Here is a 57,671-nt window from a genome sequence, read left to right as displayed (position 1 = left end):
CCCGCGCGCTGGATGCACTGATCCAGAGAATCGCGCGAAAGCATGAAGTTGAGATTGACCGAGACGCGCTTGTCGAGCGCCAGGGTCAGATTCGTCACTGCCGCGGCGACGGTGGATGGCAGCATGATCCCAACCATCCGTTCGTCATCGGCGAGGAAATGCCTCCGCAAGATACGGCGCAGCGCCAACGCCCGCACCAGCGTTTCGCCGCCGGTGAGTTTCGCGCCGGTGGAATCGGCCAGCTTGAGCGTGCCTCGCTGATGGCGACACCGTTCGATCACGGTGGGAAGCAAGAGAAGCGGACTCTCGTCGCTCGTCGCCATGACTGCTCTCCGTCGAGCGAATCGGTCGAACATGCCAGGCGCCGGCGCCCAGGATGCGAACGTTCGGAAAGGAAGGTCGTTGGCCGATAATCTACACGATACGAAATCAACCGGACGGGCCATCTGGCTCGGAACAGGCGTGGTGCGGGGTGAGACCGCATCTCGGGAGCGAACGAAATGGCAACGGCGGACGCGATCATTGTTGGTGCGGGAATCATGGGCTGCGCGATCGCGCAGCAACTCGCCGAGCGCGGCATGAAGGACATTGTCGTCTTCGAACGCGACCAGATTGGCCGTGGCGCTACTGCTGACGCGGCCGGCGGCATCCGGCAGCAGTTTTCCACCGAAACCAATGTCCGCTTGGCCACCCACAGTGTGCGGGTCTGGGAGTCGTTTCAGGAGCGCTTCGGACAGGAGATCTCGCTTCGCCAGCAGGGCTATCTCTTTCTGCTCAAAGACCCCGCGGACGAAAACGTCTTTCGCGAAAATCTCGCGTTGCAACAACGGCTCGGCGTCCCGGCCCGCTGGGTGGACCGGGACGAGATTCACGCGCTCAATCCGTATGTCGTGCTCGACGGGGTATACGGCGGGACGTTCTGTCCCGAGGACGGCTGGTGCGATACGTTCGCGGCTACGATCGGCTACGCCCGAGCCGCCCAACGTCTGGGTGTGAGCTTCCGGGAGGAATCTCCGGTGTTCGACATCATGGTCGAGAACGGCAAGGTGCAGGGTGTCGAAACGCCCGATGGCCGGGTTTCGAGTCCGCTGGTGATCATCTGCGCCGGGCCGCAGACACGTGAGGTTGGACTGCTGGCCGAGGTCGACATACCGGTCGATCCGTATCGTCGCATGAGCTGGATCACCGAACCGTTCGATGCGCTGCCACCCACCCTGCCGATGACGATCGATTTCAGCAGTGGCCTCTATGTGCACCCGGAAAGCCACGGCTTCCTCTTCGGCATGGCGAACCGGGATGAGCCGAGCTCGTTCGACAAGTCCGTCGATGAAGACTGGATGGCAACGACGGTAGAGGCGCTGGTCGAGATGATTCCTGCGTTCGAGGAGGCGAGCATTCTCAACGGTTGGGCAGGGTTCTACGAGGTGACACCCGATCACAATCCGGTGCTTGGCTACATCGACGAAGTCGACGGGCTCGCGGTGGCAGCTGGGTTCAGCGGGCACGGCTTCATGCAAGGTCCCGCGATCGGCGCGTGCATGTCCGAGCTGATTCTGGACGGGCAGGCCAAGACCGTCGACATTTCCGCATTCCGGCCGTCCCGCTTTGCCGAAGGGCAGTTGCAGGAAGAGCACAATGTGATCTAGGTCCAGGGTCCAGGGTCCAGGGTCCGGAGTCCGGAGTCCGGAGTTCTGGGGCCTGAGTCTTGGGACCTGAAGTGCTGGTGTGGGGGTGGTGAGCGGGGTTGTGCGGGCGGCGACGGCGCCGGAGGTCTGGTCGAATGCGGTGCAGGTTGTCGGGCGGGGGATCCGGTGACTGGCGTGATCTCGAATGAAGAAGAGGTCGGACGGTCGCTTCGTTTGGTGATGGCTCGGAGATTGTGTCGGAAGACGACGTGAGTCGTTTTGGCGCTGTTCGGAATCCGAAGAGAATCATTGTGTGTTGCGGTCTCGGGGTCAGTTGACTGCGCGTGCTACCGTTCGGCGCATTCGTTCGGTTCGATCGCACCGCGCTCTCGGCCGAATCCACGCCGTTCCGCCGCAGCGTTTTCCGGAGGGAGAGGGACGCTCGTGAAGATCGTCGATATTCGCGCAACCACGGTTACGGTGCCGCTGGAGGCGCCGTTGCAGCATGCCACTGGCGCCCACTGGGGGCGATTCGTGCGAACGATCGTCGAGGTCGAAACCGACGACGGCCTGATCGGCCTGGGCGAAATGGGTGGGGGCGGGGAGAGCGCTGAAGCAGCGTTCCGCGGACTGCTGTCGTACCTGAAGGGGCACGACCCGTTCCGGTTGGAAGAACTCCGCTTCAAGATCTGCAATCCCACGGCCAGCCTCTACAACAACCGCACCCAACTGCACGCCGCGATCGAGTTCGCTTGTCTCGATCTCATCGGCCAGAAGCTCGGCGTGCCGGTGTATGACCTGCTTGGCGGAAAGGTGCGCGACGAGGTCGAGTTCGCGAGCTATCTCTTTTTTCGCTATCCCAATCCCGATACCGGCGAGGGAGAGGTGCGCACGCCCGAGCAACTGGTGGAGCATGCCCTGGCGCTCAAAACAGCCAATGGTTTCCGCTCACACAAGCTCAAGGGCGGCGTCTACCCGCCCGACTATGAGCTCACCTGCTATCGAGCGCTGGCCGAGGCGCTTCCCGCCGACTCGTATCGCTACGATCCCAACGCGGCGCTCTCGGTGGAGGAGGCGATTCGATTTGGGCATGCCATCGAGGACTTGCGCAACGACTTCCTGGAGGATCCCACCTGGGGCATCAATGGCATGCGCCGTGTCCGCAGCATGGTGCGCATCCCATTGGCGACCAACACCGTGGTGGTCAATTTCGAGCAGCTCGCCGCGAATATTCTCGATCCGGCGATCGACGTCATCTTGCTCGATACGACCTTTTGGGGCGGGATCCGCCCGTGCATCAAGGCGGCGGGGGTTTGCGAAACGTTCCAGTACGGCATTGCCGTTCACTCGTCCGGCGAACTCGGCATTCAGTTGGCGACGATGCTCCACCTCGGTGCTGTGACGCCGAATCTGGCGTTCTCGGCCGATGCCCACTATCACCATCTGACGGATGACGTGATCGAGGGCGGGCTCATGCGCTATGAAAACGGTTGCATTCGCGTGCCGGACGGTCCGGGTCTTGGCGTGAAACTGAACCGGGACAAGCTGCGCCAGTATCAGGAGCTCTACCGGGAACTCGGCGGTTACGCCTATGACCGCGATCCTGGACGTCCCGACTGGTTCTCTATCGTTCCAAACGACCGCTGGGCCGATCCGGCCGCGGCGTTGACGCCCAAGCTCCGGTAAGCGTCCAGCGGACATCCTCAGAAAGACTAAGTGATCAGATCTCTTCCCGGTACGAGTGCTATCGTACCGGGAATTCGACGTCTGAATGTCCCATATCCCGTATCCCTCTGACGAGACCGATGCCGAGTGGTTGGTCCTGGAACCGCTGATTCCCGCGCCAAAACCGGGGGCGTCCCGCCCGTCATGATCGCCGAGAGATCGTCAACGCCATCCGGTACGTGGTGCGTGGCGGCATTGCCTGGCGTTCCTTGCCGCATGAGTACCTACCATGGCAGACGGTCTATCACTACTTCCGACTCTGGCGTATCGACGGTACCTGGGAGCGGGCACATACCCGCCTGCGGGAGCAGGTGCGGGTGCGTGCCGGGCGAGCACCGCCCCGACGGCAGGGATTCTCGACAGCCAGTCAGTGCGCACTACCGAAAAAGGGGGTCCGCGGCTGGGACAGAGCCAAGAAACTGAGTGGGCGCAAGCGTCCTTTGCTGGTGGACACGGGCGGTTTGCTCCTTGCGGCCGTGGTGCATGCGGCCAATCAATCAGATCGAGACGGTGCACGGCAGGTATTGGTCAGCGTCCCGGAGCATTTCCCGTCGCTGCGGCACATCTCGGGTCGATGCGGGCTATACGGGCACGCTGGTGCCCTGGGCCCAGCAGCGTCTGGGGCTCACGCTGACGGTGGTCAAACGACCGCCCCGCTGGTGCGTTCTGCCCGTTGGTCAGGAGCCGCCACCGCTCCCAGCGGGGATGCCGATCCTGCCACGGCGTTGGGTGGTGGAGTGCAACTTCGCCTGGCTGGGATGCTGCCGGCGGCTGAGCAAGGATTACGAGCAATTGCCGGATACGGAGGTCGCGTGGATTCAGGTCGCGATGATCCAGCTCATGACTCGGCGGTTGGCCAAATGAGGGCTTCTCAGACACCCTCTAGGTGATCAGATCTCTTCCCGGTACGAGTGCTATCGTACCTCTTGGCAGACTGCAGATCTTGCCTTCCGCGGCGATGAAGAGCGGTCAGCATTCCTGGATCGGCCACCGCGGCGATCAACAGTTCCTAGCGAAGCGAGGACGCCGAGGGTTTTGCAATTGTGCTCGGGGCCAGCTCATTCCGATAGGTGCGATCGTGGCCATTGGGGTCGGAAGAACTGGAAAAGAAGCGTTGGTGTCGCCGGCGGAGTGACTGCGCGTGATAGATGACGAGGCGGCTTGCGTCTTCGGGATCTCGGCGCTCGATCGCATCGAGGATGTCCTGGTGCTCCTGATTGGAGATGGCCATCTCGTCTTTGGTCAGCAGGGTCGTATTGTTGAGGCTGAGCAGGTACAGGTCGGTCTTTTCTTCATTCTGCAGCACGAACTGCGCCAGTGGAGGGTTGTTCGCTGCGATGCCGATCCATCGGTGGACCTCTCGACCAGAACGAAGTGACGCCCTGATATCGAGATCGTCGACAGCTCGGCGACCCAGATCGATCGCGTTCTGGATCTCTGCAATGTGGGTCGACGTTGCATAGACCGCGGCCCTGCGAACGAGCTGGGGCTCGACCAACTCGTTCGCCACAAACATGTCGATGAACTCCTCGCGGCTCAATTCCTGGATGATCAGCCCTGGGCCGGAATGTTGGCAAAGCAGGCCCTCATATTCCAGCAGCGCGAGCGCTTCGCGCACCGGCGTCCGGCTCATGCCGAGCGCGGCAGCGATCTTCGTTTCGACCAGCGGCTCTCCCGCGGAGATTCGCCCTTCGAGGATCGCCTCTTTTATTGCCGTGAATGCCGCCTGCCGATAGCGGGGGCTGCGCTGGATACTGACCGTGCTGAAGACATCTTTCAAAGCTCACCTCTTCTCGGGTGCTCGTTGAGTCGAATTGAGCATACGACGGTCCTGCAGTCTGAGGGGTTGGCTATGAACATCATGAAGATTTCGTGAATGCATGCATACAACTATTCGCTTGCCGCGCGCCCCTGGATTCATGTGACATGCCGGAATCGCGCGAGAAACCCCCACAATACGTGTTGACAATGCCTGGATTCGTACAATAGGATAGTTCCCATCTCAGTGAACCCAGTAGAGAACTCGAATCTTACCCGCAGAACATGTATGCATGCATACCGCAGGTCGCGGTGATGCACGTGCAATGGAGCAGGAGGTTTTCGATGCGACGAGCCCAGTTCACTCGACGGCAGGTCATTCAGGCGGGAGCGGCCACAGCCGGAGTCATGTTCTTTCCAGCGAAGGCAACGGTCGGCGCGCAGGATGACATCGAAATCGTTTTCTGGAACAGCACGCTGCCCGTGGAGGATTCCAGCGACAAAACGAAGGCACTGGAAGATTTCTACATTTACCAGGCGATCGATCGGTTCCAGGAAGCGAACCCGAACGTTTCGATCAAGATGGAGAATCTCCCGGGTGGGCCTGAGCTCTTCACCAAGTTCCGCACCGCGAGTGTCGCGAAAAACGGTCCCTGTGTGATGGGACTCTGGTCGGGGACCTATTTGCTCGCCCTCAAAGAGTTCATCGAACCTGTGGGCTCGTACTTCCCCGACGACGAACGGGCGCTCTTGACCGGGTGGGAGGCAGTCAACGAGTCATTCGATCCAAACGCTCCAGCCGATCAGCTCTATGGGGTTCCGTCCGGGTCGGACGGCGTAACCGCGATCTTCTACAACAGCGCGCTGCTCGAAGAGGCAGGAGTCGATCCCGCTACCCAATGGGTGACCAACATCGATGAGTTCTACGCCACCCTCGACAAGATCGCGGCCACCGGGATTACTCCGCTCGCGCTCGAACAGAACGCGATCATTTGGCAGATTCTTCTGTACTGGATCGGCCAGACGGTCGGTGGAGCAGTCGGGATCAATGAACTTGCCTCTGGTGTGCGGAACTTCAGCGATCCGGAGCTGGTCGACATCGTTACCAATTGGCAGCGCCTTGCCGACTACACGATTCCCGGTGCGGAAACAATGGATGGCGACGTGGCAACCCAGCTGTTTGCCGAGGAGCAGGCCGCGATGACCACCGGAGGCGCCTGGACGATCGACGATGGCCGGGCGTTCTTTGGTGAGGACTTCGGCATGATTGGCATGCCCGACTACAGCGCGGATGCGCCGATCACTGGCGGCGGTATCGGGGGCCCAGGAGCCGCGTTCCTGGTTTCGAACTACTGCGAGCACAAGAAGGAAGCGTACGACTTCGTGCGATTCCTGATGAGCCCGGAAGAGCTCGTCACGCGCGCTGGGGCAGGCGAAGGGCAACTCATCAATCTCAAGGACTTCGACGCGACGGAACTCTATGACGATCCGCTGATGGTCCAGCAGCAAGAATGGGCGCTTCGACCAAGCACGATCTTCTGGCCGGACAACATCCTTCCGGCCGAGCTCACGACCGAGATCAAAGCGCAGTCGCAGTTGGCCTGGACCGGCGAGATCGACGCGCAAACCTTCATGGAGCGCATCGACGCGAAGCGGGACGAGCTTCTGGAAGGCTAGGCCAGGGACAGATCGAGCGGGTGACCGTCGCCATGGCCACACCAATGCACGCACCAGCGGAGACTGCTGAGGCACGTCGTGCGGAAGACGTAAGCAATGCTTCCCTTGGGCCAACATATCTTGGCCCAAGGGGAGTTTTCAGACGTCGCGAAGCCCTCGCAGGCATTCTGATGGTGGCGCCAGCGATCCTGCTGGTTGCTGTGGTCATTTGGTATCCGGTTACCCAAACCGTTCGATACAGCTTTACCGACTGGAATGGGTCGACGGCGAACTGGGTCGGCCTCGAGAACTACACCGATGTACTCACAGGCCCCGGGTTCTGGGAGCCTTTGCGCAACAACCTGATTTTTCTCTTGTCGATACCCGGGATCCTGATCCTCTCGCTGGTTGTCGCTGTCCTCCTCTATGAGCAGATTGCCGGATGGAAGTTCTTTCGGTCCGTCTACTATCTGCCCACGATCCTTTCGGCGGCCGTGGTGGGCATGCTCATGCAGACCATGTTCAACTCACGCGGGGTCGTCAATGACCTGCTCGAGCGTGCTGGACTCGAGTCGCTCACACGAAACTGGCTCGGCACCGTCCCCACCGCCTTCGTTGTGCTGATTTTCGCCTTCTACTGGCAGACGCTTGGACAAGGAGTGCTCATTTTTCTTGCCGGTCTCAGCGCGATCCCTGCGGATGTCATCGAGGCATCGGAACTCGATGGGGCGTCCTGGGGACAGCGTCTGCGGCAGATCATCTTGCCGCTGCTGACCCCTACGGTGGCCTATTTCATGATCATCAACGCTATCTGGGCGTTCGTCGGGGTGTTTGCGCTCGTCTATACCGTGACCGAAGGGGGACCGGGTTATGGCACCACCCCGCTCGACTTGATGATCTATCGGCGTGCGTTCGAATTCGGGCAGATGGGGTATGCGTCGGCAATGTCGGTGCTGCTCTTCTGCGTCGTCTTCGTGATCGCATCGATTCAGGTCAAGGTCTTCGATCGCCTGGGAGAGAACTAGCGCATGGTCTTGCCAGCGACATGCATTTGGGGCGCCAGTCTGCTGTGAGATCGATCAACGTCGCGCGCGGCCTCGCATTCGTCGTCCTCGTGGTGTTCGCCGCGATGGCGCTCTTTCCTATCTTCTATATGGGAACATCGAGCTTCAAGACCACGGGCGAGTTCATACGCGATCCACTCGCCTTGCCTTCGGACTGGTCGTATTTCGACAACTACCGCGCGCTCTGGATTCGTTTCGATATCCCGCGCTTGTTCGTCAATACGGTCACCTACATTGTGTTGTCGCTTCTCTTGTCGTTGGCGGTCTCTGTACCGGCGTCCTTCGCCATCGCCAAGCTGAACTTTCCCTTGCGGTCGGTCATTCGGTTGCTGCTTATCGGAACGCTGATCATCCCGGTCATCACCTACATCGTTCCGAGCTACTCGATCATGGCCAGGCTTGGCCTGGTCGACAGCCTCAAGTCGGTAGTCCTGTTGTGGGCGGCGACGACGGTTCCCGCCAATGTCTTTCTCCTGAGCTCGCTGATGCGAGGAATTCCGGACGAAATTCTCGAGTCGGCTCGCCTCGATGGCGCCGGCTACTTCGAGCTCTTGCGGCGAATCGTGGTTCCACTCAGTATCCCGGGTTTGATCACGGTTTCGATTTTCAACGTCACGAATTGGTGGAACGACCTGCTGATACCCCTGATCTTCTTGCAGTCGGCCGCCGACATGACCGTGACGGTTGGCATGGCCACCACGGTTGGACGGCTTTCCACGGACTATCCGCTTCTCCTGGCAGGACTCTTCGTGGCCTCGTTGCCGCCAGTCATCACGTACATCCTCTTGCAGCGATTCATCCGGCAGGGTCTTGTCATTGGCGCAATCAAGTAAGTAGCACGACGTAAGGACAGCAAGTGGAAGCAAGAATCAGCATCATCGGCGCTGGGAGCGCGGTTTTTTCGCTCGGGCTCGTGCGTGATCTTTGCCTCACTCCGGCTTTGGGCGGGAGTGTGGTGAGCTTGATGGATATCGATCCTGATCGGCTCGACGCGATTCATCGGCTGTGTGTGCGCTATATCGAAGAAGCGGGCGCGGACATCCGGGCTGAGAAGACTGCCGATCGCCAGGAGTCGCTGCGGGACGCCGATTTCGTCGTCAACACCGCCTTGATCGGTGGGCATGAGCGAATGTACGCCGGCTGGCGTCAGGCCGAACGTCTGGGGTATCGCATCGGCGGTAGCTTGCATGTCATGCATGACGAACCGTTCTGGGTGAACTTCTACCAGATGCGGTTCTTCGAGGATGTCATCCAAGACATGCGAGAGCTCTGCCCATCAGCGTGGTATGTGCAGGTTGCGAATCCGGTCCTGGCTGGGATGACTTATCTTGGGCGGAAATACCCCGATGTGAAGATGGTTGGCGTCTGCCATGGGTTTGCTGCCGTCTATCAACTGGCCGAGCAATTGGGACTCAGCGCGGACGAGCTGACCTATGAGATTCCAGGGGTGAACCACAATGTCTGGCTGCGGTCGATCTTTCACCGGGGTCAAGATGTCTGGCCGCTGCTGGATCGCTGGATCGAGGAAGAGGCGGAGAATTTCTGGGCATCATGTCCGTATAGCGACGACCTCGGTCCGCAGGCGGTCGATCTTTACCGCCGCTTTGGCGTCTTCCCAATCGGGGATACGTGCACGCCAGGGGGAGGCTCCTGGCCGTGGTGGTATCACACCGATGCGGAGACCGAAGCCCGCTGGCGGGAAGATCCGGTTGGGTGGTGGAAACGATACGAGGATCACAGCCAGAACAAGATCCGTTCGATCGACCAAGCGGCAAACGATCCGTCCCGCCCGGTCATGGACGTGTTCCCTCCGGAAAAGTCCCGTGAGGTGATGGTTCCATTCATCGAGGCGGTCGCCACCGATCAGCCGCGCGTGTTGATTGGCAACATTCTGAACACGGGTCAACTCGTCCCGGGCATTCCCGACGATTTCGCAGTGGAAGTGCCGCTGCACGTCAGCAAGCGGGGTGTGCGCGGGATTCAGACCGGCGCGTTACCGCCGGCCGTGATTGCACAGATCACACGGGACCGGGTTGCACCGGTCGAGATCGAGCTGGCTGCCTACGAAGAAGGAAGCCGGGAGCGCCTGGTCGAGCTCGTCATGACCGATCCGTGGACCCGCTCACTCGATCAGGCGGAAGAACTCGTGAGCACCATTCTCGCGATGCCCGAGCACGCGGCTATGCAAGCGCACTATCAGTGAGGTTGGGGAGCGCAGGGAAAGGAGACGCTCGATCGATTGATCCAGGATGAAGGTGTTCTGACGTCGAGTTTCGTCGATGAGGCTCGCAACGATGAGAGGCAAGACCCGGCAAGCAATGGCTGGAAAGAGCGATATGAGGCTCAACGGGAAGACAGCAATCGTGACAGGCGCGGCGTCGGGCATTGGCGCGGGAGCGGCGCAACTCTTCGCTGAGCATGGCGCCCGGTTGGTCCTGGTCGACCAGAACGCGGACGGGTTGAACCGGGTGCGTGAATCGCTGCTCGGAGTTGCATCCCAGGACGTGATGGTATGCGCCGGGGATGTGTCTCAGGAATCGACCGCCGCGCGGGCGGCCTCGTTGGCGGCGAGCGATGGTCACCGGATCGATGTTCTCTTCAACAATGCGGGCATCATGGATACCGGTGACATGTTGGCGCTCGATGTGGACGTCTGGGATCGAACGCTCGATGTCAATGTGCGGGGCATGTACCTGATGGCGCGGGCCGTTCTCCCAGCGATGCTCGAACAGCAAGCGGGTTCGATCGTCAACACCAGTTCGGTCATGGCCTACCTGACCGAACCGAATCATGAGGCGTACACCACCAGTAAGGCTGCCGTCATCGGTCTCACCAAGTCGCTGGCGGTCACCAATGCACATCGGGGTATCCGATGCAACGCGATCTGCCCCGGGTGGGTCGATACCCCGATGAATCTCGCGCTCGCCGATCAAATCGGTGGCCAGGACCAACTGGATGCCATTGTTCGGCAACAACAACCGCTGGGCCGCATGGTCACGGTACGCGAGGTGGCGCATGCGGTGCTCTTCCTCGCATCCGATGATGCGAGCGGCATTACAGGCGCCGTCTTGCATGTCGACGGTGCGGCTGGTTCGGCGATTTGAGCTTCCGCTCTGGAGAGGAGCATCGCCTAAAATTTGTGGAATTGCCCGGGTGGCGAAATGGCAGACGCGCCAGCCTTAGGAGCTGGTGACCGCAAGGTCGTGGGGGTTCGAGTCCCTTCCCGGGCACCAATGAACAGGCGCCAAAGATGGCACGAATCAGTTCGGTCGATGGCCAAGCGCGATGAAGACCGTGGAGTGCGTTCGCAGCCGGCCGTCACGAGTGGCGGCGGCGATCGCCGAGCGCATGTCATCCGCCACCGCTGCCGTCAAGGCGGCCCGTTCCTGGTCGGAACGGCCTTGCATGGCAGGAACGCCCACGGATGTTCCCTCCACCATGAGATTCACGAACGTGGCGGGGTCGCCATAATCGAGCTCGATGGCAGCTTCCTCGATCGAAACGCCCACAAAGCCCGCGCCAATGAACAGGTCCCGCAGCGATTCCTCGCTAACCGTGCCGTAGGACGTGTGCATCGAAGCGCTGCCGGTGACGCGCTCGACCGCTTCGGCGTAGTCTTGCTGGATCCCCTGTTTTTCGAGCGCCGACCAGATGCCCACCGCCAATGTTCCTCCTGGAGCGAGAACCCGAAGGCACTCGCGTAGGGCGGCCGGTTGGTCTGGAAAGAACTGCAGCGCTTGCTGGATGGTCATGAGATCGAACGACCGATCCGGGAAGGGGAGCGACTCCACGTTGCCGACGTGCCACCTGATCGAGACGTCTTCCTCGGCGGCGGCTCGTCGACCAACCTCGATCATCGCCGGATTCATATCGATGGCATCGATTATTCCGGCGCCGCGTAGCCGCTGGGCGGCGACGCGTGCCACGATACCGGTGCCACAGGCGGCATCGAGCATCCGCACCCCGGGCGCCAGCGCGACCCGGTCGAGCAGTTCTTCGGCCCATGGACGAAACCGGAACCTGACCATGAATGCTTCGTAGCTTTCGGCAGGGGATTGGGAGGATGGCATTGGCGCTGCCTCGAAGATGCGCTTGTCGGATCATCCGATCGGAGATCTCGCACAACGAAACTGCTGACGGAGACAAACCCAGCATATCATCAGGATGGAACATGCCCTCGGCGTCGATCGATGCCGGGTCGAAGCTGCGAGGAGCCTTGCCATGGCGCAGTTTTTCGCTCGTTTTTCCAATCGGGTCGCTGGGCTTTCAGGTAGCTATGTGACCTTCATTTTGGCGGTTGGAATCATCGTGCTTTGGGCGGTGACAGGTCCGCTCTTTGATTTTTCCAACACCTGGCAACTGGCGATCAATACGGGAACGACCATCATCACCTTTCTGATGGTCTTTCTCATCCAGAACACCCAGAACCGTGACGGCACCGCCACGCAGATCAAGCTCGACGAGATCATCCGCGCGTTGTCTCAAGCGGACGACGATCTGATCGACGCTGAAAACGCGACCGAGAAGGAACTCGAACTGCTCAAGACCAAATATCACCTGCTGGCCGAGCAACATCGGCAATTGAAGACGCAATTGGACCAGATCTCGACGCAGGGCTATTGATTCAGCAGCCGTTCTCTCTTGAACTGAGATAACATTCGAACATTGCGTTCCTGACAACAGCCTCCCAGTTTGACAGGAGAATTCAATGAACGCGAACAGTACACAAGAGAGAATACGCAACTGAATTGCACCGTTTGGGGTGGGCAGCGCTCAGTCAGCTGCTGGTGGAGACGACGTTGGTGCGCAAAACGGATTGTGGTGACAGATCTCCACCCGCATGGCTCGTCCTGACGTGTGCCTCGCGGGGATCGAAGCCGAGTCGCCCCATAATTGCATCCGCCCTCAGTTGATGCCGGCGCTCGGGAACGGGCGCTGCATCGGACGAACAATGGTTGTATGCGGCGAAGGGCGGACCAGTGCGACCATTTTCGATCATCTCATTCGATGCCTTCCAGGCGATTCCCCAGTCCACCCACACGGAAGATTGGCACATCTCCGATGCGCCCGTTCGGGTCGAATCAATCCTTGAAGAAGCGGGCGTCGCGCATTGCTCGAATCGATCGAGCAACCGTCGATCGACGAGATGTTCGGTGCACCGGTCAAGTGGAACCAGGATCGGAAGGAATGCGTTTCAGTGGGCGGGTCGAGCCACTCAGTGGCACCGCTTCCTTGGAACGTTGCGCATCGATCTGCACAATGTGACAGTGTCCGCAAACCCCGATGGCTCGCTCAGGTACTACGTCGATTTTTCCGATTCTTCCAGCACCTGGAATCAAGCGAGGATTACCGATCTTTCCTTCCTTTACTGGGTCGATGGTCTGCTCCGGTCACTCGACGGTTCAATAGCGGAGCTCAGGCGTTCACGCAGTCCATATTTCGTGCGGCAAGTCTCGAGTCATGGCTTCGTGTCGGACTCGCGCCCGACCGTTTGTACCTCGGGGCAGGAATTCGAGCCGATGTGTTGTAATTCATGTAACTGGTATCTATACGTTTCCAGACTACCTGCACGGCGCCGCGTGGTGTGATTTCGAACGTCCGACAGCATAGGTGATAATCTGTTCAAAGGCGATTCGGAATGGGACATGAAGATCGTTACCAGCGCATAAGGACTACAGACATGGAGACCCGAACACAACGCCCGATTTGGACGATCGGCCATAGTTCGATGGGGATCGACGAATTCATCGACCTACTTCGGAAGAATCAAATCGATCTGATCGTGGATGTTCGCACCGCCTATAGCCGGTTTGCAACCCAGTTCAATAGCTGGATCTGATCCATGCCCTTGACCTCAGCGGCATTGTCTATCGGTACGAGGGGCGGACGCTTGGGTGGCCGCCCTGACGATCCAACATGCTATCGAGACGGGGTTGTCCCGGTGCACGCGGAACGTGCGGATTTTCTGAAACTTGTCGACTATGGGGCCGTCAAGCAAAAGAGATTGGTTCCAACAGGCGCTCGATGAGGTCATTGCCTCCAGCACCAGTCACAACGTCGCATTGATGTGCAGCGAGGAAGACCCCTATGAATGTCATCGGCATCGGCTGATCGCTTCTGCATTGAACGATCGTAAAATCGAGGTGATACATATCCGTCGAAGGGAGCGGCCGAAACCAGCGGTCTTTTCCCAGGGTACAGCGCTTGAGCAGGTGCCACTTTTCTGATGATCGTTTGCACGATTGGTTTCACCAAGAAGAGCGCCCAGCGGTTTTTCGAGTTGCTGGACCAGAACGGGGTTCGCCAGACTTATCGATACGCGTCTCAATCCGCATGGTCAGCTGTCAGGGTTTTGAAGCAGGCCGATCTTATCTATTTTCTCGATCGACTCTCTGGTATCGAGGAGGTATCTTCATCTCCCCGAGCTCGCGCCGACAGAAGAAATACTTCATTCCTATCCCGCGCCAAGAGCTGGAGCACATATGTGAACCAGTTTGAGGCGTTGATGGACACTCGGCAGGTACCCAATGTGCTCGATCGGACGCTATTCGAAGACGATCCCGTCTGTTTGCTCTGTAGCGAGGCGACACCAGAGCGATGTCATCGCCGGCTCATCGCCGAACGTCTCGCACGCGTGTGGAGCGATGTCGAGGTTCGGCACCTGGTTTGAGCGGGACGCCGCGACCTTACGCGACTGAAGGCGCTGGCCAGCGCTCGACGTCCCAGCCTGAAGCTCCAAGATCATTCAAGAGCGGGTCATCGGTAGTATCTGGCAGGACGACGAGCAACTCACGCATTGCACGTGTCATGGCGACGAAGAGCAGGCGACGGTTGAGTTGCTCGCGCTCCAGTCGTTCTTCAGCATCCGCGGAATCGAGTTCCTTTAGTGTGCCTGATTCGTCGATCCAATCCGGCAAGCACCACAACTGGAAATTCGAGTCCTTGCAGAATGCAGTGTCATTATCTTCATACTTGGTGACTGCAGGTCGATATTTTCACCGCGCACGAATGTCGCCGGGTATCCGCGATCTTTCAACTGCCTCTCCAGACTCCGGCCAAAATCGTTAAAGGAACCAGAATGGCGACGCTGCCATAGCCAAGACGATTGCGTCGGCGTGCGGTGTCGATATAGTCAACCATGGCAGCTACCGCGCTCAGCGGATTCGATACGCCTTTTAGCACAGGTTTGGGGCCAGTGTGAACGTAGTCGAGAGCCGTCGATTCTTCGTCATCCAGCTCGCTGCCTTTGCGTGAAGTTGCCCCCACACCTATCTCGTACGTGGAACGATAGTTTCGGCGAAATGACTGAGGTGCGGCCCTGAAATCTGAGATCCGGAGCCGGACAGCGTTCCATTGGAATCCGCTTCCGTAGATAGACTGATTGGGGTCGGCGGTAATGAACACTCGATCACTTGACTTACAGAGCGATCAGCAGTCGAATTGCGTTGGGATCGAGGTCCTGTGCTTCGTCCAGGATCAGTGCATCGTAAGGTGCCGGACCCTTTTCCTCGTTTGACGAGTTCGAGTGCTACAGCGCGTGATTGCTCCCATGTTCTCATGTGCTTGTTGCGTAGGAGTTCGGTACGTATCTCATGCAGTCGCCAGATCGTGGATCGCTGGTCTGCTGTGAGGCGTACACGGCGGCCTCCACGCGGTTCGACAAGATAGTCTTCTTCTGTTTGGACCCCGCGGCTGACAATGACCCTGTCGATCTCGTCCGAAAGGTAGTCTGTCGAGAGGCGTCCGATTTCGTCGCGCCGGGCGGACCCATGGTGATCCTTTCCGAGACGATCTAGCGCCTTCCTGAGAAACGCTCGCCGTTGTCCATCATCGATGATGGGCCATTTCGCATTGTTCGCGTTGAGGATCTCGATATGGAGAGCATCCAGATGCCGAACGTCGATGCACGATGCATTTGTTGTTGCGAGTCGGTTGACCAACTGACGAGACGATTCCGCCAATGACTTGGTATACGTTGTGTAGAGAATGCGAGGTTGGGAGACACCGGCCTTGAGCAGTTGCTCGATCAGCTTAGCAGCACGGGTGGACACCAACGATGCCTCTGCCTGTGCCAGGACTACCTGAGGAGAACTGGGCCATTTCCAGAGATTGCCCAGTTCACATATTTCTGCTGCTCGGGATCCAATTGGAGCAACATCCCGATTTGATCAAAGTCATCACTATAGAGAAGATCGGCGACAGAGTCGACGAGATACTTCGGAGCTGGGTCAGCAGGGAATCGAGATCTGACTCGGTGATCGCAGATGTGATCCGGATCTAGGACATCCCCGGGCACTTGAGAGTCAAGCAACTGATCAACGGTTTTGCATGCACAAAGTATGCTCCAGTATCCTGATGGGACTCTGAGAGCTTCAAGCAAAGATTCGTCGAGTTCGCGCGGGAGTAACTCTTTCTCTTGGTTCAGGTGACTTGTGCCAATCTGGTGCGAGAAACTGACAGGTGATTCGAACGCCGAGGCGACTCCTTCGTCCTCGTCGTCATCGAATGCGGCCAATTCCTCGAGTGACACTCCACCGCGAATAGGTGTTGCCTGGGGCTTTCCGAGTCGATCGGTTTTCCGATAGACATCCTTTCTTGGACCAACCCCGAGAATATCGACTGCATCGTCGACCATCGAATAGTAGATGCGATAGTTCCCGGCGCGGAGACGATAGAGGTTATTCTTGAGTTTTTTCTCTATGGTGTCCGTCGGGTCGCGGGTCGTAAGCAAGGATGTGGGCCTTCTCGGAGAACGAGTTTCTGCGAATCGGGTGGAAGTGCATTTAGTTGAGCGCGGAAATTCTCTTGTGTGTGTAAGTTGGTAGAACAACAGCATGCGGAGCAACTCTCAGCAACGTCAGTCTGGTCGCACGAATTGCTTCGGTTGCGACAGCATACTGTATCCGTAGAAGCGATGAAGGCACTTACCGACCTGGCTCTGCTCCTTTGGACTTCGCCATCTTCTGCAGTTCATACAACCGCGTCAACGCCTCGATGGGAGTGAGGGATTCGACATCGAGCGACTTGAGTTCGATGAGCGCGGGATTCTCCTCGCCGAACATGGTGAGTTGCACGGTCGTCGTGGGATCGGGGGCCGAACGGCGGACGGCTGACCGCCGATGCTCACGTTCGGAATAGCCTGCGGCATGAGTCTCCAGCTCCAGCAGCACCTCGGTCGCGCGGCGGACGATGGCTTTCGGGATGCCGGCCAATTCGGCGACATGGATGCCGTAGCTCCGATCGGCCGCGCCCGGCACCACTTGCCGCAGAAAGACCACTCGGTCGCCTTCCTCCAGAACGTCCATCCGGTAGGTGCGCACCCGCGGCAGGATATCGGCGAGCTCGGTCAATTCGTGATAGTGGGTGGCGAAGAGCGTCTTGCACCCGAGCCTAGGAGCGTTGTGGATGTACTCGACAACCGCTCGCGCAATGGCCAACCCGTCGTAGGTGCTCGTCCCTCGGCCGATCTCGTCCAACACCACCAGGCTGCGTGGGGTGGCATGGTTGAGGATGTTGGCAGTCTCCAGCATTTCGATCATGAAGGTGCTTTGGCCAGAGGCGATATCGTCCTGCGCGCCGATACGCGTGAAAATCCGGTCGACCAGCCCAATCTCGGCGCGTCTCGCCGGGACGAAACTGCCGATCTGCGCCATCAGGACGATCAGCGCCACTTGCCGCAGCCACGAGCTCTTGCCGGCCATGTTGGGCCCGGTCAGGATGATGATTTGATCGGCTTCCGCATCGAGCAGCGCGTCGTTGGGCACAAATTCCCCCGGACCCAGCAGCGCTTCGATGGTCGGATGCCGGCCCCGCTCGATCGTGATGCGGGAACCCTCGTTCAGCGACGGTCGAACATAGTCCCGATCGATCGCCACCTCCGCCATCGTACTGAGCACATCGAGCTGGCCGATGATGCGGGCCGCGTCCAGCAGGCGTCCGCTTGCGCCCGCCACTTCGGAGATCACGCGCCGGTAGGCATCGGCTTCGATGCTCGCCAGCGTTTCTTCTGCCGTGAGGACGACGGTTTCGTATTCCTTTAACTGGGGAGTGAAGTATCTGGTTGCATTCGCCAGGGATTGCTTCGGGATGTAGTCGGCTGGCAACGCCGGACCGTCCTGTCCCGTGGCCGCCCGGTCGCGTTCGGCGGTGGCCAATGCTGCTGTGGTGATCTCCAGATAGTAGCCAAAGACCTTGTTGTACCCGGTCTTGAGGGTACGGATGCCGGTTCGTTCGCGCTCGGTGCGTTCCAGCCCAGCAATCCATTCGCGCGCCTCGCGCGCGCGAACGCGGTGGCCGTCCAGCTCCGGCGAGAACCCGGGCCGGATCGATTCACCGCGACCGAGCACCGCCGGTGGTTCGTCGGTGATGGCGCGGTCGAGCATGGCTGCCACATCGCTCACATCTGGCAGCGCGGCCACGCCGGGCGTCTGGCCGGCGATCGCGTTCAGGTCTGGAATCAGCAGCAGCGATGCGCGCAATGTCGCCAGTTCCCGTGGGCCGATGTTGCCGGCGAGTGCCCGGTTGACCAAGCGTTCGATATCGCCCATCGACCGCAACGTCTGTCGGAGCTCGCCTCTCGCCAGTCCGTCGGTGGTGAATCGCTCGACTCCGTCCAGCCGCGCTTCGATGGCGGTCAGGTCGAGCAATGGCTGACTCAGCCAGCGCCGCAGCATGCGCGCGCCCATGGCCGTGCGCGTCTGGTCCAGCACCGCGAGCAGACTGTGCCGCCGCTCACCTCGTCCGCTCTCGGTCAGTTCGAGATTGCGTCGCGTTTGGTCGTCCAGGGGCATGAAGCCGTCGACCCGATAGGTCGCCAGAGTCTGAATTTGCGCGAGTTGCGATCGTTGTGTGTCACTCAGGTAGCGCAGCAAGCCACCCGCTGCTCGGGTGGCGAGTGGCAACCCGCTCAGGCCGAACCCGTCCAACGAACCGACATCGAAATGCCGGGTCAGGGTTTCCTCAGCGCGGTCGATCTTCCAATGCCAGTCATCGGTCGGGCTGAGCGTGAGACCGTCTGGCAGCCACACCTGGCCGGGGATCGGGCAATCGTCGACGAAGCGGTCGGGATGGACGAGCTCGACTACGCCAATTCGCGCGAGCTCACGACCAACAGCCAGCAGAATGTCCTCAGCGGAATCCGCGGTCAGTTCGGTCGCCAGAAACTCCCCGGTGGTGATGTCGGCAGCCGCAACTCCTGCCCGGTTGCCGTCGACGACCGTCGCGGCGATGAAGTTGTTCTGGCGGGCGTCCAGCATCGACGCTTCGGTCACGGTGCCAGGCGTGACGACCCGGGTGACGTCTCGTTCGACCAATCCCCTGGAGGTGCTCGCATCGCCGATCTGCTCGCAGACGGCTACTTTGTGCCCAGCCGCGATGAGCTTCCCGATGTACCCCTCGGCCGCATGAAATGGGATGCCGGCCATCGGCACGCGTTGGCCCTTGCCCATCTCCCGGCTGGTGAGCACGATGTCGAGCACCCCCGCCGCGATGACCGCGTCGTTTTCGAACGTCTCGTAGAAGTCTCCCAGGCGGAAGAAGAGGATGACGTTTGGGTAACGCTGCTTGATGTCCAGATATTGCCGCCGCAGCGGCACCACTCGCTCGCCAACGGAGCTTTCCCCGGTGGTGCTGCGGACGGTCGGTTTTGGTTCAGACATGCAGCGGTCGGCCTCGATCGATGGCAACGGTCGTATGCGCGCGGGCGCGGACGGGCTCCGCTGCAAGATACACTACCAATCCAGAATCTGGCGTCGTTCCGCCAAGGGAGGGAGACCGCAATGGCGATTTATGCGCTGTATGTTCGATTCACCGATGACACCGAGCGGCGGCTGGCGACCCGGCCGGTGCACCGAGAGTACTTGAAGTCGCTCTATGATGCCGGCAAGCTGTTGGAATCCGGTCCGTTCACCGATGATTCCGGCGCGCTCATCATCTATGAGAGCGAGAGCAGGGAAGCGGCCGAGGCCCAGTTCGCGCAGGACCCGTACAACCTGACCGGCGGTATCGTGGAGTCGGTCACGTTCCACGAATGGAACCGCGTTTTTCCGCCGCCGGCGTAGCGGTCGTTCCAGGTTGGAATCGAAGGCGGGCAGGACGGTCTCGTCCGGTCCGCCTTTGTGTTGCTCACGGGTAGCGGTTCATGCGCGTTGCGATCATGTCCGACATTCACGGGTTCGATCTGGCATTCCAGGCGGTGCTGGAGGATATCGACCGGAATGGCCCGTTCGACCTGATTGCGGTGGCCGGCGATCTCTGTGTTATTGGGCCACGGCCCGATGCGGTGGTGCGGATTGCACGGGAGCGGAATCTGGTCGTCGTCAAGGGCAATACCGACGTGGCTCTGGTGCAAGGGGCACGTTTTGGCAGCGACGATCCGGAGGTTCGCTATGCGGCGCCGCTCCTGGGTGACGAGGGGCTGTCCTGGCTGAATGCGCTCCCGTTCGAGGTTCGTGTTTCACCACCTGGGAGCACGGGTCCGCACGACGATCTGCTGATCGTGCATGCCAACCCTCAGAATCTTACCGATGCGCTCGATCCCCTCTTGCCGGATGTCGAATTGCTTCGCCTGATCGGTTGGACTGAAGCGTCCATGATCGCCTTTGGCCACATTCACATCTGCTACATCCGGCAGGTCGGCCGGTTTCTGTTGATGGATGTGTCCGCTGTGGGCAATTCGAAGAATCACGACCTCAGCAGCAAATGGGGAATCGCCACCTGGGACGAAACCGATCGACGCTGGACGGCCGAGCTTCAGTCCGTTCCCTATCCTCTGGAAGAAACCCGGGCCGAGATCCTCGCGTGCGGCGTGCCCTCGGCCAAGCGCGTCATCCGCAAGCTCGAACAAGCGGCCTACCGGGGGCGATAGACGCGTCTCAACGCAACGCTCCCGACTCGGCCGGCGGCGCGGCGATTGGCTCGATGCGCCAGAGCACCTCGTTTCCGCCTGCCAGGATGATTTCCGCGAGGAAGTCGGAGAGCTCTTCGGCAGTCACGTAGTAGCTGTTCTCGTGGGGGGCATGCACGAGCGGCGTGTCCAGCCGGGTCACCACGCAATACCAGGGAGGGCGCAGTTTTCGTGCTTCCGCATCTGGCTCGGCATGGCGGTAGAAGTATCTGCGACCGCGCGCCACGCTGGTCCAATCGACCGCTGCCCACCCGCTGCCGTCCTCGTTGTCTGGAATCCAGAGCTCATCCTGAGACTTCTCGACCGTCATCCCCGGCGCCCTTCCAGCCGCTCGATCACCGGCCGGCTGAGTCCGACGATCAGCTCGACCGCTTCGTCCATAGCCGGGTCGGTGCGGGTGCGTTGCCGCACGTGCAGTTCGATATCGGGATGCAACTCGATACGGCGCCAGAATTCCTGTACTGGTTCAGTTTGCACGTTGAGGATCGCAGCGATGTCGTCGTCGCTCAGACCGTTGAGCCGCTCGCGAATCTCACTCAATCCAAGCCGGTTGTCTTTCAGCGATGCGATCAGCCGAAGCCGCAGCAGGTGCCCCAGATCGTAGGTTGCCGTTGGCCCACGACCATATGCAGGGGGAAGCAGTCCTTCGGAGATGTAGTAGCGAATCGTGCGGGCACTGATCTTTGTTTCTCGCTCCAGATCGCCGAGCGAGTAGCGTGGCGCGGGTGGCGCGGTAGGCAACGGGATGGGACGTCCGGGCGGCGGGGGCACACCGCGTCGCCGATCGTCGGATTCCCATTGCTGGTCGTTGCTCACCGGCATACTCCATCCATCGGCGCAATTGTGCCGCATGCCGGGGCTGGATTGGGTTGGTACCATTGCGGCATGAGTGTCGATCACCTCCAGCGGCCCTAACATGGACGCGCAATCGGTTCTCTGGTTCGGCATCAGCGGCGGCGCGCTTGTTTTCGCCTTGTCGCTCTTGCGCCAGCGCTATATCACCAAGACCCCGCGCGCGATGCAGTCGCGCGGGTCGTTCACCATGTTCGCCATACTCATGCTCATCTTTGCCTTTGGCGCGTTCATGGCAGGTCTCGTTTCGCTCTAGCTTCGGGCGGAACTTCCACTTTTGGCGCATTCGCCCTGTCCGTACAGCGTGCTATGCTGCGCGACGAGAACGTGTGCGAATCGAACGTTGGAAGAGTGTTGGCGCAGGCGAAGCGAGGGGCGCGTGACCGAGCATACGCAGGATCTGGTTGTCTTTGGCATCGTGCTGGCGCTGCGGCTCTTCGTCCCGCTGGCGATTCCGCGGTTCCCGCTGCCGGCCATCCTGGCGGCGATGATCATCGACGCCGCCGATCAGACCATCTTCCAGAACTACACCAACCTCAATCTCGACTGGTATCAGGGCTATGACAAGGCGCTCGATATCTACTACCTGGCGATTGCCTATATCGCCACCATGCGCAACTGGACCAATTTGCATGCATTCGGGGTTGGGCGGTTCCTTTGGTACTACCGTCTGGTCGGGGTGGTGCTGTTCGAGACGTTCCATATCCGGGCGTTGCTCTTCATCTTCCCCAACACCTTCGAATACTTCTTCGATTTCATCGAAGGCGTGCGCACCCGATGGAATCCACGACGGCTTTCCAAGCGGCACGTCATCTACGCCGCGGCGTTCATCTGGATCTTTATCAAGCTCCCGCAGGAGTACTGGATCCACATTGCCCAAATGGACGTGACCGACTTCATTCGGGAGGACATCTTCGGGGTGTCGGTGGATACCTCCTGGGGGACGATCATTTCCGACAACATCCCGTTCTTCATCGGGCTCATCGCGGTGCTGATCGGACTGGTTTTCCTGCTGCGCTGGATCTTCATGCACAAGTTGCCCAAGCCCGACTGGGGATGGACCTTCGATGCCGATGCGCATCTGAACACCGATCCGGCCTACCGGGTGCAGTCGAGCAATATCGGTTATCAGGAAAACCAGGTCGAGAAGTTCTTCAACAACGGTCTGATCGAGAAGATCGTGCTGCTCGGTCTGATTCTTGGCATCTTTGCCAGTGTCCTGCCGGGAATCGAGATTTCAAATGGTCGGTTGGCGATTGGCGTGGTGATCGTGGTGATTCTCAATACGCTCATCACTGAATGGCTTGGCCGGCAGGGAATGTCGTTCGACACCGCGATGAAGGAGTTTCTCGGCGTGGCGCTGGCGAACGTCGCGATCGTGCTGGTCTACGACTTCGTCCTGCGGCGAAGCGACGGTCATCTCCATGTGGGAACGACGATCTTCTTCCTCTTCCTGGTGTCCATCATCATCGCGCTCTACGATCGCTATCGTCCGATCTACTTGCGGCGCGTGGCCGCGGAGCAAGGCATCGCAGTGTCCTGATGCTCGTCGCGGGCAACGTGAACTTCCACGTTTCGAACGACGCGATCAGCTAATATTCGTAGCATGGTGAGATCGCGAAGCCCGGTTCGCTTGCGGACCGGGCCTTGACATGCCGCGACCGTTTCGAGCCCCCGGTAGAGGCGATCTCGGAAAGAGGCTATCGATTCCGTGCGGGTCCTGCCATGGCGACTGCCTCGCTGACGTAGGGCAGGAACTGGGCGAAGTTCGCGGCAAACATGCCTGCCAACTTCTCGGCAGTAGCATCGTATGCGGCGGAATCGATCCAACTGTCACGCGGGCGGAGCAGGCCGTCTGGCACACCCGGGCAATGCACCGGCACCGACAGGCCGATCGCTTCGCCAGTCACCCACTCAGCTGATTGTAGCGATCCGTCCAGAATTGCTGTGATGATGGAACGGGTTGCCTCGATCGGCATGCGTTGGCCAACGCCGTATGGTCCGCCGGTCCAACCGGTGTTGACCAGCCACGCTTGCGCGCCGCTCGAATCGAGCCGCTCTGCCAGCAACGTGGCGTAGTCGGCTGGCCGCCGAGGCAGGAATGGCGCGCCGAACCCAGCGCTGAAGGTGGCAACTGGCTCGTCGATGCCAATCTCGGTGCCGGCGATCTTCGACGTGTAGCCGGAGAGGAAGTAGTAGAGGGCCTGGTCGGTCGTGAGTCTGGCGACCGGTGGGAGGACGCCAAACGCATCGGCCGTCAACATGATCACATTCGATGGCTCCCCGGCCACTCCGGTTGTGGACGCATTGGGGATCGAGGAGAGCGGATAGGCCGCGCGCGTGTTCTGGGTGTACCGATCGTCGTCGAAGTCGATCACACGCGTATCGGGGTCGAGCACTACATTTTCCAGGATGGTGCCGAACATGTGCGTGGTCGCGTAAATCTCCGGCTCGGCTTCGGCGCTGAGGGAGATTACCTTGGCGTAGCATCCACCCTCGAAGTTGAACACTCCGCTGTCGCTCCAGCCATGTTCGTCGTCGCCGATCAGAATGCGATTTGGATCGGCCGAGAGCGTGGTCTTGCCCGTGCCGGAGAGTCCGAAGAAGAGAGCGACATCCCCGTCTGCTCCGGCATTGCAGGAGCAATGCATCGGGAGGACGCCACGTTCGGGCAGGAGAAAGTTCATGACGGAGAAGATCGATTTCTTGATCTCCCCGGCATACTGCGTGCCGCCGATCAGGATCGTCCCGGCGGAGATATCGACCACAATGAATGTGCTCGTGCGCAGTCCAAACTCCGCTGGATCCGGCTCGAAATCGGGCGCGTGCAAGACGGTGAACGCCGGTTCCTGCTGCGCGCGCTCGGCACTGGACGGACGGACGAACATTGTCTCCGCGAAGAGCGCATGCCATGCGGACGGGGTGACGATGCGGATCGGTAGACGATGCAGAGGGTCGGCTCCCGCATCGAGATCCTGCACGAAGCAGTTCCGTTCGCCGAGATAGGCGATCACGGCGTCCCGCAATCGGTCGGCGTCGCCTTGCTCGATCGGCTGATTGATCTCGTTCCAGTCGACGGTTTGTGATGTTGCGGGTTGATCGACGATGAATCGATCTTTGGGAGACCGGCCGGTATGCGTGCCTGTCGAGACCACCAGCGACCCGCCCTGCGCCAATTGGGCGTCGCCAGCCGCGAGGGCAAGCTCATAGAGGCGCGGCACCGGAGCGTTGCGGCATGCTCCGCGAACAAGCGCGTCGATGGACTGCAGGACGATGGTCATCGAGTTCTGCCTCCGTTTGCGCTCGCCCGATCGATCTGATCTGGCGGCATCCCAAACCTTGCTTTCCTGGAACGGCGTTCGGAATGTGACCTGACGCCGCTATACCCTAGAATTCCTTGCGCGGTGGGCGGCACGCTTCCCATCTCCATGGTAGCAGGATTAAGATTCACAAACCCTTATATAAGGAAGCAGGGACATGACAAATCCATTTACAGAGCGAATCCTCGAGCTGGTGATGGCGTTCATCATGGGCGTCAGCACGCTGCTTGGCGCCGTAACCCAGAGCGCCATTGCTCCCAATCTTCAGGGAAACACAACGCAGACCGCAGCCCGCACGGTCATCGATTGTGGGCAACTGATGCTCTTCGACATGCAACTGGTCACACCGGAACTCGGCGATGTCGAATGCGGAACCTTGCAGGTGCCGGAAAACTGGTCCCAGCCAGAGGGTCGGCAGATCAGCATTACCTACGTGATTCTCAAGAGCACCAGCCCGACGCCCAAGGAAGACCCGATTTTGTATCTGGAGGGCGGTCCCGGTGGCAGTGCGCTGAGCGGGCTGGATGCATATGCCAATGAGATCTTCGATGAGATGCGCCAGGATCGGGACATCATTCTCTTCGATCAGCGCGGCACGCAGTTCTCGTCTCCGTTGGTTTGCAGCTTCTTTACCGTCGAAGAGCTGTTCGACGATTCCCTCTTCAGCGGGGGTGGCACGACCGAGTCGGATCTTTCTCCAGAGTTCGACGAGGCGCAACTGATGCAGGATGCGCGCCTCTCGGTTGGCGCCGATACGCGTCGCTGCGTGCACGAGCTGACGGCCAGTGGCGTCGACCTTCGGCAATACAACAGCGTCGCCAGCGCAAATGATGCCGTGGCCTTGATGGATGCGTTGGGCTATCCGACCTACAACCTGTTCGGCATCTCCTACGGAACGCGGCTTGCGTTGGTGCTGATGCGTGACCATGCGGACGCCGGTATCCGTTCGGTGGTGCTCGATTCGTCGTTCCCGCCGGAGATTCCCGGGTTCGAGCGGTTCGTGACCGAAGCGCATGAAGTGGTGATGCAGCTCTTCGCGGATTGCAAGGTCGACCCGGTGTGCGACAACGCCTATCCGAACCTGAAGGAGCGTTTCAAGACGCTGCTGCGGTCCGCCGAAGTGGCGTCCATCCAGGGGAACGACGGCACTACCGTGACCTCGCTCGATCTGGTGAATGTGGTCACGGGCATCAGTTCGTATACCGAGTCGGCTGCCTACATTCCGCTGATGATTGCCGAACTCGAACAGGGAATTACAACGACGTACAACGCCATCGTGTCCGGTTCGATCGTGGGTCCGCAATCCGAATCGGCCGATTCGGAGGTGGCCGCCGAAGAGAGTGATGAGGCTCCCATGGCCGAGGTCGCTCCGGCGTTGCCAGCGGCGGTCGATATCGATGCCAACGCCCAGGCAGAGGCGTTCATCGCCAGCATCCAGTCGCGTGCGAGCCAACTTTCGCCCAGTGACAGCGACACGGTGCTCACCCTGCTCACCTGGTTGGACAAGGTGCCGCGCACCCGCGAGAGCTTGCAGACGTTCATCGAGAAGGGATTCGCCAGCGAAACGCAAACCGCGAATCGCGAGGCGTTGCTGGCCGAGCTTGCTGCAATGAGCGACGCAGCGGTTGCGCGCGTCTTCACGATCATGGCCGGGACGGTCGACCTGATCGATATCTACACCATTGGGCTGAATGAGCCGATGTTCAATTCGGTCGAATGCAACGAAGAGGCGCCCTTCGAAGATTTCAGCAACGTGATCGCCAATGCCGAATCGCTGGAGATCCCCGAGCTCGCGTTTGGCGCCATCAGCTTCATGGCCGAGCAGTTTGCGACATGTGAATTCTGGCCATCTGGACGGGCCAACGATATCGAGTCGGAGCCGGTCGTGAGCGACATCCCGACACTCATCATGGCCGGGAACTACGACTTTCAGACGCCCGTCTCCTGGAACCGATCGGCGTTCGTGAATCTGTCCAGCAGCTTCTATGTGCAGTTCCCGGCGAGCGGGCATGGGGTCATTGCCCAGTCGCAGTGCGCAAAGGATGTGGCGCGGGCGTTCATCGACACTCCGTTCAAGCAGCCGGACTCAGGCTGTACCGGAGATCTCTGGCCGATCTGGGCGATGCCTGTGAGCTAGTCTTCTCCACCCGCAAAACGGGGCGCCCTCGGCTTTGAAAGAGCCGAGGGCGTTTCTCTTTCTTGGCCGATTCCTGGTGAATCCTGCGCAGCAAAGCCCGATTGCGGCGGCGAGCGCCACTGCCTGATCGGCTCACGTTGCTATCGGTGAGGAGACGCGTGCTATTGACGCGGAACTGCAGCGAGGCAAGGCCACCCGAGGCGCGAGTCTGCCTATCGGTCTACTTCGATCAACAAGACCCAGGCGTCCATGAACGCCAGTAGGAACCCGACAACCATCGCGGGCACGAGCGCGAACGCTCCGCGCTCGTGATCGAGGGTGAGCAGCACTCCCGCCACCATCAGCAATATTGCGGTGGCCAGACAGAGCGCCAGCCGCAATTGGAACGAATGCGGGGGTGGAGGAAATGGGTTGTCTGGCGCAAACAGGATCTTGTGTTGGCGCCAGAGAACGTGGCCAATGGTGGCGCTGAACACGATCGCAGTTGCCAGCACCTCGATTCCATAGACCCAAAGCACTTGCTCGGGAATCAGCATGAAGCTGGCGGTGACGAACAGGGTGAACAAGACGATCAGCGGTTCGGCCGATCGTCCGACCAAACCCGGACCCTTGATGATCTTGTCGAGATTGATCGAAACGCTGACCAATACCAGTCCGGCGAATGCCGCCGCGGCTCCAGCCTGCGCCACGAAGTAGTTGTCCCAACCGTCCATCGGGTTGTCGCTAGCTGAAGTCGTCGAGGGTCAACAGCAGCACCGCGTAGACGGCCAGCCAGTGTTGCACGGCGTAATCGCTGCCGGTCACGAAGGGCAGCGATGCCGCGGCATGCCGTTGGGCAGCATCGATCATGGCGGGGCGGCGCGGATCGTCCGGCGGAAGGGTCTCAGCGAGGGTCATCCAGCCCCAGGCGCGGCTCACATTCAGTCCGTGCAAATGGGCAATTTGGCCATCGGTGGGATCGGAAACCGACGCTGGTGTGAGAATGGCCGTTGGGTTTTCCGGCAGGGTGGGAAGGAAGGCATCGAACCAGGGGAAGAAGTCTGACCGATCGAGCACATGACTCATGAGCACTGCCTCGGTCAGAGCCGGGGAGAGGAAGTCGGCGCCCGAGGGTTCGTAGTGGGCGGGGTAGTCGACGTCACGCAGGAAGAAGCGGAAGGCGGACATCTCGATTTGGTCGAGGAGGGTTGAGTCGCCCTCGCGTGCGCGCAAGAGCGCCCAGGGGCGAGCGAGGATCAAGGCGAAAGCAGTATTTGGATGCATGCCAACCCGCTGCGGGTAGGTGAGATTCGGAAGCCAGGCGACGAATTTGGCCTCCAGGGTTTCGGCGAGCGGGCGCAGCAGTTCTGCCCAGCGGGTTGCGGAGCTGGATTCGAGCCGCTGCGCTTCGGCGGCGAGGGCGAGGTACCACCCCCAGCCATATGGCCGCTCGAAGGAGCCGAGGGCGGGATCGAGAAAGAAGGCGCGTTCCCGCTCCATGCCTACCGGGGTGATCAGCGTATCGAGCTGGTGGGCGGCGTGGGCCGCCAGTTTGGCTTCGGGCACGAGCCGGAGGAGCCGCATGATGACCCAGTGCATTTCCACGCAGGAATGCCAATCGAAGCTGCCGAAGAAGACGGGGTGGGCTTCCCGATGCGTGGGATAGGCGCCGGGTCCGGTGGCGATGTACCAGGGGTAGATGGGATATTCGCGCACGATGTTTTCGAGCGCGACGTCGAGATAGGGGTCGGCGAGCTGGTTCAGGGCGCGCCGGCGGGATTCAGGATCGAGTTGCACGCGAGTTGCTCCGGCTGATGGTCACGCGAGACAGGTGGTCAAGGCGTTGAAGCTCCATTCTGCCACGAGTCCGTTGATCAGGCCGGCGGCGGGCCCGACGACGGTGAAGAGGTTGTTGGATCCGACCGGGCCCCAGGTGAGGACGGGCATGTAGCCGGTGGCTTCGGAGTATTCCTCGTAGTAGGTGATGAGGTAGTCGGAGGCGGGGGCGAGATCGGCGACGAAGGCGCGGGGCGCGGCCGAGCCTGGGGGGCCTTCCCAGGTGAGCTGGGAGGCGTCGATTTTGCGGGCGACGGTTTCGGGGGTTTCGCCGTTGGCGAGGACGAGGGCGTTGATGACGAGATCGGGGAAGCCGCTGCCGCCGGCGGGCATGTAGCTGATGAATTCTGGGCGGGCGCCGGACTCGGAGGCGTTGCTGCTGAGGGAATCGAAGCCGATGGAGGCGGGGGCGGCGGTGGTTCCGGCGGCGATGAAGCAGGCGGGGGCGACGGCGGTGATGGATGCGATGGCTTCGGCGAAGAGCTGCGCGGGGGGGACGCCGGTGCGATCGGGGATGGGGAGGGGATCGAGGGCCTGGCCGGCTTCGAGGGTGATTTGCTGGATGAACTCTGGGCTGCGGCCGAAGAACCAGCGCCAGGAGCCATCGGCGGCGGGGACGAGGCGGACGATTTCATCGACGGTGGCGCCGTTTGCGAAGGTTTGGGTGTAGGCGATTTCGGCGGTTTGGGGGTAGGTGCGGCCGGTGACGGGCCAGGTCCAGGAGACGAGGGCGGCGCCGGTGATTTGGGCGGGGTTTGGGCCGTTTGGGGCGAAGTAGGTTTGGTACCAGTAGGCGACGGTGGCGCGATCGACGGTGAGCTGGGAATCGGGATGGAGCTGGTCGTAGAGGGCGTTCCAGGCGGATTGGGATTCGAGGACGGAGAGTTGCTGGGCGACGCTGCTGGCGGCGGCGAGATCGATGGTTTGGGCGCGGGTTTGGCTTGGCGCGGCGGCTGCGACGAGGAGGGATGCGACGAGTATGGAGAGGAGGGCCAGACGGACGCGCACGATGGGTTCCTTTCGCGAGGGGGCGTGTATGAATGGTAGGCGATTGCTGTGCGATGTCAAGCGTTGGCGGGGCGGCGAGCGGGCGGCAGGCGGCGGATGGGCGCGCGATTGGCGAGGGTTTTGCGCGAAGTGGGCACCTGCGAACGGCTTGCGTCAGAAATTGGGGACCACTCTCCTCGGGCCGGGAGGACGAGACGGGTATGGCTTCGCCCTGGACGGATGCAGAGCATCTTGATTTTCTCGATGAGCGATCACCGTTTTTTGGATCGGTCCGCGCATGGAGCCTTGGGTGACGGCGGGGAGCCGGGCGGGTAGCACTGGGGCACTGCCCAGGCATGCATCTGTCCGCCGATATTGCCGCTTGTGTGCTAGAATAGAACATGCGTTCTGTTTTGTCAAGGGTGACGGAGCGGAAGGGTGCGGCAGATTTTGGTAATCGCGACCATCTCGCAGCGGAGCGGAACGTGATGACCTAAGATGGACGCCCCCGCGTCGTCTCCCCGGGAGGTCCCGATGGCTGTGTCCCCCGATCCTGACCAGCTGGCCGAGCGCGCCCGGCAGATTGCCGAGGCACTGCAGGCGTTCCGTGCCGATTCCCCGGATGCTACCTTCACCGAGCTGGAAGACGCGGTTGACACCGCGTTGTCAGAGCTGCGGCGCGACCTGCTTGCCGCGCAGGTGGCTGCGCACCCATTGCGGGATTCCAGGGGCGGCCCGCCCCCACAGTGTCCCGACTGTGGGGCGGCGCTCCTGAGCCATTGGGCAGGCGCAGCGCACGGTGGTGACCCAAGGCACGACGGGTCTGACGATCACACGAACGGGGACGCTGCTCGGCCTGTGGGCGCGAGCTTTTCCCCTGGATGAGGCGTTGGGACTGCTGCCGGGCAAATGGAGTCCCCGGATTCAGCGGGTGGTGGTGCGGTTGGGGAGTATGGTGCCGTTTGGGCAGGTCCCCGATCCTGCAGATGGTCGGACGCGTCTCCGTCTCGCGCGCCAGTGTGCAACGGTTGACCGAAACCGCCGGCGACGCCCTCGTGCACGCGGAGCAGGCTGCGGCCGAGCGCATCACCCGTGACCTGCCACCGGACCCGGTCGGTGCCCGCTGCCAACAGGTCAGTGTCGATGGCGCGATGGTACCGATCGTGGGTGGCGAGTGGCGCGAGGTCAAGACCATGGTCATTGGGGATCTGACCAATGGTGATGGTCATGCCCGGCAGCTGTCGTATGTTGCGCGCATTGCCCCGCTCGAGGCGTTTGTGCAGGTGACCACGGCAGAACTGCATCGCCGGGGCACCTTTGCCGCCGAGACGGTGGTGGCCGTGGTCGATGGAGCGGCCTGGTGCCAGCAGGTCTACGATTACCATCTGCCCCATGCAGTGCGCATCTTGGACTATCCCCATGCCGTGGAACATCTGACCCGGGCGGCCCAGGCGTGTTTGGTCCAGGTTGTGGCGGCGGACGATTGGCTGCGCAGTGCACCGAACTGCGGGAGGGGTCGGCGGCAGTGGTCTACCAGGCCGTGAGTCAATTGCCGGTCACCACGCGTTGATCCCACCAGGCGTATCGGGTGATGCGGCAGGTGGAGTATCTGCGCACCCGATTGGCGCACCTGGCCTGGCCGACCGCCTCTTGCGCAGGGTATCCCATTGGTAGCGGTATTGTCGGCGCAGGTCGTGGTCGGGCCATCAAAGGGCCGGGATGCATTGGACGGTGGCGCATGCCAATGCGCTGCTGGCGCTGCGTGGGATGCTGTGTAGTCAACGCTGGGCGGAGGGCTGGGCGCAGGTGGTGCAGCAGCGCACCGTACAGCGCCAGCGGCCCATCGTCGATCCATGTCCGGGGCACCCAGCGCCCGTCCGCGGCCAGCGGCTGTCGCTCCGGACCACCCTGGCCAAGCTCGGCGGAGCCAATCCCTATTTCACCAACGGCAAACCCAATGCGTCCCATCCCTACAAGAAGGACTACGCCCGCAAATACGGCACCACCGACCGGGCGGCAAGCCAGCCCAGTACCAAATTGTGAGCCGCACCCGGAGCGGAAACGGGAAGTGGGAAATGCGGGAAATGGGGGAGGTTGTTTCATGGGACGGGCTTATCGGAACAAGCAGGCGGGGAGCGCGGCGTGCGGGCTCGATGGGCAGTGGGCGGAGCGGAAAGCCCTTGACCCATCTGCGCCGCGCCAGAGTGCGGCAGCGGTGGATTCTGGAGCATCAGGGGTGGGTATTGCTGACGACAGGTGCGCTGGAGGGTTGAAGGAGCGGCAGTGCGCGATGCCGGAATGCGGATGGGCGATCAGCCGAAGCTTGTTCTGCGGGTACCACCATTCGACGGCGGTGGGGGAGGCGGGGAGCAAAGAGCTGCGGATGCTGACCCGTGAGATGGAGCGGATGGGGCGGATTACGGACAAGCAAAAGAAGAAGGCGGCGGTGGGGCGATTCCGCAGAAAGCGGGTGGAGAGCGGGGATTTCACCGTTCTGTTCTCAGGAAAAATGCAGCAGACAATCGAACGGGCGGCCGCGGACGCCGAGCTGGGAATGGAACTGGGGGCGTTGCGGGTGGCGATGGCGCTGGCTATTCAGGAAATCGACGATCCAGAGCGAATGAGTATGGCGATCAGCCGGTTGGCTAACGCTAGTGCGCGGACGATACTGGCGGGCGAACACAGCTCGGAAAAGGGAAGTTGGTAGCGGTTAGCGCGGGCGAGGGCTTCGCTGTGAGTTGGACCGATGCGGGATGCCTTGGGCGGCAATGCTACTGAAATGGTAGTATCAGCATGCCCACCAATTCACTATGTCTTTGTTGCGCCAATGGGCCAGTCGGCGGTGTTCATGCTGAAGGGATTTCTGGTCGAGCGCTCTTTGCTCAAGAATCGCAATGATCCTAGATATGGAACGCGCTGCAGTACGGAGTGTCTGCTCTACTTCGAGTGTTGTCAACCTGGAAGCTGCTTTGTCTGAACGGATCGAAAAATGAGAGTGCTTGTCACGGGAGCAGCGGGCTTTATTGGCTCCCATCTTGTACAGCGACTTCTTCGCGATGGTCACGAGGTTGTCGGGGACTGGACCATCTCTACAGGGTATCAGCAGGACGTGGACCGGATCGACGGAGACTTCGAGTTCATCCAGAGAGGGAGATCTGCGGAACGAGAAAGGGATCTGCGCCGAGCGGTGCGCGGTCGAGCTGGTCTATCACCAGGGGGCGCTGGCATCGGTGCCGCGATCGATCGCCGATCCGCAGACCACGTTCGCCGTCAATGTGACGGGAACGCTCAATCTGCTGGTGGCAGCGCGCAGCCGCCGGGGTGCGACGGCTGGTCTTCGCGTCGTCTTCGTCGATGTCTGCCCGGTTACGGTTTCTCAAGCATGAAGGGTCCACGCCCAATCCGCTGTCGCCCTATGCCGTCTCGAAGCTAAGCGCCGAGCAGCTCTGCACGGTGTTCAACGATCTCTTCCGATATCGAGACGGTGAGCCTGCGGTATTTCAATGTTTTCGGCCCGTATCAGGATCGGATTCTCCCTATGCGGCGGTGATCCCCAAGTTTTGCGGGCGCTGGCGGAAGAGACGGCCGATCGTCTTTGGGGACGGAGAGCAATCGCGCGGGTTCACGTACGTGGATGATGTGGTGAACGGAAACATGCTGGCGGGAACGGTTCCGGCGGCGGCCGGCCGGGTGATGAACGTGGCGGCGGATCGATCGGTCAAGCGTGAATATGGCGTTGGCCATGATCTGCGGATTGCTCGACCGGCCGGTGGAGCCAGATCACCAGCCATGACGAGATGTGATTCGCGCGTGATCGAGCTGGCCAGAGCGGTGCTCGGGTTCGAATTGCAGGTCCCATTCGAAGACGGCGTGGCGCACGGTGGACGCGTTTCCGCGGGTCTATCAAGTAGCCGTGGCTTGGTAGAAACGAAAGGAACACGTCGTACGATGCAGGTCGCCGAGAAGAGCGCAACAGCCACCTATGATACATTTACTGAACGGGATCGACCAGCGGACTGCGGTCTTTGGCGTGATCGGGCTGGGATACGTTGGATTGCCGCTGGCGACCGCGTTTTGCCGAGGCGGGGGTTCCGCACCATCGGTTTCGATATCGACGAGCGCACGGTCGGCACGCTCAGCCGGGAGTGCATATCCGGATGTGGCGCCCGAGACCGTTGCCACGCGCTGTGGACGACGATCGCTTCATAGCGACGACCGATATGCGCCGCCTGGCCAGAAGCCGACATCATCTCCATCTGCGTGCCGACCCCGCTGAGCAAGACGCGCGATCCAGATATTTCCTATGTGCAAGCCGCCACCGAGGCCGTGGCGGCGACCTTGCGACCCGGGCGCTCGTGATCCTGGAAGGCACGACGTATCCTGGCACGACGCGCGAGGTGATCTTGCCGCAGCTGGAGGCGACCGGACTCGAGGCGGGACGAGATTTCTTCCTGGCGTTCTCGCCGGGCGGATCGACCCCGGCAACCCCACCTATGTCACCAACACACCAGTCGGTGGGGGCCTGGAGCCGCGTTCGACCGAGCTGAGCGCGCGTTTCTATGAGACCGCGATCGACGATGTGCTGGTGTCCACACCGGAAGCGGCCGAGATGGTGAAACTGCACGAACACCTTCCGCGATGGGCCTTGCCTTAACCCAGACGAGACCGCGATGATGTGCGACAAGCTGGGGATCGACGTGTGGGAGGTGATCGAAGCGGCCAAGACGAAGCCAATTCGGTTCATGCCGTTCTACCCGGGCCCAGGGATCGGCGGACGCATTCCCGCTCGATCCGCACTATCTCTCTCCTGGAAGATGCGTAATCTCAACTACAAGGCGCGTTTCATCGATTTGGCTAGCGAGATCAATGCCAGTATGCCGGAGTACTGGGTCCGCAAAGTGGCTGCGGCGCTCAGCGAGCAGGGAAGAGCGTCAAGGGATCGAGGATTCTGGTAGTCGGGGTCGCCTACAAACCGGATGTCGACGATATGCGGGAGTCTCCAACACTGGACATCATCGCGTTGTTGCAGGAGATGGGAGCCGAAAAGTTCGATATCATGATCCGTATGTTGCGCGTATTACTATCCGGGAGGCAGCGGATGTCTTCCTGCCGATTGACGTCAGGCACTGCTGGGAGACACGGATATCGTCCTGATGATTGCGACCAAGCACGCGACGGGTCGGCCCGACCTGGTTTGGTGGAAGGGCGTATACCCTGCTCGATGCCTGGCATGCGATCGATGAACGAAGTTGGTAGAACCGAACTCGCTCCCATCTCTGCTCCCGGACTTTCCCTCCGGAAGAATTTTTCCTGGACAGCGTTTGGCAATATACGTCTATGCCTGCCTCGTGGGGGATCATCGCGGTTCTCGCCAAACTCACCGATGCCGAATCGTGGCCGCCACTTGGCAGTTGCTGCCCCCATCTCGATGTTCTTTCAATTGCAACTGCGGGGAGTGCAGGCTACCGATGCCAGGCGTTCGTATGAGTTTTCCGACTACCTTACGTTACGCGTTTTGACGACGATTGCCGCTCTGTTCGTTTCGTTCATCGTGATTGGAATGAGCCATCTGAGTAGAAGCGCTCTCGTCGTCGTGGTGCTCATCGCCTTGGCAAAGGCAGTCGATTCGCTGAGCGACGTCTTCTATGGCGCGCAAACCGCCAGAAGAACCGAATGGATCTGATCGCCAAGGCAACGATGGCCAATGGTGCGCTTTCATTGAATTCTCCTGTGCCTTGGCATTCTCATTACCGGGCAGCTCTGGGTTGGCGTTATTGGCTATCTGATCGGATCACTGGTCCCACTGGTGGTCTTCATCATCCCAACTCAACAGCACTTTCTGATCAACGAAGGTAACGCAAACAGCTGGTTTCAATTGGATCCGAAGCAGATGACCAGCCTGGGGCGGCTGGCTCTACCGCTCTGGAATCGTCATGTTGCTGATTTCGCTCACCACCAATGTTCCCGCTATGTAATCGAACATCAGATTGGCACTACCGAACTTGGTATCTTTTGCGGCGCTGGGATATCTAATCGTAGCTGGCACGACCGTGGTCGGGGCGCTCGGTCAGGCAGCCAGCCCACGGCTGGCAATGATCTATGCAACCGGTGATTATCGCCGTTTTCGCCGGATGATGACCGCACAACTGGCAGCCTTGGGATTCGGCGTCGGGCTGGCCGGTGCCTTGATTGCAGCAGTATTGGGTTCTCGAATTCTCAATTGCTCTATACGGCGGAATATGCCAGACTATACGAATGTGCTCCTGATCCTGACAATTGCAGCCGGAATTGAGTTTCGCCGCGTCGTTCGCCGGTTACGCCATGACGGCAGCGCGGAGTTCACCGTCCGGGTATGATTGACGGTGCTCGTCGTCAGCGTTCTAGCATCGATGGCGTTGATTCCATTATATGGTTTGGCCGGAGCGGCCGTTGGACTTATTGCAACAGGCACGACGCAACTGGGATGTGCAACCATCGTACTCTCTATCGCGCCACGACTATCGTGCAAGACGCTGAATATGACTACGCGAAGCAAGATACAGACTCCACGTCGTCGGAGCGATGAGATCGGTAAAACGGCTGATGCATGTGCTCTTGAAATATCGACCGCGATCGTTTTCAGTTCGATTTTCTGGTCCACTCGACACAGCCGGCTGCTTACGATAACGAAATCCGGTCGCTCGGCGGTCGTATCTTGCCCTGCCCACGCGAAGCTCGGACCGGTCTATGCGACCGGGTTCTTACGGCTGGTCCATACGAATGGGCCCTACGATGTGATCCATAGCCACGTCCATCATTTCTCTGGGGTAACCCTGGGCCTTGCAAGGATTGCCGGCATTCCAGTTCGCATTGCGCACAGTCATAGCAACACATCACAACTCGATCAACCAAGCCCGACCCTTGCGGTTATCTGAAGGCTACGGAGACGCAATTGATCGAGTCGCAACACTGAAAATCGCCGCGAGCGAACCAGCCGCGGTCGCACTCTATGGTCGTTCATGGAGATCCGATCCTCATTGCACCATAATGTACTACGGTGTCGACCTTCAGCCATTCGAATCCCACGATCAAGGTAGGTCGCTGAAGACAACTGGGAATTCCGAACAATGCCTGGATCGTTGGACATGTTGGTAGTTTCAGACGCCCGAGAAAACCACCAGTTCATTGTCGATATTGGCCAGAATTCTGGCGTCGCGGGCTCCCAGTGGTTGTATTGTTGGTCAGGGACGGCCCCGAACGAGAAAACATTAAGCAGTATGATCAACAGGATAACTTCATCGATCAGACTTGCTGGACTACAGCCTGAAGTACCACGAATAATGCTGAGCTCAATGGATATGTTTATTCTTCCATCTCTCTATGAAGGTCTGCCCATTTCATCGAAGCCCAAGCGCCAGGTCTGGTCTCTTCTCTTGTAAAGTCACTCGTGAGGTCAGGATCGTCGACGGAATACATGATTTTGCCAATCGATGATCCTGCCGTGTGGGCGAATCGTATCCTTGAAGTCGGCATATGTGGCTGCTGCGAGTAAATCGGTCACTCGAAACCGTACGGCAAAGTTCCTTCAATATCGTGGTTAGTACCAACCAACTACGTCTCTCACATACTGACGGACAACGGAAAAGCGCACGATGCCGGAGGCGGATACAGGAGGACATTGATCACCGGAGGAATGGCAACTACTTACCAGCCCCACACCAAGGTATCGAGGAAGGCGCGAGCAAGTACCGCTCTCTCCGGTGATATCGACATGACCGACGGACTGCTTTCACTGAGACTTTCAGCCGCTGTTCTCATGGCGTTCCTATTCGAATATCCCGAAACTCGCCATTGGTTCGTTATCCCCACGACCTTCTGGGGTCTTGGTCGAACCGATGCTTGGTCCGCTGGATGCGAGGGGAGTTGAACCTCAGCCAGATTCGACGGAGATTGCGGGCATGGTCGGGTTCCACTTTTTCTTGCACTGGCCCCACTATTGACTCCCAGTGCTCGACAATTGGTGGGCGCCGTGGTTAAAACGCCCCACCCGATTGGCGGCCGTGGCTTAAGGATCATGAGTGCTCTCAATATTGCCGGACTCTTTTTCTATTGGCTCCACTCGTTCGATCGTATTCAACCATCGACGCAGTCGGGTCGGTCAGTGCGCTACTGGGAAATCAACCACAAACGGTTTGGACCGGTGCTTCTAGCTGCCCTACTTGCGACAGGACCTCCTTCTTGTGCTGTCAAGTTTGGAGGCTTAAGTGGCTATATCGCAGCATACGAAACTCTCTTGAGCATTTTCTGGCATGGGTTTTCTCTTCATGTTCTCAGGTGTTCCCATCCTACTGTTCATGGGCTATGCCATCGTAGCAGAAGATCGTCCTCGGTGGCGAAGTTGAGAGTCATCGTTGCGGCACTGCTCCTGTTTGTAGTGCTTCAGCACCGCCTGTTGGTCTGCGCGGGAGCAGAAGCAATACAGTATGGGGGCTGTTTTGGTCTGCTGGCATAATTGTACTTCTGGATCCGGCCATTTGGAAGAAATTCGTTCTGGTTGGCATGGCGTTCGTGGTCTCGTTTATGTTTGTCTATGGATTCTATAAGGCATATGGTGGCGATGTCGTCGAGGTCTATCGCGATGCGGGCAGTGTGAGCGTGTTGGAATCGAATTCCGGTCGCTCGTGGGAGGGGCTGCTGCTTGGCGACTTGTCTCCGGAGCTATACGCAAGCATTTGTCGCCTATCGGCTGAGCGAGGTTCCATCGCATGGCGGATATCGGTTTCTGGGTTCGACTTATCTGAATGCCGTTATGATTCTAATTCCCGATTCCTTGCCAATTCCGCGGCCACCGGACAAAACAAGCGCTGGCAGATTTGATGTATGGAGTTGGCGGAGGTCCTTCTGGTTACCAGATCTTCCCCTGGGTGTATGGATTGCTGGGTGAAGATGATCAATTTTGGAATCTGGGTGGCGCCGCTAGCATTTCTTTTCTGGGGAGGTGCAGTGGGACTCACACGGACCTGGCTAACCCTACCCTGGCGATGTCTGGCGCGCGCTGGCTATTGATGCCATTTTACAAATCAATGGAAAGTTATGCTTTATTATACTTATACAAACTTATGTATGTCATGTCGCATCTTCATGTCGTATTAATGATCCTACTTAGATAATTTGGTGTTCTCTACAGTCAAGAACGGCGCTGTTCCATTCCCTAGTTGTGTTTCTGATGACAGATCGATTTGCCAGAACGAAGCATGGCGGCTGAGAATTTCTGAAGAATCGTTACCAGTAACCTCTATGAGTCTAGAGCAGAACTGATGAAGATCCGAATGGAGCCGTAAACTGATGCGGGTCAAAATTACGACCGAATCACGATTCTTAATGACTTCAGACAAAGTGGTCTGGACGAATTGGTTCGGAGTATACCGCTTCTGGCGGCGCTATTTGGATGTCTTCGATGAGGTCGAGATCGTAGGGCAGGTTCAACGAGTTGATCGAGTTGATGAGCGACTACAACAAGTAACCGGGCCGTCGGTAAGTCGACAGGAGTGACCACGTATATCGGTCCGAGGGAGTACACCTACTTCGATCGCGCGCAGTTCGGAGCGATGTACGCCGGGCGATCGTACCCGGCGATGCTGTGATCCTGCAGGGACCAGGGCGAATCTCCGAGGTGGCGGCCGGCGCCCTCGAGCAAGATCAACCATATGGCATCAGATTGGTCGGTGATCCTCACGAAGTTTTTGCTGCCAAAGCCAACCGCGTCCGCTCAGGCCGTTTTCCGTTGGCAAGCTACCCACGCGGCGCAACGACTGGTACGCGACGCGTGTGCTGTGTCGTACGTCGGCGGTCATGTCCTGCCGGCACGATATCCTGCCAGACGCACTGGTTACGCTTATTCTTCCATTGCCCTGGAACACGATCATTTCGTGTCCGAGCCTCTACGAGCGTCCCATTTCAAGAGTCTATATTGGTCTCCGTCGGCTCGCTTGCCCAACCATATAAGGGCATGGACATTCTGATCGACGCCCTCGTTCTTGTGAAAAACATTCCCAAGGATCAATTGCGTATTGTGGGTGACGGTGTTTATCGGTCACAGCTGGAAGCATCGAGCCCGCCTTCGGCCTATGGATCGTGTGATGTTCCTTGGCCAACTCCCGGCTGGGGGCGCAATACGGCAGCAACTCGACGATGCGACGCTTTTGTGCTTGCTTCTCGCACGGAAGGACTCCCCGAGCCATGATAGAAGCAATGGCACGCGGTTTGCTATATAATTGGAACTACTGTAGGCGCTCCCTGGTGCTTCCACCCGAAGATATGTTCCCCCAGGCGACATCATGCGCTGGCAAACAGTCATCGCAATGTTGCGTGACCCTGTTCGGATCACGGGACATGTCCGCGAGAAACCTTGCTGGCCGCAGATTACAGGGACGAAATATTGCGGGCACGAAGAAACGCATTCTATCGGTATATTCGTGAACAGACCGAAGCATGGCGGTAGCGTTGAAGCTCGTCCATATCACCACCGTTCCCCAATCCAGATTTTTCTGCGAGGACAAGTCTCATTTATGCGGGATGCAATGGTTTTCGGTCGCCGCCATCTCCTCGCCCGGTCCCGAACTGACTGCCTGGATGGAAGCAGAGGGTATCGAAACGTTCGCGGTACCGGTGGGCGGCGAATCACCCCCCTGCGCGATCTCGGTTCGATCCTGGCTATTCGCAAGCAACTGCGAATCTGGAGTCCGGCAATCGTTCGCTGCCCACACCCCAAAGCGTGAAATGCTCGCGGCCACCTTTAACGCACCGGTCGCATCTATCATCCACGGGTTCCCTATATGGCCGCTGCCGGCAGGAAACGGATATCTACAAAAACCACCGAACGCATCTCATAGAAATCTAGCTCATCGAGTGTTTTGCGTCCAGCCCGTCGATTCGGGAATTCGCAATCGCCGAGGGGGGTTTGTCCCGCCAGTAAAATCGTGGTCTTCGGTGGTGGCAGCTGCAACGGCGTCGATGCTACTGTGCATTTCGACAGTTTTCCCCGGAGAGCAAGCGAGCACTGCGTGCGAATCAGACTCTCAGATGTGATCCTCGTCATTGGGTTTGTCGGCTGCATCGTGCGAGACAAGGAATTCACGAACTGGCCACCGCCTGGTCCATTTGCGGGAACGTTATCCGCAGGCGAAACTGGTGTTGGTTGGTCTGGTCGAACCACAGGATCCGGTCGAGCCAACCATCCTGCATTCGTTCCAAAACGATCCACGGGTCGTCATGACTTTGGGCCGGTCGATGAAACGAACCAATACTATTCGCTTTTCGATCTTGTCGTTTTGCCTAGCTATCAGGAAGGCTTTTGCGGGAACGTTTCATTATTTCTTGCGATGGAAGTACCTGTCGTCGCGACCCGAATTCCAGGATGCATCGATGCGGTCGAGGATGGCGTGACCGGAACGTTGGCGCCAGTTCACGATGCCGGTTGCATTGGCGACGGCAATTCGCCTCTATCTCGATGATCCTGAATTGCGGAAGCGGCATGGGAAAGCGGGGCGCGAACGTGTGCTGCGCGAGTTCCGGCAGGGGAGGTGATCTGGGAGTCCACTATCGAGAGTATTGCCGCTTGTGCGAAAAGGGCTTGCCTATCCCAGCGGCTCAGGGGCAGTCACGGAATAGCTTCTCGAATAGGCTCGGTGCAAACCGATGCCTGATGAAATTCACCAAACGCCGCTGTGATGAGGAATCCCGGGTGCGGCGATGCCACGATGGTTGATCTCATCTGTTCTGACAGCGACTGCTGAACGGAAGAACTCGTCTTTGTGAGATGACGGGTGACCAATCTCTTTGACCACCTGCACCGTCACATTGGACTGATCAAAGAGCACCTGGAGATCGCGTGCCAGTCCGCGATGAGCAATACAAATCAGATCGAACTGGAGCTTCCTGCTCGTTTCTTCGATGGTTCCGGTGTAGCGGTACTTGACTTGCGCCCAGCCCGTGACTCCAGGCTACACCGTCTGGAGCGCGCCAGTTCGGAATTTCCGCTTCGAGGATTTTCACGAACTCCGGGCGCTCGGGACGCGGGCCAACCAGCGACATCTCGCCGCGGAGCACATTCCACACTTGTGGTAGTTCGTCAATGCGGGTCTTGCGCATGAAGCTGCCAACGCGCGTGACGCGATCGTCGCCGGCGGCGGCTTCGCGCACACCATCCTTTTCGGCGTCGTTGCACATGGAGCGGAGCTTCCAGATGGTGAATGCCTTGCCGTTTTCCCGACGCGCGCCTGTTTGTAGAATCGGGCCGGGCGATCAGTCCGATAATCGATTACGAGGACAGGCAGCGCGACCAAGAGGACGGAGCCGATGACCATGGCACCAGCGATATCCATACAGCGCTTCGTCCCCAGTTCATAGAAGGTTTGACTGCTCCAGTACCAGGACCTGGGGCTCCGCAACCCTCAAGGGGATCCGGAGCGGAAGTTTCGCTGTGCGACGACGTTGATCGATGGAAACGACATTGTGGGGCGCAATTTCTTCGCGTAGGTGCAGTGTTAGCCATCAGCGTGCCCCCTTTCTTGAGAGCGGCTGGAATTGTGCGTGCAAGAATGGCAAGATCGACCAGCGCTACTTCGGCGGATGTATTCGAGATCGAGATCGACCCACTGAGCAAAGCTCAGATCGGACCGGCCAGAAACTTGCCAAGTCCCGTGACTCCCGGCTGAACTGAGAGACGGCGCGCTTCACGCAGGGTGTAGGCGACAGTTTCCTCCGGCAATGGCGGGCGTGGACCGACCAGGGACATCGTGCCGTCCAGGACATTCAAAACTGTGGGAGCTCGTCAAGGCTTGTCGTGCGCAGGGCAATACCCAATGGGCGTGATGAGCGGGCTCTCTTCTTCCGGTTTGACAATTGGATCGGTTGGGTCGATCGCGAGAGTTGCCGCTAGCGGCTTCGTCGAGTTTGGCATCCGCCCCGGGCACCATCGTGCGGAATTTGTAGAGGGTAAAGGGGTGGCCGCCGAGGCCGAGGCGGGTTTGGCGGTAGATGACGGGGCGGCCGGAGGTGATGAGGATGGCGAGGGCGATGACGAGGAAGACGGGCGCCAGGACGATGAGGGCGGTGGCGGAGAGGAGGACGTCGGTGGCGCGTTTGACGCGGGCGTAGATGGGGTTGGTGTGCGCGATGGGCACGAGGAGCGGGCGCGCGTCGTGCGGCGCGAAGCGGCTGTCGGTTGCGGTTGGATCGGATTGTTGCGCCGCCAGGTCCGGAAGCGTTGCCACTTGTCCCCTCCCCAGGTGTGGACGAGTGTGAAACAGATCGGATTCGATGCACGTTCCCAAGCCCGGTTGCATTCGCTGGCCCAGGAGCGAGTGCGAACACGTTCGGACGGCTTTTCTCAGCGGCGGCTGATTGTTGGCCCTCGCTGATAGAACGACGTCCCGAATGTGTTGTGGGCTAGACGAGAGTATAACGGACTCTCAGCCAGGTTCAAGGTGGTTGATGCGCATTTGTGATGCTGTTTCCGGAAAATCCAGGCATCGAAGCGGAAAAACTTGCGCATTCCGGGCGCATGCGCTGCGCGATTACCCGTCTTCGCGGCCCATGAGCTCGTCGACTTTGGCTTGCACGTCTTCCGGGGTGGAGACGACGTAGGAGAGGGGGAGGCCGAAGAGGGGGTCGATGATGGGGCCGTAGACGACGTCGCCGGGGATGGTTTGCAGGGTGAGGCCGTCGCTGGAGCAGTTGCCCTGGTAGAACTGGGCGAGGGCGACGAGCTGGTCGAGCGAGAGATCGGTGCGCATGTTGTCTTCGAGGGCGGGGAGGAGGCGGTTGGCCTCGGCGAGGAGGTTTCGGCCGCCGGCGGTGGCGATGAGGGCGCGGATGAGCTCTTGCTGGCGTTGGATGCGGCCGAAGTCGCCGTCGGGGCCGCCGCGGTAGCGGGCGTGGCGGAGGGCGGTGGCGCCGTCGATGGTGTGGGTCCCGGCGGGCACGGCGGGTGAGGCGAGGTTTTCCGGAACGGTGATGGTGACACCGCCGACGGCGTCGACCAGGTCTTCGAAGCCGGTGAAGTCGATCAGGGCGTAGTGGTCGATCTCGATGCCGAGGTAGAGCTCGACGACGAGCTCCTCGTAGGGGATGCCGCCGAGCATGAGGGCGTGATTGATCTTGGTTTCGCCGTAGCCGGGGAGCTCCACGAGGGAGTCGCGCGGGATGGCGAGACCGCGGCAGGCGCCGGTTTCGGGGTCGAGCCGCAGCACCATGAGGGCGTCGGGCCGCACGCCGATGTCGATGGCGGAGCCGGGGCGGGCGTCGACGCCCATGATGAGGATGGTCATGGGGTCGGTTTTCGGGTCGGAGATGCCGGCGGCCACGGCGGCGCCCTGGGCGGCGTCTTGCACATTGCCGCCAGCGCCGCGCAACCCGTCGAGGATGCCGCCGCTGTCTCCGTCGTCATCGTCGTCGCTGGTGGGGGTCGATTGCAGCGAACCGGCGGTGTGGACGAAGACGCCGGCGCCGGGTGTCGGGGTCGGGACGGGGGCGATCTTGTTCTGCGCGGCTTCGGCGATGGCGGTTTGGGCGGGGCCGGTATCGAAGGTCATGCCGGCGGCCATCATGCTTTCGGCCTGGGATTCGCCGTCGATGGTGGGGGTGGGGCTCGCGGCGCCCGCTGCCGCGACGGCCTCGGTGGTTGCCTGGGGGGTGGAGGTGGGTTGTGGTTCCTGCACGACGGCAATGGCGGTTTGCCGGGCGGGTCCGCCTGGGCTGGCGCCTTCGTAGTGGGGGATGACCACGGTGGGGGCGGGGGCGTCCGGGTTGCGTGTGGGGAGCACAACGGTGACCAGCGGCACGGGCGAGCCGTCGACGTCCTGCGCGGTTTGGTCCTGGATCTGGGCCGGCAGGGTGCTGACCGCGTTCAGGTTGCCCATGGTCTTGTCGAGCCGCCAGGCGCCGAATGCCGCAGCGCCGACGATCAGGAGAAGGAGGGCTGCCGCGATGCGCACCGGCCAGCGGTTGTACCACTTCTTTCGCTTCGAGCGGCGGCGGGAGCTCCCTTGGCGGCGCGTTTCGTCCGATGTGGGGAGCTCGAACGGTTCCGCGCTGGCCGGAGGCGCGGTCTGCAGGACCGCGCCGCACCGCTCGCAGAACTGATCTGCCGGCTGGACGGTGGCGTTGCAGATCGGGCATCGCATGGGGATGTTTGGCGTAACCAGGATCGTGCTCCTCGGAAATGGTGCAGCAAACTCGAATGAATGGGCGCTGGAGATTGTACGCGATGGTTCGAAGTGGGCTGCCGAGCAATGTGGCCCATGGCGGAATTTGGCAGCGAGCGGGAACCTAGCGCTTCATCCAGGGGTCGAGGGCGTCGCGCAGGCCGTCGCCGAGGAAGTTGAAGGCGAGCACGGTGAGCGAGAGGACGACCGCCGGGAAGAGGAGCATATGCGGGTGGGCGCGCATGCTGGGGATGGATTCGCTGATCATCAGCCCCCAACTTGGCATGGGCGGGATGACGCCGAGCCCCAGGAAGCTGATGCCGGCTTCGGCGAGGATGGCCAATGGAATGCCGAGCGTGGCGGCGACGACGATCGGGGCCACGGTGTTTGGCAGGAGATGACGGAACATGATGCGTCCGCTTCCGGCGCCGAGCGCGCGGGCGGCTTCCGCAAATTCACGCTTCTTCAAGGAAAGCGTGTTCGCGCGCACGATACGGCACACGGTCAGCCATCCGATAATGCCGAGCCCGATGTAGACACCAACCAGGCCGCCGGTTTTCTCGTCGAGCCGCGCGACGCCGCTCCAAACACCGGTTGGTTCGCCAGAAAACGTTCCTCGCAGATAGGTCATGATGATGATGACGAAGAGCAACGAGGGAATTGCGTACAGCACGTCGACGGTACGCATGATGGCGGTGTCGGTCCGGCCCCCGAAGTAGCCCGCGATCAACCCAGCTGGCACGCCGATGAGCATGATGACGGTTTGCACGACGATCCCGACGGTCAGCGAGATGCGCGCGCCGAAGATGAGGCGGATCAGGATGTCGCGGCCGAGCTGGTCGGTGCCCATCGGATGCGCCCAACTCGGACCCTGCGTGACTGCGGCGTAGTCCTGCTGGGCGTAGGTGTACCGGTAGAACTCCGGCACGATGATCGCAATAAGCGACAGCGCGATGAGAAAGAGCGCCGAAACCATGGCCAGCCGATTGCGGCGCAAGCGATGAAAGGCGCTGGTCCAGAACCCATCGGATTGCTTGGTTGCGGTTTCCCGCAGCAGGCTCGGATCGGTGAGCGCGGCGGTGGTCATCAGTTCGACATTCGTGGGTCGAGCAGCGGATAGAGCAGATCGACGACGAGGTTCATCACTGCCACCACCGTGCCATAGAGAAGCACCGTGCCGAGAATGACCGGGTAGTCGTGCTTCGTGATGCTATCGACGAAATAGCGGCCGATACCCGGAACCTGATAGACCGTCTCCACGAAAAACGATCCGGTGATGACGTCGGCCAGGACGATGCCGGAGACCGTAAGCACCGGCAAAAGGGCATTCCGCAGCGCATGGGTGGCAATGACCGTCGTGCTCGAGAGTCCCTTGGCTCGGGCGGTGCGGACATAGTCCGCGGAGAGGACTTCCAACATGCTCGAACGCATATAGCGAGCCAGGACGGCAGCCGGATAGAGCGCCAGGGCAATCGAGGGAATGATCGCTTTGGTGCTCCAGATGCCGTCCCATCCGCCCGTCGGCACGAGGTGGAGGGTATTGGCAAGGAGGAGCACCAGGAGAGAAACGGCGACATAGGTGGGGGTGGAGATCCCCAGGACGGAGATGAACCCGCTGAAATAATCGAAGAACGAATTGTGCTTGAGCGCGCTCAACACACCCAACGGGATTCCGATCGCGAGCGCGATCACCATGGCCAGCAAGCCAAGCTGCAGCGACACCGGAAAGGTCTCGCGAATGATGTCGGTCACCGACTGCGATCGCGAAGAAAACGACGGCCCGAAGTCGCCGTGCAGGATGTTCCAGAGATAGTCGAGATACTGCTGCCAGACGGGCTTGTCCAGCCCATATGCCTCATTCAGGCGCTCGAGCACGATCGGGGGCACCGGTTTTTCGCCTTGCGACCATGGGCCTCCTGGTGTGGCATGGATCAGGAAAAAGGTGAGCGTATAGATGACGAACAGGGTAGGAAGAAGAAAGAGCACCCGCCGGATGATATAGGCAGACCGGTTGTTCATCTGGTCACGTCAGTAGTCAAGCGCACGTCCAGCATCAAGCGCCCAGTGTCCAGCGCCGAGCTTCGCGCTCGGGACACTGGACGCTGGGCCCGTCGATCGGCCTAGTGTTCGGCGATCTTGATGGAGCGAAGATGCACCACCGAGAGAATGGGCAGCAGATAGAGGTCCTTCACCCATGGCTTGACCGCGCGTAAGGCTTTGCCGCGCATGTACGGGATGATCGCCGCATCGGACACGAGGATGACCTCCGCGTCCGAATACTGCTGCACGCGCTCTTCCTCATTGGTATTGATCACGGCCGCATTCACCAACTCATCGAACTCAGCGTTCGACCAGTGATTCTGGTAGTGGTCGGCTTCCGTGGTGAAGTTCTGGTTGAACCAGTTTGACGCGTCGGCGAAGTCGGAACCCCAGCTCCCGGTGTAGACGCCGAAGTTGGCGGTGGCACGGGACGCGCGCCAGTCGCTATACGCGTCCGGCTCGATCGGAGTGAGTTTCACCTTGATGCCGAGACCATCCTGCCATTGCGCCTGGGCAAATTGTCCGACGATGCTGTGCGGCGTGACATTCTGGAAGAAGAGCTCGAGCTCGATCGAGCTGGGGTCGATGCCGTTATCCGAGAGCAGCTTCTTGGCCTCCTCGACGCCAACCGACAGCGCGGCATCCGGGTTGTTGCCCGGGATGTCGGGCGCCAACACGGTATAGGCAGGGACGTACTCGTCCTTGAAGATCTCGTGCGTGAGGGTCTCGCGGTCGAGCGCTTTATAGAGCGCTTGCCGGAAGGGGATCGCATCGGTCGGCGCGATGGTGGTATCCGCTACGAGGAAATAGCAATTGGACATCGGGAACGTGATGAGCTCGGCCGCCAGCGCCGGATCGGCCAGAACCCGTTCCAGGTCCGGCCCTCCCGGCTCGGCGTAGTCGAGCTCATTGTTCTCGAATGAGGCGTAGGCTTGCGTTTCCTTGTCGTCGTAGATCCGATACGTCGCCCTGGTGACGGTCGGCTTCTCACCGAAATAGCTCTCGTTCAGCTCGACCACGAAGTTCTGATCGTGATTCCATTCGGTGAGCTTGTAGGGACCGTTGGTGACGATGTTCCCGGCTTCCACCCATTCCGCGCCTTTTTCGTCGATGACGTGTTTTGGCACGGGCATGTATGTCCAGGTGGAAGCGACCAGTGGGAAGAAGACCGTCGGGCCGTTCAACGTGACGACCAACGTGTAGTCGTCGGTCGCCTTGACACCGAGTTCAGAGATGTCCATTTCCCCGTTCTCGATGGCTTCGCCATTCTTGATGTAGGAGGTGACCGCCGGGGTGTATTGCGATGCGACCTCGGGATCGAGCACACGGGAGATGCTGTAGACAAAGTCGTTTGCGTTGAGGGGAGTCCCGTCCGACCAGGTCACTCCCTGGCGAATATGGAAGGTGTATTCGCTGGCATCCTCGTTGATGTCCCACGACTCAGCCACACCCGGCACAACCTCGCCGGTCACATTGTCGATGCGCACCAGGCCTTCATAGAGGTTGTAGAAGAGATAGATCTCGTCGTCGCCGAACGAGATTCCTGGATCGAGGTTCGTGACGACGCCAATGGGAATTGCCATCTCCTGATTGGCGGCGAGTGGGCCGTCGTACATCTGCACGTCCGAACCGGCGGCTGGCGTGCCCTGAGCTAGGGCATCCAACGTGCGCGCTCCCAACGCGGTGAAGAGCGCACCAGAAGCCAGCGCATTGATCATCATCTTGCGGCGCGAGAATTGCGCCTCGGTCAGGCGGGTGGCAATGACAGCTTCGCGGGCGTTCTTGTCGGGGATGTTCAAGAGATTGCTCCTCCTAACGACGAATCGGTTCGGGAACGAGTCGCGCCTGGCTCGTGCGAGGAACGCGACGCAGGCGCTCGTTGCACTCCACCGATCGTGTGGTCGTGCCGTGCGCCGTTTCGGCGCCGCGGTCCAGAACCAGGATCGAGACTGGAGCAAGCGTAGTGTGGGGGTATGGCCGTGTCAACGGCCAATGACAGTACGGAGATTCGGCTGTGCGAGGTCCGGTGCTGGCATTCGCCACCGGCGATCAATTGGTTCGAGCGATCGTGCTCTTCAGGCGCGGACGACCAGGGTGGAGCACGGCCGGATGTCGATCAATGCATGCCGGAACGTACTGGCAATCGTTCCGGAGTGAGATCGCACTGCGCAGAGCACGGGGTACACGCGTGCTTGCGGAAGATTGCCAACAGAGTGAACTTCTGGTCGTCGAGTGGATCAGGAATTGACACAATCGCCAAAGCGGCAGATTTGCCCCGGAGCGCATGTTTCGCCCAGGAAACCGCAGTAGTCGGCATCGTTGTTGATATCGTGACAAACGCCATGGTCGCAAACGATGCCGCCGGAGGTTCTTGGGCATGATCGGAAGCAGTCGCCGCAATGATCGATATCGAATCGAAGATGCAGACCGGTGATCGAGGCTGACAGACGCTCGTCGCCGGTCCGATTCTTGGCGGTTGTTTTCGGCGGAATGCGACAATGGTCGTTGCTGAGATACGGTATTGCGCTCTCGAGCGTTGCCGGGTTGTTGGAAAGTGTTTCTCCCTGTCGACCAAACGCCATGGCCGCAGGGCAGACAGAGCGATGGTTGCACAAGCGTTTTCCGAGCGGAACCAATCGAATAGCCAAGGCAGTGATCCGGTGCGGTTGTCGACGCTGGGATTGCCCCAGATGTATTCGACATTCGTGGGCCGCGAGCGCGAGGTCGCTACGCTCCGGCAGATGATCCGCAACCCGGCACTGCGGTTGATTACGATCACCGGACCGGGCGGGGTCGGGAAGACCCGGCTCTCGGTCGAAGTGGCGGGCACGCTCGAGCGTACGTTTGGACGGAACATCTGGTTCGTTCCATTGGCGCCCGTGGGCGACAGCACATTGGTGCCGGCAGCCATAGCGCGCACGATCGGCGTGCGGGAGTCGGGAACGCGAGGGATCGTCGCGGATATCGTCGAGTACCTGGCCCCCCGCCGCGCGCTGATGCTGGTCGACAACTTCGAGCGGTTGCTGGAGGCCGGTCCAGTGATTTCCGAACTGTTGGGGCCTGTCCTGACTTGACTGTGGTTACGACGAGCCAGGCCCCGCTTCGGCTGCACGGAGAGCAGGAGTTTGCTTTGGCTCCGCTGGCGCCTCCGCAGTCGCATGGCAACGAACGGCGCTCGAGTGAGATCGATGCGGCGGTGCAGTTGTTCGTCGATCGGGCTCAGGCGGTTCAGTCCACGTTCACGCTGAACGACAGCAATCGGGAGGCAGTCGAGGCGATCTGCGCCGCGCTCGATGGACTGCCGTTGGCAATCGAGTTGGCTGCAGCGCGGGTACGGGTGCTTTCGCCGGCATCGATTCGTTCCCGCTTGCAGAGCGATCGACAGGTGCGATTCCAGCTTCTGAGCGATGGGCCGCGCGATTTGCCGGAGCGGCATCAATCGATCGGCGAAGCCATCGGATGGTCGTACCGGTTGCTCGATCCATGGGAGCAGTTGCTCTTCCGCCGGCTTTCGGTCTTTCGTGGATGGTTTACCTTCGCTTCGGCAGAGGCGGTTTGCGGTTTCGGGGCCCTGGCGGATCAGCCGCGTGACATGTTCGAACTCGTGGCGTCGTTGTTCGACAAGAGCTTCCTGATGAGCAAGGCCTCTGACGGGCCGGAACCGAGTTTCCTGCTCCTGGCGAGCATCCGCGCATACGCGGCCGAATTGCTGGAGAACAGCGACGAGCGCGACGTCATGCGGGAGCGGCATGCGGCGTACTACCTGGAGCGGGCGAAAGCGGTCGAGATGGGCTTGCGCGGTCCGGATCAGCGTGAGTGGCTGAACGGGCTCGATGCCGAACACGCAAACGTGCTGGCCGCGCTGACATGGCTCGATGCCGAGCGGGACGGCACGCGGCTTCAACGTATGGTCTGGGCGCTCTACTGGTATTGGTTCTATCAGGGCAACACCCAGGAAGCGCGGCAATGGCTCGAGCGGGCGTGCAGTTACACCGACACCGATGACATCGCGTCGGACACCTGGGTTCGGGTAGGAGACGCGATGCTCACAAACCATGTGGGCGAGCACGCGGAGGCGGTGCGCAAAGCGAACGCCGCGGCAGCGTTGGCACGGGAACGCGGACAGCCCATCATGGAGAGCGTGGCGCTGACCATTGCGCAATATGGCGAGCTGGCATTGGGCCATCTGGACGAATCGATTCGCCTCGGACGTGAGGCGCATCGGCTGATCGAACCAGTGGACGATGACTATTGGCGAGCGATGGTCTACGGAGAGGCTGGTCTCTTCCTGGGCGGCGCCGGAGAATCAGACGAAGGGTTGGCGTTGGTCGAAGCGGGGCTTGCGTTGGAGCGGGCGCGCGGTGATGACTACTTCGCGGAATCCGGCTCAGCGATATCGGCGTAATGCGGCATGACCTGGGCGAGCTGGATGCAGCGCTGCGTCGATACGGGGAGAGCGTGGAGGCACTCAGCCGGTCCGGCGGAAACTGGTATCTGTCGAGCCCATTCTGTGGGATAGCGGCATTGTGCGGGCATCGCATCCCGAGGATGCGGCGCGGCTCCTGGGAGCGGCGCGAGCCCTGCAAGACCGGGGAGGGGCGAATCCCTGGTCGACAGAGCTCGACCGGAACGCATTGGCGTTGGAGCAGACGAGAGCGGCGCTCGGCGACGTGGCGTTCGAACGCGCTTTTCGCGATGGGTATCGCATGCCGATCGGGGATGCGGTGGAAATCGCCTTGACGCTGGTCGGATCGGAAACGAGCGCGGGAATGTCCGAGGCGGAACTTGCCGAGTTGCTCACGCCGCGCGAGCTGGAGGTGCTGCGGCTCATCGCTGCGGGTCACACCGACAGAGAGATCGGTGAGGAACTGGATATCAGCCCACGCACGGCGTCGAAACACGTCGCGAACATCCTCGGCAAGCTGGACGTTCCGACCAGAGCAGCGGCAACAGCTCTGGTGAAGTCCTGTTGAATCTTTGAAGTACGGGTCCTCGTCCGCTCTACACGGGTAAGGGCGAGAGTAGGCCGCCGTCGACGCGATAGGCGCCTCCGGTGCAGAAGGAGGCCTCGTCGGAGGCGAGGAAGAGAACGAGATTGGCGACCTCTTCGATCGTGCCGACGCGGCCGATGGGATGCGCGCTGCCCCAGAGCGCGATGGTCTCCTCGATATCGCCGTCGCCGAACTTCTCAGCGGCCATTTCCAGCATGGGTGTGCGAATCGAACCAGGGGCGATGCAGTTGCAGCGGATGTTCTCTGCGGCGTGGTCGAGCGCAACCGTGGTGGTGAAGCTGACGATGCCGCCCTTGGAAGCAGCGTAGGCGGCCACGGTTCGTTGCGAGGCGAACGCCTGAACCGAGGCCGTGTTGACGATGGATCCGCCGCCCCGTTTGCGCATTTCGGGAATGACATGTTTACACGTGAGGAATGTGCCTTTGAGGTTGACACCGAGCTGGCGATCCCAGTCTTCCTCCGAGAATGTGTCGACGGTGCCGTAGAGATTGATCCCTGCCGCGTTGAACAGGACATCGACACCGCCAAAGGTGGAAACGGCCATGTCGACCATGTTGGCGACGGCGGCGTTCGAGCGGACATCGGTCGCCACGGCCAGCGCGGAACCCCCGGCGCCGACGATGCGGTTGGCCGCCAGGCTGGCTTTTCCGGCATCGAGATCGGCGATCACGACCGATCCGCCTTCACGTGCAAAGGCTTCGGCAGCGCCGTTGCCGATGCCGACCGCGCCTCCAGTGACGATGACGACCTTGTCGACGAAGCGCTTATTGCGGTCCATACAGCTGGATTCCTCTCTTCAGCGGGCGGATACGTGATGTTGGGAAGAGGATACCCGGGGGAAATGGGAACTGCGACGGGTTGCGCGCGGATGGCCATGGTTTCGTAGACTGCGGGGAGCAATCGGCACGCGCGCTGGAGGGAGTGATGGCGAAGCAGTTGATCATTTTACGGCATTCGAAGACCGAGAAGATCAATCCGGCCGGAGATCCGGCGCGGGAACTGACCAAGCCTGGGCGGCGGTGGGCGATGGAAGCTGGGCGTGAGATTCAGGAGGCGGTGGGCATGCCCGACCTGCTGGTGACCTCGAATGCGATTCGGGCCCTGCAAACCGGAGACCTGGCGGCGGAAGCGATGAAATTCTCCGGTGAGCGCCGGGTGGTGCCGGAGGTTTATGGAGCAACGGAACACGAGCTGATCGAGGTGATTCAGGCGTTTCCGGATGAGTTTTCGGCGATCGTGTTGGTGGGCCACAACCCGGGAATGGAGGAGTTGGCGAACAGTTTTCCGGGAAAGCGCCCGAGTGGACACTTGCCGACGGCGGGCTGGGTCGTGGTGGAAATGGCTGCGAACGCCTGGAAGGATGCGTCGTCAGGAGGCGGGAAGGTGACGGCGTTCGGGACGCCGAACAAGGAGTAGCGGCGCCAAGCTGTGCATCAGGAAGCAGGTTGCTCGATTCCGGCGCCGTCTGAGAGCGATCCGATCGGTTCGACTTTTCAGATGGCCGACTCCTCGCTCAACGGGAGGCGAAACGGTGAGAGCCGCGAACCTGCTCTTCGATCCAGTGGTAGGTGATGCTAAGTCCTTGTTCGAGTGGAACTGAAGGAATCCATCCAAGAATTTGGCTTGTGAGTGAATTGTCTGAGTTTCGTCCGCGCACACCTTGAGGGCCGTCAATGTGTGCGAGTTCGATCGGGATCTCGGCGAGATCGGCGATCCATGAACGCAAGTTCGTTGATAGAGACCATGCGGTCTTGCCCGAGGTTCAGTGGCCCGGGATAGTCCGACTGCATGATGCGGTACAGGCCCTCCACGCAGTCGTCGATAAAGCAGAAGGAGCGCGTTTGCTTGCCGTCGCCCCAGACTTCGATCTCAGGATTTCCGGTGAGTTTGGCGATGGCGATCTTGCGACAGAGAGCGGCGGGAGCCTTCTCGCGGCCACCGTCCCAGGTCCCGAGCGGGCCGAAGACATTGTGGAATCGGACGATGCGGGTTTGCATGCCAAAGTCGGCGGAGTAGTACTCGCAGAGCTTTTCGGAGATGAGCTTTTCCCAACCATATGCGTCCTGAGGATCAGCGGGGTAGGCGTCGGACTCTTTGAGGGGGACAGCATCGGTTGAGGTTTGCAGGTGTTCAGGGTAGACACAAGCGGATGAAGCGAAGAGATAGCGCTCAACCCGATTCTGGCGGGCAGCTTCGATGGTATGCAGGTTGATGAGCGCATTGTTGCGCAGGATCTGGGCGTGATGATTGACGATATAGCCCATGCCGCCCATGTCAGCGGCCAAGGCGTAGACCTGATCGACACCACGAGTGGCTTCGAGGCTGTTTTCCAAGTGGCGCAGGTCGAGAAGCCAGAACTCGTCGGCTTGACTGGGTGCGAACTCGGGCGCCTTCAGGTCGACGCCGCGTACCCAGTGGCCGCGGCGCTTGAGGCTGGTGACGAGGTGATGGCCGATAAACCCGCCAGCTCCGGTGACGAGGACGCGTTTCGAGGGTTCGTGGCTGTGCATGGCCAATTCGGCACACTCGGATTCAGCGATTCGAGATCGTCTCAGTGATGAGCGGGGTTTCGGCGACTGTGGCTCGATAGCGTTCGGCGAAATATTCGATCGCAAGTTCGGTTCCCGGGGCGGCGAGCTCGATGGGTAGGTAGCCAAGGGCGACGGGGCGGCCGACGGTGTAGCCGAAATTGGCGCTGGAAACGTAGCCGATGATGTCGGTACCCAAGAGGATCGGTTCCTTGCCGAGCGGAACCGGGGAATCTGGATCGAGCAGCAAGGTGGCGAGCTTCTTCGATGTGAACGAATTGGCGAGCGCGTCTGCGCCGATATAGTCCGAGCGGGCTTTGTCGATGGTGAAGGCAAGGCCAGCCTCTCGTGGGGTGTACTCCGCGCGGAGATCGGTTCCCAGTGAGAGAAAACCCTTCTCGATGCGGAGCGAGTCCATCGCCGCTCCGCCGGCCGCTATGAGACCATGGGGCTGCCCGGCGTTCCAGACGAGATCCCAGAACGCGGAGCCATATTCGGTCGAGGTATGCAGCTCGAAGCCTTCTTCCCCGACATAGGACATGCGGATGGCGAGCACGGGGATATGTCCCACGGAGATCCAGCGCGCGCTGTAGCGCGGGTGATCGTCGAGGCAGAGTGGTTGGTCGACAATCGAATCGAGGATGGCGAGCGCATTGGGGCCGAATAGACCAAGCGCGGCCCAGGCGGGGGTGGTGTCGCGCACGGTGACATCGGCAAAGTCGCGCAGATGATTTTCGATCCATCCGAGATCGCGCGGACCGCTGGCGCTGCCGGACATGATCATGAAACGATCGTCGGCCAGCCGGGCGATGGTGACGTCGGACTCGACGCCGCCGTGTGGATCGAGCAAGAGGCTGTAGGTGACGCGCCCGGCGGGCCGGTCGAGTTTGCTGCACGAGAGGCGTTCGAGCGCGGCGAGGGCGTTCTTCCCGGAAAGCTCGATGCGCATAAACGTGCTGAGATCGAACAGACCGGCGTTCGTGCGGGTGGCGATGTGCTCTGCCCCGGCGATGGGGGACCATTCGATGGCGCCCCAGTCGTCGCGGACGGCGCCGGCGGCCGGCAGTGGCAGGGTCGAGTTTGATCCGAACCATTGTGGGCGTTCCCAACCGTTCGACTCGAAGAAATGCGCGCCGAGGGCGACCTGTTGCGCATACCAGGGAGCGCGCCGCAATCCGCGCGGAGTCGTGATCTGATACTTCGGGTGGATGATGTCGTAGACCTCTGCGTACTGGCTCCAGCCGCGGGCGTGGATGTAGCTTGGACTGGCATGGTGGGGCGCGAAGCGGTTGACGTCGAGTTCCCGCATGTCGAGTTCGCAGTCGCGGTAGACCATTTGCTGGGCCAGGGCGCGGGCGGTGCCGGTGGAGTGGGTGACCCAGATGGCGATGGCGGTCCAGAGGCCAGAGGCGTTGGCGACTTCGCCGACCACGGCCTGGGCGTCGATGGTGAAGGAGAACATGCCGTAGACGCGGTCGGTGATACCGGCGTCGCGCAGTCCGGGGATGAGGCGCATCGCTTCGTCGAAGCCCGGATCCATGGGAGCGGGGTCGAAATCACGCTCGGCGGGGTGCCGGCGGCTATTGTCGATGGCCGATGCCGGCACCAGGACGGGATCGTGCCGATAGTTGCCGACGCCCATGCGGTCTCCGTCCTGCCAGAGGTACATGGAATGGTCCTGATGCCGCCAGAGTGGTTGGACGACCTGTTGGCCGGCCAGGTGCTGGAGCTCGGCGAGTGGTGTGGTGCGGACATAGGGATGCGCGCACGGATGCAAAGGAATGGGCGTGCCGGTCAGCTCGCCGAGAAGCGGTCCCCAGATGCCACCGCACAGGACGAGCTCGTCGCAGGTGAAGTGGCCCTTGCTGGTGTGAATGCCGCGCACCACGCGGTTGGGCATATCGACCGACAGGAGCTCGGTTTCGCCCATGAACGTGACGCCAAGCGCCTCGGCACGGTCGGCGATCCGTTCGACGGTGGGAACAGCGCGAACGATCCCATCGCCGGCAATTTGGATCGATCCGAGGATGAGGTCGGTGTCGAGCTGAGGAACGAGCTGGCGGGTTTCCGACGGGTCGAGGAGCATGGCGTCGAGACCCCATGAGCGGGCGTAACCGACCTTGCGTTTCAGATCGTGCCAGCGTTCGCGAGTGGTGGCGATTTCGAGACTGCCGGTCGGGAACCAGGTTGGCGCGTCGGGCGAGGAAACCTCGGCGAAAGCGCCAGTGGTCCATTGGGCCAGTTTCGAGACCGTGCGGGAGGCGTTGTTCTGGAAAACGCCTCCTGGGGCATGGGATGTGGAGCCCCCGGTTTCGAAGAGGGGAGCACGGTCGATGACCAGTATGTCGGTGCGTCCGAGCTTGGCGAGTTCCCAGGCGGTCGAGACGCCAACGATACCTGCGCCGACGATGATGGTCCGGTAGTGGGTGGTCATAAGGTCCCGCTCGCTACGAAATGCTTCTCGATAGCGGGAAGTATGCAGCCGTTACCGTTCGGGCGTCGTTGGTTGCTCCGGGTTCGGTTCTTGCGAAGGGTCGATGGCGGGTTTGGCGTAGCGGACGATGGTGTCGCCCATGGTGCGATGGAACTCGCCATTGGAAAAGACACGGGTGAGACCAGCGTTCTTGGCCGCGCGGAGACCTTCGACATTGGTATGGGAACCGAAGGCGATCGAGGGAAGGTCTGGAGTGGCGTCGATCGTGGTCTTCAGCGCATCCCAGTCGTCGACAGCGGAGATGTCGATGATGAGCAAAGCGGCGTCGGGCCTGGAGGAGATTGCCGACGCGAGTGCTTTGGTGGAGCGGGCGGCGATCGGCGCGTAGCCGAGCGCGCGCAGGGTGTTGCTAATGGTGACGCCGAAGAAGAGGTCCTTGTTGAGGACGATCGCCGGCGCGGCAGGGGCATCCGAATTGGGTGTGAGAAGGGGTTGTATTTGCATGGCTCCTGTCATAGGATAACGACGTTAGGTAACACCGAACACTGTTAAGTAACAGTGAATTGTATTCTGGGGATGGGGTATGTTGGTTCCTTCGACGGCGAAAATCTCGGCCAGTAGCGCCCGGC

At 60.5% G+C, this 57,671-nt stretch carries 49 protein-coding genes, 1 tRNA gene and 2 pseudogenes (1 of these 52 running past the window's edge); 30 read left to right on the top strand and 22 right to left on the bottom strand.

From position 1 onward, the window contains the following. Nucleotides 1-323, bottom strand: partial view of an AMP-binding protein gene (locus tag R2855_12145; protein ID MEZ4531757.1) — the 5' portion only. It extends 1,300 nt beyond the left edge of the window; only the first 323 of its 1,623 coding nucleotides appear in the window; it begins with the start codon at nt 321-323; its stop codon lies off the left edge, out of view. A 177-nt stretch (nt 324-500) separates the two neighbouring features. Here R2855_12145 and R2855_12140 point away from each other — a divergent pair, with 177 nt between their 5' ends. The 3 genes and pseudogenes from R2855_12140 (at nt 501) to R2855_12130 (ending at nt 4,214) form a co-directional block, all read left to right on the top strand. Continuing rightward, nucleotides 501-1,646: an FAD-binding oxidoreductase gene (locus R2855_12140; protein ID MEZ4531756.1), complete on the top strand. Its 1,146-nt coding sequence runs from the start codon at nt 501-503 to the stop codon at nt 1,644-1,646. A gap of 423 nt (nt 1,647-2,069) precedes the next feature. Further along, nucleotides 2,070-3,311: an enolase C-terminal domain-like protein gene (locus R2855_12135; protein ID MEZ4531755.1), complete on the top strand. Its 1,242-nt coding sequence runs from the start codon at nt 2,070-2,072 to the stop codon at nt 3,309-3,311. An 85-nt stretch (nt 3,312-3,396) separates the two neighbouring features. Next, a pseudogene (locus tag R2855_12130) lies at nt 3,397-4,214 on the top strand (IS5 family transposase). A gap of 145 nt (nt 4,215-4,359) precedes the next feature. On the opposite strand, the gene R2855_12125 reads toward R2855_12130, so the two are convergent. Then, nucleotides 4,360-5,130: a GntR family transcriptional regulator gene (locus R2855_12125; protein MEZ4531754.1), complete on the bottom strand. Its 771-nt coding sequence runs from the start codon at nt 5,128-5,130 to the stop codon at nt 4,360-4,362. Nucleotides 5,131-5,453: 323 nt separating this feature from the next. Between R2855_12125 and R2855_12120 the strand changes: the two genes are divergently transcribed. The 6 genes from R2855_12120 to R2855_12095 all read left to right on the top strand — a co-directional run bounded on the left by R2855_12120 (nt 5,454) and on the right by R2855_12095 (nt 11,061). Further along, nucleotides 5,454-6,785: an extracellular solute-binding protein gene (locus tag R2855_12120; GenBank protein MEZ4531753.1), complete on the top strand. Its 1,332-nt coding sequence runs from the start codon at nt 5,454-5,456 to the stop codon at nt 6,783-6,785. Nucleotides 6,786-6,955: 170 nt separating this feature from the next. After that, nucleotides 6,956-7,789: a sugar ABC transporter permease gene (locus R2855_12115; GenBank protein MEZ4531752.1), complete on the top strand. Its 834-nt coding sequence runs from the start codon at nt 6,956-6,958 to the stop codon at nt 7,787-7,789. Nucleotides 7,790-7,833: 44 nt separating this feature from the next. Continuing rightward, nucleotides 7,834-8,661, top strand: coding sequence for a carbohydrate ABC transporter permease (locus R2855_12110; protein ID MEZ4531751.1), 828 nt, complete (start codon nt 7,834-7,836; stop codon nt 8,659-8,661). A 23-nt stretch (nt 8,662-8,684) separates the two neighbouring features. Beyond that, complete coding sequence (locus R2855_12105) at nt 8,685-10,031, top strand: hypothetical protein (GenBank protein ID MEZ4531750.1); 1,347 nt, start codon at nt 8,685-8,687, stop codon at nt 10,029-10,031. A gap of 133 nt (nt 10,032-10,164) precedes the next feature. Next, entirely contained in the window at nt 10,165-10,932 is a 768-nt protein-coding gene (locus R2855_12100; protein MEZ4531749.1) for an SDR family oxidoreductase, read from the top strand. Nucleotides 10,933-10,975: 43 nt separating this feature from the next. Next, nucleotides 10,976-11,061: transfer RNA gene (locus R2855_12095), tRNA-Leu, on the top strand. 27 nt (nt 11,062-11,088) lie between these two features. On the opposite strand, the gene R2855_12090 is transcribed toward R2855_12095, so the two are convergent. Then, nucleotides 11,089-11,856, bottom strand: coding sequence for a class I SAM-dependent methyltransferase (locus R2855_12090; GenBank protein ID MEZ4531748.1), 768 nt, complete (start codon nt 11,854-11,856; stop codon nt 11,089-11,091). Between the two features lie 193 nt (nt 11,857-12,049). On the opposite strand from R2855_12090, the gene R2855_12085 reads away from it, so the two are divergent. Together R2855_12085 and R2855_12080 are read left to right on the top strand one after the other, a co-directional pair. Next, on the top strand, nt 12,050-12,451 hold the full coding sequence (locus R2855_12085) for a low affinity iron permease family protein (GenBank protein MEZ4531747.1): 402 nt from the start codon (nt 12,050-12,052) through the stop codon (nt 12,449-12,451). Between the two features lie 1,057 nt (nt 12,452-13,508). Further along, a complete protein-coding gene (locus R2855_12080; GenBank protein MEZ4531746.1) occupies nt 13,509-13,667 on the top strand; it encodes a hypothetical protein in 159 nt (52 codons plus the stop codon). 2,238 nt (nt 13,668-15,905) lie between these two features. Here the strand turns inward: R2855_12080 and R2855_12075 are convergent. Both R2855_12075 and mutS read right to left on the bottom strand, forming a co-directional pair. Continuing rightward, on the bottom strand, nt 15,906-16,559 hold the full coding sequence (locus R2855_12075) for a hypothetical protein (GenBank protein MEZ4531745.1): 654 nt from the start codon (nt 16,557-16,559) through the stop codon (nt 15,906-15,908). A 193-nt stretch (nt 16,560-16,752) separates the two neighbouring features. Then, nucleotides 16,753-19,485, bottom strand: coding sequence for a DNA mismatch repair protein MutS (gene mutS, locus R2855_12070; protein ID MEZ4531744.1), 2,733 nt, complete (start codon nt 19,483-19,485; stop codon nt 16,753-16,755). A gap of 120 nt (nt 19,486-19,605) precedes the next feature. Between mutS and R2855_12065 the strand changes: the two genes are divergently transcribed. Together R2855_12065 and R2855_12060 are read left to right on the top strand one after the other, a co-directional pair. Continuing rightward, a complete protein-coding gene (locus tag R2855_12065; GenBank protein ID MEZ4531743.1) occupies nt 19,606-19,887 on the top strand; it encodes a YciI family protein in 282 nt (93 codons plus the stop codon). Nucleotides 19,888-19,967: 80 nt separating this feature from the next. Continuing rightward, nucleotides 19,968-20,693: a metallophosphoesterase family protein gene (locus tag R2855_12060; GenBank protein MEZ4531742.1), complete on the top strand. Its 726-nt coding sequence runs from the start codon at nt 19,968-19,970 to the stop codon at nt 20,691-20,693. A 7-nt stretch (nt 20,694-20,700) separates the two neighbouring features. Here R2855_12060 and R2855_12055 read toward each other — a convergent pair whose 3' ends face one another. Then, nucleotides 20,701-21,042 carry a hypothetical protein gene (locus R2855_12055; protein MEZ4531741.1) on the bottom strand — a complete coding sequence of 114 codons (342 nt, stop codon included), beginning with the start codon at nt 21,040-21,042 and terminating at the stop codon, nt 20,701-20,703. Next, a complete protein-coding gene (locus R2855_12050) occupies nt 21,039-21,548 on the bottom strand; it encodes a MerR family transcriptional regulator (protein MEZ4531740.1) in 510 nt (169 codons plus the stop codon). Before R2855_12050 ends, R2855_12055 begins: the two co-directional genes overlap by 4 nt. A gap of 73 nt (nt 21,549-21,621) precedes the next feature. On the opposite strand from R2855_12050, the gene R2855_12045 reads away from it, so the two are divergent. Both R2855_12045 and R2855_12040 read left to right on the top strand, forming a co-directional pair. After that, complete coding sequence (locus R2855_12045; protein ID MEZ4531739.1) at nt 21,622-21,840, top strand: hypothetical protein; 219 nt, start codon at nt 21,622-21,624, stop codon at nt 21,838-21,840. 123 nt (nt 21,841-21,963) lie between these two features. Beyond that, nucleotides 21,964-23,127, top strand: coding sequence for a hypothetical protein (locus tag R2855_12040; protein MEZ4531738.1), 1,164 nt, complete (start codon nt 21,964-21,966; stop codon nt 23,125-23,127). 157 nt (nt 23,128-23,284) lie between these two features. Here R2855_12040 and pckA read toward each other — a convergent pair whose 3' ends face one another. Then, a complete protein-coding gene (gene pckA / locus R2855_12035) occupies nt 23,285-24,865 on the bottom strand; it encodes a phosphoenolpyruvate carboxykinase (ATP) (protein ID MEZ4531737.1) in 1,581 nt (526 codons plus the stop codon). 196 nt (nt 24,866-25,061) lie between these two features. On the opposite strand from pckA, the gene R2855_12030 reads away from it, so the two are divergent. Continuing rightward, nucleotides 25,062-27,041 carry an alpha/beta hydrolase gene (locus R2855_12030; protein ID MEZ4531736.1) on the top strand — a complete coding sequence of 660 codons (1,980 nt, stop codon included), beginning with the start codon at nt 25,062-25,064 and terminating at the stop codon, nt 27,039-27,041. Nucleotides 27,042-27,253: 212 nt separating this feature from the next. On the opposite strand, the gene R2855_12025 is transcribed toward R2855_12030, so the two are convergent. The 3 genes from R2855_12025 to R2855_12015 are packed head-to-tail and all read right to left on the bottom strand — an operon-like array spanning nt 27,254 to nt 29,864. Continuing rightward, nucleotides 27,254-27,754, bottom strand: coding sequence for a hypothetical protein (locus tag R2855_12025; protein MEZ4531735.1), 501 nt, complete (start codon nt 27,752-27,754; stop codon nt 27,254-27,256). Between the two features lie 10 nt (nt 27,755-27,764). Continuing rightward, on the bottom strand, nt 27,765-28,817 hold the full coding sequence (locus R2855_12020) for a DUF2891 domain-containing protein (protein ID MEZ4531734.1): 1,053 nt from the start codon (nt 28,815-28,817) through the stop codon (nt 27,765-27,767). 21 nt (nt 28,818-28,838) lie between these two features. After that, entirely contained in the window at nt 28,839-29,864 is a 1,026-nt protein-coding gene (locus R2855_12015) for a hypothetical protein (protein ID MEZ4531733.1), read from the bottom strand. 513 nt (nt 29,865-30,377) lie between these two features. On the opposite strand from R2855_12015, the gene R2855_12010 reads away from it, so the two are divergent. The 9 genes and pseudogenes from R2855_12010 (at nt 30,378) to R2855_11970 (ending at nt 41,335) form a co-directional block, all read left to right on the top strand. Next, the gene (locus R2855_12010; protein ID MEZ4531732.1) at nt 30,378-30,728 is read left to right on the top strand and encodes a hypothetical protein; all 351 of its coding nucleotides are present in this window, start codon (nt 30,378-30,380) and stop codon (nt 30,726-30,728) included. A 101-nt stretch (nt 30,729-30,829) separates the two neighbouring features. Beyond that, complete coding sequence (locus R2855_12005; GenBank protein MEZ4531731.1) at nt 30,830-31,387, top strand: hypothetical protein; 558 nt, start codon at nt 30,830-30,832, stop codon at nt 31,385-31,387. 187 nt (nt 31,388-31,574) lie between these two features. Continuing rightward, complete coding sequence (locus R2855_12000) at nt 31,575-31,886, top strand: hypothetical protein (GenBank protein ID MEZ4531730.1); 312 nt, start codon at nt 31,575-31,577, stop codon at nt 31,884-31,886. 226 nt (nt 31,887-32,112) lie between these two features. Further along, the gene (locus R2855_11995; GenBank protein ID MEZ4531729.1) at nt 32,113-32,550 is read left to right on the top strand and encodes a hypothetical protein; all 438 of its coding nucleotides are present in this window, start codon (nt 32,113-32,115) and stop codon (nt 32,548-32,550) included. A 349-nt stretch (nt 32,551-32,899) separates the two neighbouring features. Beyond that, nucleotides 32,900-33,229 carry a GDP-mannose 4,6-dehydratase gene (locus tag R2855_11990; GenBank protein ID MEZ4531728.1) on the top strand — a complete coding sequence of 110 codons (330 nt, stop codon included), beginning with the start codon at nt 32,900-32,902 and terminating at the stop codon, nt 33,227-33,229. Between the two features lie 1,254 nt (nt 33,230-34,483). Continuing rightward, nucleotides 34,484-34,798, top strand: a pseudogene (locus tag R2855_11985) (hypothetical protein). A gap of 449 nt (nt 34,799-35,247) precedes the next feature. Continuing rightward, complete coding sequence (locus tag R2855_11980; GenBank protein MEZ4531727.1) at nt 35,248-35,526, top strand: hypothetical protein; 279 nt, start codon at nt 35,248-35,250, stop codon at nt 35,524-35,526. 304 nt (nt 35,527-35,830) lie between these two features. Then, a complete protein-coding gene (locus R2855_11975) occupies nt 35,831-36,199 on the top strand; it encodes a hypothetical protein (GenBank protein MEZ4531726.1) in 369 nt (122 codons plus the stop codon). A 4,707-nt stretch (nt 36,200-40,906) separates the two neighbouring features. Continuing rightward, a complete protein-coding gene (locus R2855_11970; GenBank protein MEZ4531725.1) occupies nt 40,907-41,335 on the top strand; it encodes a glycosyltransferase in 429 nt (142 codons plus the stop codon). Nucleotides 41,336-41,690: 355 nt separating this feature from the next. Here the strand turns inward: R2855_11970 and R2855_11965 are convergent, their stop codons facing one another. Together R2855_11965 and R2855_11960 are read right to left on the bottom strand one after the other, a co-directional pair. Continuing rightward, on the bottom strand, nt 41,691-42,113 hold the full coding sequence (locus R2855_11965) for a sugar transferase (protein ID MEZ4531724.1): 423 nt from the start codon (nt 42,111-42,113) through the stop codon (nt 41,691-41,693). A gap of 376 nt (nt 42,114-42,489) precedes the next feature. Further along, nucleotides 42,490-42,618: a sugar transferase gene (locus R2855_11960; protein MEZ4531723.1), complete on the bottom strand. Its 129-nt coding sequence runs from the start codon at nt 42,616-42,618 to the stop codon at nt 42,490-42,492. Between the two features lie 25 nt (nt 42,619-42,643). On the opposite strand from R2855_11960, the gene R2855_11955 reads away from it, so the two are divergent. Next, on the top strand, nt 42,644-43,243 hold the full coding sequence (locus R2855_11955; protein MEZ4531722.1) for a hypothetical protein: 600 nt from the start codon (nt 42,644-42,646) through the stop codon (nt 43,241-43,243). A 156-nt stretch (nt 43,244-43,399) separates the two neighbouring features. Here the strand turns inward: R2855_11955 and R2855_11950 are convergent, their stop codons facing one another. The 5 genes from R2855_11950 to R2855_11930 all read right to left on the bottom strand — a co-directional run bounded on the left by R2855_11950 (nt 43,400) and on the right by R2855_11930 (nt 49,716). Continuing rightward, complete coding sequence (locus R2855_11950; protein ID MEZ4531721.1) at nt 43,400-45,007, bottom strand: LCP family protein; 1,608 nt, start codon at nt 45,005-45,007, stop codon at nt 43,400-43,402. Between the two features lie 145 nt (nt 45,008-45,152). Then, nucleotides 45,153-46,115 carry an ABC transporter permease gene (locus R2855_11945; protein MEZ4531720.1) on the bottom strand — a complete coding sequence of 321 codons (963 nt, stop codon included), beginning with the start codon at nt 46,113-46,115 and terminating at the stop codon, nt 45,153-45,155. Then, a complete protein-coding gene (locus tag R2855_11940) occupies nt 46,115-47,047 on the bottom strand; it encodes an ABC transporter permease (GenBank protein ID MEZ4531719.1) in 933 nt (310 codons plus the stop codon). The genes R2855_11945 and R2855_11940 overlap by 1 nt, the downstream gene beginning before the upstream one ends. 101 nt (nt 47,048-47,148) lie before the next feature. After that, the gene (locus tag R2855_11935) at nt 47,149-48,867 is read right to left on the bottom strand and encodes a peptide ABC transporter substrate-binding protein (protein ID MEZ4531718.1); all 1,719 of its coding nucleotides are present in this window, start codon (nt 48,865-48,867) and stop codon (nt 47,149-47,151) included. A 438-nt stretch (nt 48,868-49,305) separates the two neighbouring features. Further along, nucleotides 49,306-49,716 carry a hypothetical protein gene (locus tag R2855_11930; GenBank protein ID MEZ4531717.1) on the bottom strand — a complete coding sequence of 137 codons (411 nt, stop codon included), beginning with the start codon at nt 49,714-49,716 and terminating at the stop codon, nt 49,306-49,308. 42 nt (nt 49,717-49,758) lie between these two features. Between R2855_11930 and R2855_11925 the strand changes: the two genes are divergently transcribed. The 3 genes from R2855_11925 (at nt 49,759) to R2855_11915 (ending at nt 52,041) form a co-directional block, all read left to right on the top strand. Next, nucleotides 49,759-50,142, top strand: coding sequence for a hypothetical protein (locus R2855_11925; GenBank protein ID MEZ4531716.1), 384 nt, complete (start codon nt 49,759-49,761; stop codon nt 50,140-50,142). Nucleotides 50,143-50,198: 56 nt separating this feature from the next. Continuing rightward, entirely contained in the window at nt 50,199-51,473 is a 1,275-nt protein-coding gene (locus R2855_11920; GenBank protein ID MEZ4531715.1) for a hypothetical protein, read from the top strand. Nucleotides 51,474-51,594: 121 nt separating this feature from the next. Then, the gene (locus R2855_11915) at nt 51,595-52,041 is read left to right on the top strand and encodes a LuxR C-terminal-related transcriptional regulator (protein MEZ4531714.1); all 447 of its coding nucleotides are present in this window, start codon (nt 51,595-51,597) and stop codon (nt 52,039-52,041) included. 28 nt (nt 52,042-52,069) lie between these two features. On the opposite strand, the gene R2855_11910 is transcribed toward R2855_11915, so the two are convergent. Beyond that, nucleotides 52,070-52,858 carry a glucose 1-dehydrogenase gene (locus tag R2855_11910; protein ID MEZ4531713.1) on the bottom strand — a complete coding sequence of 263 codons (789 nt, stop codon included), beginning with the start codon at nt 52,856-52,858 and terminating at the stop codon, nt 52,070-52,072. A gap of 146 nt (nt 52,859-53,004) precedes the next feature. Here R2855_11910 and R2855_11905 point away from each other — a divergent pair, with 146 nt between their 5' ends. Then, entirely contained in the window at nt 53,005-53,496 is a 492-nt protein-coding gene (locus tag R2855_11905; GenBank protein MEZ4531712.1) for a histidine phosphatase family protein, read from the top strand. A 254-nt stretch (nt 53,497-53,750) separates the two neighbouring features. On the opposite strand, the gene R2855_11900 is transcribed toward R2855_11905, so the two are convergent. From R2855_11900 to R2855_11890, 3 genes are read right to left on the bottom strand one after another with little or no spacing between them, the layout of a single operon-like run. Next, complete coding sequence (locus tag R2855_11900; GenBank protein ID MEZ4531711.1) at nt 53,751-54,590, bottom strand: NAD-dependent epimerase/dehydratase family protein; 840 nt, start codon at nt 54,588-54,590, stop codon at nt 53,751-53,753. Between the two features lie 22 nt (nt 54,591-54,612). Continuing rightward, nucleotides 54,613-57,042 (bottom strand): FAD-dependent oxidoreductase, encoded by a 2,430-nt coding sequence (locus tag R2855_11895; protein ID MEZ4531710.1) that lies wholly within the window; start codon nt 57,040-57,042, stop codon nt 54,613-54,615. A 51-nt stretch (nt 57,043-57,093) separates the two neighbouring features. After that, a complete protein-coding gene (locus tag R2855_11890; protein MEZ4531709.1) occupies nt 57,094-57,546 on the bottom strand; it encodes a hypothetical protein in 453 nt (150 codons plus the stop codon). Nucleotides 57,547-57,671: the final 125 nt, after the last annotated feature.

Source organism: Thermomicrobiales bacterium, assembly GCA_041390825.1.
In the GTDB taxonomy this organism is placed as follows: Bacteria; Chloroflexota; Chloroflexia; order Thermomicrobiales; family UBA6265; genus JAMLHN01.
This window is presented reverse-complemented; position numbering and strand designations above follow the sequence as displayed.

Excerpts from the sequence above, each read along its gene's own strand:
- R2855_12140 (MEZ4531756.1), top strand. The coding sequence starts at position 501 with ATGGCAACGGCGGACGCGATCATTGTTGGTGCGGGAATCATGGGCTGC.
- R2855_12120 (MEZ4531753.1), top strand. The coding sequence starts at position 5,454 with ATGCGACGAGCCCAGTTCACTCGACGGCAGGTCATTCAGGCGGGAGCG.
- R2855_12115 (MEZ4531752.1), top strand. The coding sequence starts at position 6,956 with ATGGTGGCGCCAGCGATCCTGCTGGTTGCTGTGGTCATTTGGTATCCG.
- R2855_12100 (MEZ4531749.1), top strand. The coding sequence starts at position 10,165 with ATGAGGCTCAACGGGAAGACAGCAATCGTGACAGGCGCGGCGTCGGGC.
- R2855_12090 (MEZ4531748.1), bottom strand. The coding sequence starts at position 11,856 with ATGGTCAGGTTCCGGTTTCGTCCATGGGCCGAAGAACTGCTCGACCGG.
- R2855_12085 (MEZ4531747.1), top strand. The coding sequence starts at position 12,050 with ATGGCGCAGTTTTTCGCTCGTTTTTCCAATCGGGTCGCTGGGCTTTCA.
- R2855_12080 (MEZ4531746.1), top strand. The coding sequence starts at position 13,509 with ATGGAGACCCGAACACAACGCCCGATTTGGACGATCGGCCATAGTTCG.
- mutS (MEZ4531744.1), bottom strand. The coding sequence starts at position 19,485 with ATGTCTGAACCAAAACCGACCGTCCGCAGCACCACCGGGGAAAGCTCC.
- R2855_12065 (MEZ4531743.1), top strand. The coding sequence starts at position 19,606 with ATGGCGATTTATGCGCTGTATGTTCGATTCACCGATGACACCGAGCGG.
- R2855_12060 (MEZ4531742.1), top strand. The coding sequence starts at position 19,968 with ATGCGCGTTGCGATCATGTCCGACATTCACGGGTTCGATCTGGCATTC.
- R2855_12055 (MEZ4531741.1), bottom strand. The coding sequence starts at position 21,042 with ATGACGGTCGAGAAGTCTCAGGATGAGCTCTGGATTCCAGACAACGAG.
- pckA (MEZ4531737.1), bottom strand. The coding sequence starts at position 24,865 with ATGACCATCGTCCTGCAGTCCATCGACGCGCTTGTTCGCGGAGCATGC.
- R2855_12030 (MEZ4531736.1), top strand. The coding sequence starts at position 25,062 with ATGACAAATCCATTTACAGAGCGAATCCTCGAGCTGGTGATGGCGTTC.
- R2855_12025 (MEZ4531735.1), bottom strand. The coding sequence starts at position 27,754 with ATGGACGGTTGGGACAACTACTTCGTGGCGCAGGCTGGAGCCGCGGCG.
- R2855_12010 (MEZ4531732.1), top strand. The coding sequence starts at position 30,378 with ATGGCTGTGTCCCCCGATCCTGACCAGCTGGCCGAGCGCGCCCGGCAG.
- R2855_12005 (MEZ4531731.1), top strand. The coding sequence starts at position 30,830 with ATGGTCGGACGCGTCTCCGTCTCGCGCGCCAGTGTGCAACGGTTGACC.
- R2855_11990 (MEZ4531728.1), top strand. The coding sequence starts at position 32,900 with ATGGTCACGAGGTTGTCGGGGACTGGACCATCTCTACAGGGTATCAGC.
- R2855_11960 (MEZ4531723.1), bottom strand. The coding sequence starts at position 42,618 with ATGTCCCTGGTCGGTCCACGCCCGCCATTGCCGGAGGAAACTGTCGCC.
- R2855_11950 (MEZ4531721.1), bottom strand. The coding sequence starts at position 45,007 with ATGCGATGCCCGATCTGCAACGCCACCGTCCAGCCGGCAGATCAGTTC.
- R2855_11945 (MEZ4531720.1), bottom strand. The coding sequence starts at position 46,115 with ATGACCACCGCCGCGCTCACCGATCCGAGCCTGCTGCGGGAAACCGCA.
- R2855_11940 (MEZ4531719.1), bottom strand. The coding sequence starts at position 47,047 with ATGAACAACCGGTCTGCCTATATCATCCGGCGGGTGCTCTTTCTTCTT.
- R2855_11925 (MEZ4531716.1), top strand. The coding sequence starts at position 49,759 with ATGTATTCGACATTCGTGGGCCGCGAGCGCGAGGTCGCTACGCTCCGG.
- R2855_11910 (MEZ4531713.1), bottom strand. The coding sequence starts at position 52,858 with ATGGACCGCAATAAGCGCTTCGTCGACAAGGTCGTCATCGTCACTGGA.
- R2855_11905 (MEZ4531712.1), top strand. The coding sequence starts at position 53,005 with ATGGCGAAGCAGTTGATCATTTTACGGCATTCGAAGACCGAGAAGATC.
- R2855_11900 (MEZ4531711.1), bottom strand. The coding sequence starts at position 54,590 with ATGCACAGCCACGAACCCTCGAAACGCGTCCTCGTCACCGGAGCTGGC.
- R2855_11895 (MEZ4531710.1), bottom strand. The coding sequence starts at position 57,042 with ATGACCACCCACTACCGGACCATCATCGTCGGCGCAGGTATCGTTGGC.
- R2855_11890 (MEZ4531709.1), bottom strand. The coding sequence starts at position 57,546 with ATGCAAATACAACCCCTTCTCACACCCAATTCGGATGCCCCTGCCGCG.